Consider the following 56,156-nt stretch of genomic DNA (forward strand, 5'->3'; position numbering starts at 1 on the left):
CCCGAAGCGCGGCAAGACCCGCCGCCCGAAGTGACCGGCCCCGCTCTGTGAGGCGTCCCGCCCAGTGACCTGCTCCGGGCTGTGACGCGTCCCGCCTGTGACCTGCCCCGGGCTGTGACCTGCTCGGGCTCGTACGCGACCGGCTCAGCCCGCTACGCGACCGGTCAGTCCTCGCGTGTGATCCAGTCGTACGCGCGGTCCGCGTCGAACTCGTTCTGGCCGGTGCGGAAGAGGAGGCCGGCCGAGGTGAAGGCGGGGTCGGCGGCTGTGGCGGTGAGGTAGGGCACGGCGATGCAGGGCATGCCCGCGCGGTGGGCGGCCTCGGCGCCGGGTGGGGCGTCCTCCAGGACGACGCAGTCCGCGGGAGAGACGCCGAGGCGGCGGGCCGCCTCCAGGAACACGTCCGGCTCGGGCTTGCCCCGCGGGACCTCCTCGGCCGAGACGCGTACGGGAAGCAGCGGGTCCAGAACGGTCGCGCCCAGTACGGCGTCGATGGCCGCGCGCGAGGAGCCGGAGGCGACAGCCATGGGGTGCCCGGCCGCGTGCAGGCGCTCGACGAGTTTGCGCATCTCGGGGAACACCTCGGTACCCTCGCGCGCCAGGTCCAGGTAGAGGCGGTTCTTCTCGGCGAGGAGCGTGTCCACCGACGCGGCGATCCCGTGCTCGTCGTGGAGCGTCCGCAGGGTCTCGCGGGTGCCGATCCCGATGAAGCGCGCGTGGTCGTCCCAGCTGAAACCGGGAACGCCGTGCGCGGCGAGCAGCCGCCTGCCGGCTTCGTAGTAGAGCGGTTCGCTGTCGACGAGGGTGCCGTCGAGGTCGAAGACGACCGCGCGGTCCGTGGCCTGGATCATGCGCCCCAGGATGCCAAAGACGTTCGGTCCGGCCGCGGGCGGGAGGGAACGCTTTCCCGCCGGGGCCCGCCCCGCCTCGCCGGCTCGTAGGTGTGCGCTCTCACCGGCGGGCCCTCGCGTACCGCTGTGGTTGACCCGGACAGACCCGGACACCGCGCAGGGTTGAAGAGACAGTTACCGCCGCGGGTTGACGGCGCGCGGCTCCCGCGTCCGTAGCCTCTTCGTTGTCCGGTTCAGGGAGCGGGTGCCTGGGGGCCTTCGGTGTCCGGGCGGTCCTCAAGGGGCAAGAGAACGACCGATCTGGGGGAAACGTGAAGATGCACAAGGGGTTCGCCGCCTCGGCCGCCGCCATCTCGCTCGGCGCCGGCCTCGCGCTCGCAGGCCCAGCCAGTGGAGCACAAGCGGCGCCGGCGGAGGCCCAGTTGGCGGGTAACGTCGCTTGCGCGCGGACATCGGGGAACTCAGCGGGTGCCTGCTTCGCCGTGGCATCCGGAAGCTGGCGGGTCACCCTCTGGGACAACGCGTGTGACGGCCACCGCTCGTACACCGAGTACTACGTCAACCCGGCGAACGTGAGCGGCTGGGGGACGAAGCACAGGTACAAGCCCAAGACGAAGTGCGGGAAGCGCTACACGATCGGGGTCGCGTCGCACTCCCGGGGATACAAGGTGAAGATCCGGGCCTGCGTCGAGGACTCGGGGCCCAACACTTGCTCGAAGTGGGGATACGGCCGAACCTGACGCTCAGCGGGCATCCGTGACATGAGGTCCCTCACCGCAGTCGTGCGGTGAGGGACCTTCGCGGTGGGCACTGTGCATCGCCGTCTCACGGGCTGGGCTGGGGCCGGGGTTGGGATCGGCAGTACGGGTGCACCGTCGGCGGGGCCGAGCCGACGGGTGCGGCTTCTCACGCCCGGCCGGACAGCCGCCCTGCGTCTCCCGGCACTTCGGGGCCTCTGGCGCTTCCCGGCTGAGGCTCATCCGATCGGGTGGGAGCGTGCTGGTCAGCGGGCGTACGGGGGGTGCGTGGGACATGAATGACGTGGCGCCGAATGGGGCTGCCACCTCGGTGGGAGTGCATCTTCGGCGCCACGGACCACCCCTCGTGCGCCGACTCCGGCCCGTGGTCCGGAAATGCACACGCACACACCTATGGAGACACCTCATGGCCCATGCGCAGACCGTCAACGCCTTCTTCAGCCTTCGGCTTCCCTCCGAACTGGTGGATGCCTTGGTCGAGTTGCAGCGGGGCCGGGAGGACCGCATCGAGCCGCAGCAGCGCGACCACATGCACATCACACTGGGATTTCTGCATGACGCCGACGCGGGAAAACTCGCGGACGCCGCCGCGCTGCTGACCGGACGGACGTGGCCCACGCCGTCCATCAGCCTGACCGGTGAGGTGCGGCACGGAAGCTGGAAACTGCAGAAGGATCCGGCATACCGGTACGACGAGGACCTCATCCAGAAGCAGGAGCAGGTCAGGCTGGGAATCGAGAACACACCTGAACTGGCCGAAATCCAGAAGGACATCACCGGCCCGCTGGAAATCGCCGAAGAACAGTTCTGGCCTCACGTCACTCTGGGCCTGGCCCGCGATGACTTCCCCGCGTCCTCGGCCAGGGATATGCAATTGCCCTCGGTAAAGGCGGCTGCGCCCAGTGTTGATCTGCAACAGGAGATGTCCACCACGGAATTCAGGATCCTGGTGCGCAAGGAGTTCACCTGAAGCGTGGCCGTGGTCGTGGCCGTGGCGTGCCCGTGGCTGTCGCCGATCGTCGTTGCCCGGGTTCCTCGGACCCTGGCCGAACGTACCTCTCGGCCGGGAGGGCGGTGCGTACGAAGAAGACCCCGCCGCCGGGCCTGGTCAGCGGTCCTGGGGCAGTGCGTCCGGTGCGTAGGTCCCGACCGCTTCCATCAGCCGCTTCTTCGACGGGTTCACCATCGCCCTTCCGGCCACGGTCAGAGTCGGAACGGTCTCGTTCCCGTCCGCCACCGAGCGTACGAAGGCCGCGGCTTCGCTGTCCTTCCAGATGTTCACCTTGGTGTGCCGCAGCCGTGTGAACTTCAGGAGCAGGCGCATTTTCATGCAGTACGGGCAGCCGGGTCGCCAGTAGAGAACCACGCCGTCACGTTCCTTGGGCACGGGCTTCCCTCCGTCGTCCTCAGCTTCGGGCCCAGCGTAGACGAGCTACCAGTCGGCTCCGGCGCGTTCCGGCCGCCGAGCGCACCCCGCCCGGCACAGCGTGGGGCACCCCGAGATCTACTTCGACGCTGCCCCGGCTGGACCGTTCCCTGGTCCTCAATGCCCAGGACTGCGCGGACCACCTTCGCCGCGTCGGCGCCCGTATCGAACCGATTGCCACACCGGCGGCGTGAGCCGGCACCGGAAGCGCGATACGGCACCGGCGGCAGCTCCGGGCCGTGGTCGCCAGGAGGCCCTGTCCGCGTGGGCGCACGGTCGCTTCTCCTGCGCTCATGTCCGCAGGGCCGCCGGGAACGCGGCGCGTATCTCGGCGGCCAACAGGTCCGGCTGCTCCAGACCGGGGAAGTGGCCGCCGCGGTCCATCTCGTTCCACGAGCGCAGGTCGTGGTAGCGGCGTTCGGCCCAGCGCCGCGCTGTCGGCCACGGTTCGGCAGGGAACAGTGAGCAGGCGGTGGGTGTCGTCACCGGTTGCGCGTTCTCCTCTTCGGCGCTGCGGGGTACCCACCGCATGGTCTCCCAGTACCAGCGGGCGCTGGAGGCACCGGTTCGGGTCAGCCAGTACAGGGCGATGTTGTCCACCTGCTGTGACAGGCTCACGCCGCCTCCGGCCTCCGGCCGGGTGTCGGAGTAGGCGGCGAACTTCTCACCGAGCCACGCCGCCAGGCCGGCGGGGGAGTCGAGCAGGGAGTAGCCGAGCGTCTGCGGGCGCGTCGCCATGATCAGTCCGAAGCCGTAGCCGTCAGCGAGATGGGTGTCGCGGCGCTCCAGCATGCGTTGTTCCGCCGGGCTCGGCGCGTTCCTGTCCTCCGGCAGGGGCGAGGCGAGCGGCATCGTCAGGTGCAGGCCGACGACGCGCTCGGGCGCCTGGCGTGCCAGTTCGGTACTGACGAACGCGCCCCAGTCCCCGCCGTGCGCGCCGAACCGCTCGTAGCCGAGCGTGGTCATCAGCTCGGCCCACGCCCGTGCCGTGCGGGCCGGCTGCCAGCCGCCCTCGCGCGGACGCTCGCTGAACCCGAATCCCGGCAGCGCCGGTACGACCACATGGAAGGCGTCGGAGGCGGAACCTCCATGGGCGACGGGATCGGTGAGCGGCCCGAGGACGTTCTCGAATTCGAGCACGGAACCCGGCCAGCCATGGGTCAACACCAGCGGAAGCGCCGTGGGTTCGGGGGAGCGTACATGCCAGAACGCGATGTCCAGGCCGTCGAGGCGGGCGCGGTAGTGCGGGATCGCGTTCCAGCGGCCCTCCGTCGCTCGCCAGTCGTGCTGTCGCCAGGCGTCCAGCAACGTCCTCAGCCGGTCGAGCGGGAGGCCCTGCGCCGCGTCCGGCACCGTTTCCGGCTCGGGGAGCCGGACCTCGTCGAGACGGGCCCGCAGGAGCGTCAGTTCGCGGTCAGGAATGTGGAGGGGAAAGGGCTCGATCTGCTCGATCTCAGGCATTGACGCCGTGTTTCCAGACATGGACGAAACCCTAGATACGGTCATCGGCCGGGCCCATGCCTGAGATTGCCGTGACGTGGTCCGGAATTGCGGTGCGTCCGCGGTCAGGAACCGCGGTACGCCGAGGGCCGGGTGCCGGTGTGGCGCAGGAACGCCGTCGACAGGGCGCTGGAGTCGGCGAATCCGCAGCGCGGCGCGATCTGGGCGACCGTGAAGTCGGTGCCCCGCAGCAGCCGTTCGGCCTCCTCGATACGCAGGCGGACGAGGAACCTGTGGGGCGTTTCTCCCGTTGCCCGGCGGAACACGCGGACGAGGTGGAAGACGCTCAGATGCACCTCGTCCGCGATGTCGGCCAGAGTGAGCGGTTCGGCCAGCCGGTCACGCATGAGCGCGATCGCCGCGGCGACGCGCGCGTCCTCCAGCGTGGGCGCCTGCCGGCCGGGGGTCCGGGAATGACGAGTGAGCAGATGCATGGCCAGGAAGGCGGCTGCGGACTCCGCGTACAGGTCCCCGGGCTCCTCCGCCGAGCCGACGGCGCGTACCGCCTCCACAAGCAGCGGATCGCCGGCGGCCACCGAGGCCGCCATGCTCTCGTAGTCCACCGCACGGTCGCCCAGCTGCGCCGCGGCCTTTTCGAGGGTGCCGCGCGGGATATGGACCTGCACGCTCCGCAACGGACCTTCCCCTCGGTAGCGGCGGAGCGCGTGCCGGTCAGGAACGCCGAGTTCGAGCCGTCCAGGAGTCCAGTTGTGACGGTGCCATCGGCCACCGGTCCGCGTCTCCATCACGGCCCGGCCCGCCACGGGCAGGATCAGGTGCAGGTCGGCCGCGGCCGGCAACTCCATGTTCTCGACCAGCGGGACGTGGTCGAACCGCTGGACGAGCAACGACCGCCAGCCGGCGTCCTCCCAACTGCAGTGCGTCCGCCGGACATAGGGATCCATGTCGAACCCGGCATACGGCTGGAGATCGAAACGAGCGGAATCGAACACCATGCGGCCGAGCCTAATGGAGAGCCAGGGCGCGGCCCCGACCCCACTTGGCGGTCAGCGAACCCGGCCTCGCTTCGCGGTGAACGAGAGGATTTCACGCACCACGGCCTTGGGGTTCTCCTCCGCGAGCCAGTGCCCCGATTCGGGGATCTCGACCGCGCGTGTGACGTTGGACAGCATCGGCGTCAGGGTCGGCCGGGTGGAGGCGAGCGAACCGGTCGCGGTGAGGAGAAGCGTGCGCGTGTCCGCGCGGGCAGCTGCCGCGTTGTCGCGCTCGTCCTCGTCCAGGCTCCGGTAGAGCTCAAATCCCGCGTGCAGTACGTCCGGTCGGCTGTAGGTGCGGACGTACTCGTTGATTTCCCTTCCGGTGAACGGGGGCCGCGTCCTGTCGCCGCCGAACGCCGTCCCGCCGTAGGCGACTTGTGTGGAGAACGCCGTGACGTACTCGCGCACATCGTTCCGGTTGTCGACGAGCTTCTCGGGGATCGCCTGCTGGCTGTTGAAGGCCATGTGCCAGGAGAAGGTCCGGTACCGCGCGGCGGGAAGCTTTCTCCCGGGGAGCGGATAATCCATGTGCGTGTAGGAGTTCACCTGTCCAGGGAACTGTGAGACGTACTGGGCTCCGACTCCACCGCCGAGGTCGTGTGCGACCAGGTCGAAGCTGTCGAGTCCGATCCGCTCACGCAGCAGACCGTGGACGTAACGCGCCAGGGTCTTCTTGTCGAAGCTCGCCGGGCTTCCCTTGCTGTCGCCGAGGCCGGGAAGATCGAGCGCGTATACGGTGTGGTGCTTGGCGAGAGCAGGCATGATCTTCCGCCACTCGTACCAGGTCTGCGGCCAGCCGTGCAGCAGCACCAATGCCGGGCCCTTACCGCCCGTGACGTAGTGCATGCGCACACCGCGAACCTTCGCGAACCTGTGCCTGAAGGTGGCGTTGAACTCTGCGTCGTGCCGCGTCGCGGCGTCGTACGCCGTCGCTGGTCCGGCCGCCGACGCGGCAGCGGGAGTAGGCGCCGCGGCGGCCCCGTCGAGCGCGTTCCATCCGACAGTGCTGCCCACGGCGAGGGAGACGGTCAGCGCGCCGGCTCCGAGGAGGAGGCGCCGACGGGGAAGGGATCTTTGGCTTCGGATCGGTGTCATGACGTGATCCTCAGCTGCGGCCTTGCGACACGGCATGCTTTTTTGCAGGATTGCAAAACCTGTCCCGAGTGGGTCCGCGGGGATCCGAGTGGGTCCGCCGGGGTCCGCGGGGATCCGCGTGGGTCCGAGTGAAGGAGCCGGTCAGTGACGGACGATCAAGCGGTGCTGCAGAACGTCGGTCCGAGGCTGCGGGGCTTCCGTAAGACTCTCGGTGTCACACTCGCCGACCTGGCGGAACGCACAGGGCTCACGCCGAGCACCATCTCCCGGCTCGAACGCGGACAGGTTCGTCCAACTCTGGAACAGCTCCTGCCACTTGCCCGTGCCTACGCGGTGCCGATCGACGAACTCGTTGCCGCACCGACCACTGGTGACCCGCGGGTCCACCTGCGCCCCTTCCGCAAGCACGGCCTGACCTTCGTGCCGCTGGGAATGAAGACGGGCGGACTGCAGGCGTACAAGGTGATCTACCCCCCGGTTTCGCAGCTCCCGCCGCCGAAATTCCATATGCACCCCGGCAGGGAGTGGTTCTACGTGCTCCAAGGCGCGGTCCAACTCGTCCTCACCGGCACCCGGACGGAACTGACGGCGGGCGAAGCGGCGGAGTTCGACACCAACGCCGCTCACTGGATCGGCAATGCCCGCGACGACATGCCGGCAGAGACCCTCGCCATCTACGGACAGCAAGGCGAACGGGTTCACATTCGCGGTTCCGACGGGCAGGGGCGTGGAGACAGCTGAAAGGCCCCGGCCGGAGGGGGAATCCGGCCGGGGCCTGCTTGGGGGAGTGGTCCACGGGAGGGCGGTCGCCTCTCGGCGAGAAGGCTCCATGGGGCTTCAGCCGAACGATCTTCCCCATGGGCAATAGGTGAGGCCCGGGGACACTGTCCCTCCCGTGGCCACACGGTCTTCAACCACAACCCGCTGCACGTTGTTCCCCCGGTATGGGCGGGCCGCGTGTGACATGCGGCATAAAGAGAGCCACGGATCACCGCCGGTGATCCGTGGCTCACGGTCGCTCTCCCAAGTGGCCGCCGGGGGTGGTCGAGGCCAGTCCGACGCGCATGACGTCGGTCGCCGGAGCCGTCCGCACCTTCGAGCGGCACAGCTGGACGCTCACTGCCCCGGACCGAGCCGCTTGACCCATGCGTCGGTCGCGCTGTGTGACCGTTGGCTCAGTTCTTCACCCGGTAGCGCAGGTGGGTGACGCCCTGGCCTTCGACCACCGCGACGGGCCCGTCGAACTGCACCGGCGCGATGCCGAGCTCGCCGAAGAGCGGCTTCCCACCGCCCAGGACGACCGGTACGAGCGCGACACCGACCTCGTCGAGCAGGCCGGCCTCCAGACACTGCCGGGCCATCTGCCCACCGTTGACCACGACATCCTTCTCTCCGGCCAGCTCCTTCGCCTTGGCCACCGCCGCCTCGATGCCGTCGGTGACGAAGACGAAGTTCTCGTCGTCCTCCGGCCGGTCATCGGGGCGGCGGTGGGTGAGCACGACCGTGGTCAGGTCCATCGGGTGACGTCCTCCCCAGGCGTTCGTCATGTCGTAGAGGTGCCGGCCGACGAGCAGTGCACCGGTGTTCGCCCACTCCCGCTTGATCAGCGCGGCGCTGGCAGCGGAGACGCGGAACGGTGGCACGTCGGGACTGGCGGACGGGATCTCGACATCGCCGTTGCCGTACCACTGGAACAGCAGGTCGAAGCCGCTCTCTTCCGGCCCGGCGATGTAGCCGTCCAGGGACATCGTGGTGGCTCCGGTGGTGATCTTGCCCATCTGGTTGTCTCCCTCGCCTGTTCTCTCTGCGGCTGCTCTGCGGCTGCTGTGCGGCTGCTGTCGATACGTCGTCGCGGCCGAGGCCCGCTTCCCGGCGTTCCGCCCGACGTCGCGCTCGGCCCTCCTCTCCGACATCCCGCTCGGCATTCCGCGCCAGGATTCCTTCGCAAGCGAGGCGAGTAGGCACACGAGTGCGGGCACAGCACGCCGTTCCCGCACGGCAACGCCGAAACAGCTGGTGCATGGCTGTGTTCAGCGGTGCAGGGTGGGCCGGTAGATGAGCTCTTGGGTGCGGCCGTCGAGTGTCCTGTGCTCGATCAGTTCGAGGTCGAAGTCGGCCGCACCCCGGAAGATCGGCTCGGCCCCGGTCCGGCCGCTGAGCACAGGGAAGAGCGTCACCTGGACGCGGTCGACCAGACCGGCGGCCATCAGCGCGCGGTTCATCGACAGGCTGCCGTGCGAGCGCAACGGCACCTCGGACTCCTCCTTGAGCCGGGCGACGACATCGACGGCGTCGCCGCTCATGACGCTCGCGTCCGGCCAGTCGAGAGGCCCTTCCAGAGTGGTCGACACCACCGTTGCCGGCAGGCTCCTCATCCGCGTGACCCACGGGTCACGCACGTCGGACTCCTCGGTGCTCGCGGCCAGCATCTGCACGAACGGCCGGAAGGTGTTGGCCCCGAAGACCATGCGCTGTTCCTCGCCGTACAAGCTCAGGCGGTGGTCGAGCAGCTCGGGGCCTTGCTTGCCCCAGTAGCCGCCCCAGTCGCCGTCGGGTCCGTAGGAGCCGTAGCCGTCGAGGGTGGAAAAGACGTCCCAGGTGTATACAGCCGCCATGATGCTCTCCTCGCGCGCGGTTGATGACGTGTTGTGGGTACAGACGAGGAACCAAGACGAAACTCATCGCGCTTGGACCCCTGATCTCCCGTTCGTACCGAACGGTGAGGCGGTGACAGCCGAGGAACCACGCGATCGTCTGGATCGGACCCGGTCAGCGCCCCCTTTTCGCCCGCACGCCCGCACGCCCGCGATGTCGACGAGGGGACGATGTCGACGATGGGGAAGGGGGGAAGCGGGAAGAGGACGCGGATCCGCGTACGCGGGCCGGGCAACACGCCCATGCGAGCGAGCCGTTGAGCATGTGGACCGTGACCGGTGCCGGGCCGGCTCCCGTACAGTCCGTGGTGACAGTGCTCCGTCGCGGCCAAGCTCAGCGGCTGACCAGGAGAAGAACATGGACACCGAAGCCGGTCCCGGCTCCCTTCCGCACGTTCCCGGAACTCCGCCCGTTCCCGGGGCCTCGCCCGTTCCCGGGACCCCGCACCCTCCCGGGACCCCGCCCGGCCCCGGGGCCGGACGGCCGCTCCCCGAAGTCGAGGCCGGACTCGTCGAGCGGTGGCGCGCGGAGGGAGGCGAACTCGTCGAGTTGCTGTCGCAGGTGCGCGAGCGCTCCGGCGGCGTCGCGGCGTTCCGCCTCGGATCGGCTCCCACCGTGCTCGTCACCGACCCGCAGGCGGTCCAGCATGTACTCGCGCGGCATCCTGAGCGGTACGTCAAGCGCTCGCACCGGGCCCGTGCGCTGCTCGGCGGCGGTGTCATGGCTGCTACCGGGGAGGCGTGGAGGAGGCAACGCCGCCTGTTGCAGTCGCAGTTCACCGGCACCGGGATGCGCCGTTACGAACAGCGGATCACCGAGGCTGCCCGTACGACAGCGCGGCGCTGGGACCGGTACGCGCGTACCGGGGAGGTCCTCGATGTGGGGCAGGAGATGCGCCGCTTCGCGCTGGACGCCATCTGGCGTTCCCTCACCGGACATCCCCTCGATGACGGGACCGGACGCGAACTGGCGGCGGTGGAAGCGGTGGCGACCGCCTTGCCGACACTGCCGGCCGATGCCACCGAGGCGCGGGACGCCGTAGCCGGGGAACTCGCCCGGATCGATGCCGTCGCCCGCTACGCCATCGAAGCCGCCCGGAACGGGGCGGTCGGCCCCGACGGGCCCGGTCTGCTGCACGTCCTGGTCGACGCCGCGACCGAGCGCCCCGAGTACACGGACCAGCTGATCCGTGACGAGCTGGTCACGTTGCTCGTGGCCGGGCACGAGACCACAGCCTCCACGCTGACCTGGCTCCATCTGCTCCTCGACCGCAATCCCGAAGCCCGCGAGCAGGCGCTCGCCGCCGGTGGCGAAGGCTCGGCCGAACGCGGCCGGGCCATCCAGGCCCTGGTCCACGAAACGCTCCGGTTCTATCCGTCCGCCTGGGTCCTGCCGCGCTACGCCGCCCAGGACGACACGCTGGTCGGCTACACCGTCGAGGCGGGCACCGACATCCTGGTCTGCCCCTACCTCACCCACCGCGACCCCGAACTGTGGCCGGACCCCGAACGCTTCGACCCCCGGCGCTTCACCACCCCGGACAACCGGCCCACCCACCCCGGCGCCTACTTCCCCTTCGGCATCGGTCCCCGCGCCTGCCTGGGCCTGCAATTCGCCCTCCGCGAATCGACCGTCCTGCTCGAACACCTCCTCCCCACCCACACCCCGGTCTTCCGCTCCACCCCCACGAAGACGACGTACGGCATCACCGTCCGCCCCGACGGCCCCACCCCCGCAACGCTGGCACCGCCAACCACCTGAAGCCGGAGGCCACCGGAACAGGACCTCCGCCTCCCTGTCCCCGTCGCATGGCGAGTACCCGGCTCGCTGACCTGGCACGGTCCACGCCAGTTGCCTCGCGCGATCGGCGGTCGGGCCATTGCGCCGTTGGCTGGTCGGCGGTCGGGCCGTTGGCAGGTCGGTGGTTGGGCGGTCCGCGGCGGCATCACCGGCTGGCGCGACGCCTGGATCCTCCGGGACGCCAATGCGCCCGGAGCTCGCCTCTCCCGCTGCCATCTGATCGCCAACATCTTCGGCGCCCCGCTCCAGCGCGACGACGGCAGCTCGCGGTCGCTGTTCTGGTTCCGCATCGCGGGAAACACCGGCCCGGGTAGCGTCAACCCCGGAAACTGATCCGGAGCAAGGCGAGCAACGCGCCATAAGGGAGCCGGACATGGGAACCACTCTGTACCGCACCACCCCGCCTCGGGCGTACGACGCCGCAGCAGTCGTCCCCGACCTGGCTCCCCTGGCGCGCACGGCGACCCGGCTGCACCCGCGGCCCGGATCGCCCACCCCGCGCGACAGCTCGATCGGCGGGCCTCTCCTGTGGCCCGCCGACGAGCCCTGGCCCCACTGCGAGGGTCCGCACGAGCCGGACGGCCGCCACATCCCGACGCCCGACGACGTCCGCATGCTGCGCCGTCTGCGCGCGGCCGTGGCCCGGCGCGCGCTCACCCCGCAGGAGCAGGACCAGCGCGAACGTGCGCGGGCCGGCCGCGCATGGCCCGGACCGTGCGAGCCGGTCGCGATGCTCCCGGTGGCGCAGCTGCACGCTGCCGAGGTCCCCGGCCTGCGCCCGCCGCACGGCGCCGACCTGCTGCAGCTTTTGTGGTGCCCCTTCGATCATCCCGGCCAGGTCGAACCTGCTACCCGCCTGCACTGGCGCACCGCCGACGCGATCGCCAAGCCGCTTCAGGAGCCCGCCCCGCAGCCCCCCGCCGTCCAGTACGAGGGCTGCCTCCCGGAGCTCTGCCTGCTCGCCCCCGAGCAGGTCACCGAGTACCCCGACCCCATGGAACTGGAGCCCGACCTCGCCGTCCGCCTTGAGGACCCCGACACCTGGGACGGAGACGAGCTCGCCTATCTCAACGGCCTCTCCTACGCCCCCGGTTCGAAGGTCGGCGGCTGGCCGGCCTGGGGCCTGACCGACCCCGAACCCGTCCCCTGCCCCGCCTGTGAGGCGCGGATGACCCCGCTCCTCACTCTCGCCTCCACCGAGTGGACCGACGAGTCCGCCTCCTGGACCCCCCTCGAAGACCACGGGACATCTCCCACCCCCGCGATGCTTCAGGTCGCCGACGCCGCCACCCTCCAGCTGTACGCCTGCCCCACCGACCCGCACCACCCCCACCAGGCCCGGGTGCAGTAACCCGACCCCGTCCCACCCCTCAGCCGCGCCCCTCAGCCGCCCTCGCGCGGGAAGTCCGCCGTCCCCGGCACCGGCCCCACCGGAGTGTCCGCCCCTCCGAGGGCGACGGCGAGCGACGTAGACCCGCACCCTCTGGTACGAGACCGAGGGAGACCGGAACTCAACGTCCTCTCAGACCTCCATGGCCTCCAGGGCCACAAGTCCCGAGGTCCGTGTTGGGGCTTTGGGCGCAGAAATGGTGTGATGTTCTTGGCGATGGCGCTGCGGACCCCCGCAGCGCCTTATTCATGCCGAAAACGAAGAAGCCGAGAACGAAGAAGGGACGGCACACTGTGCTCAAGGCGATGTTCGTGGCTCCGGACCCAGGGCGGCTGCGGTTGCGCAGCGCTGCCAGGGCGGTCCTCGGCATCGGTACCGCGGTGACCGTGTGCGGCCTGGCAGGGCACTCGCTCGTCGCGGCCATCACCGGCGGGCTGGCCGCGCTCCTCGCGCTCTTCACCGTCCTGGACACGACCGTGCGTGGGCAGGCGGTCACGACCGTTCTGCTGCCCGTCGTCGGCCTGCCGGTACTCACCCTCGCGGCGCTGCTTCACGACTACCCGGTCGCCCGGGACGCCGCGTTCCTCGCCGTCATGGGGGCCGGGGTGTACGCGCGGAGGTGGGGGCCGCGTGGGCACGCGCTCGGTCTTTTCGCGTTCATGACCTTCTTCGCCTCGCAGTTCCTGCACACGGTGCCGGGCCAGTTGCCCGAGCTGTTCGCCGCGATCCTCCTGTCGCTGTGCGCCGCGTCGGCCGTGCGATTCGGCGCCTGGTGCTACGAGCGCCGGCTGCCGCCTTCCGTACCGCCGGCCCCGCCCGGTGGCATGGCCAGGACGGCCACCCGGCAGGCGGTCCAGGCCGCCGCCGGTGGTGCCTTCGCGCTCGCCGTCGGGCAGGTGCTGTCCGACGAGCGCTGGTACTGGGCCGTCGGCGCGACGTGGTGGGTGTTCGTGAACACGGCTTCGAGCGGGGAGACCCTGGTACGTGGATTCCGGCGGGTGCTGGGGACCGTCATCGGTATCGCCGTCGGCCTTCTGGTCGCCGTTCCGCTGCACGGTGCTCCCGTTCCTTCGGCGTTGATCATCGCTGTCAGCGTCTTCGGGATCTTCTACACGGCCGCCGTCTCCTACACCTGGATGGTGCTCGCCGTGACGCTGATGGCAGGGGTCCTCTACGGGCTTCTCGGCGTGCTCGACCCGGCGCTGCTCGCGCTGCGGGCAGCGGAGACCGGCGTCGGGGCGCTCGGCGCGATGCTCGCGGTCCTCTGCGTCTTTCCCGTGACCACGCATGCCACCACGAACGCCTGGATACGGCACGCACTGCGGTGCGTGCACGCCTGCACGGCGGAGGCGGCGGCCCGGCTCGCCGGTTCCGAGTCGGCGGACCCGTCGCCGCGCGTCGCCGAACTCCAGCAGCTTCTCGGCAAGGTCCGCTCCTCGCTCGCCCCGCTGGTCCACCCGCTCAGCCCGCTGCGGGCCCGCAAGGAGCGGGCCCGCCAGGTCCTCGCGCTGCTGGACGACTGCGCCAGGGAGGTGCGAGGGCTGGCCTCCATCAGCGCGGATCCGGAAGCCTCCCACGACAACCGGCTCGCCGCGGCGTGCTGCCGCGTAGAGACCGCGGTCGAGGCGCTCACCACCAAGGAGGGCACGCGTGCGCGCACGGCTCATCACGCCCCTCTGCCGCAGGGTGCCACGGCGGAACCGGCGCTGGCCCACCTGCACGGCCTGGAGAAAGCACTCGCCGAACTCGCCGAACCCCTGCGCAGCCCGACGCGTACGCCGCTGATCGGAGCTTGAGCCAGCGGGGCCGGTACTTGAGCCACACGAAGAACGCGAAGAACGCGAAGAACGCGAAGAACGCGAAGAACGCGAAGAACGCCAAGAACGCCAAGAACGCCAAGAACGCCAAGAACGCCAAGAACACTGAGATCCCCGGGCACTAGCGAGCGTGGGCTCGTACGGACGAATATGAGCGCATGAGTGACCAACCCGCGCGATGGAGCCAGGCAACCGTCTACGCCGACATGTGGGTCGACCCGGACGACGACCCACGCGACAGCGACAGCGCCAGCCCGGACGGCGAGCTCGCGACCCTGCAGGACTTCCTCGCGGGCTACCGCATGACCTTGCGGATGAAGTGCGAAGGGCTGGACGCGGAACAACTGGCCCGGCGGTCGGTTCCGCCGTCGACGATGTCGCTGCTCGGGCTGGTCCGCCACCTCGCCGAGGTGGAACGGGACTGGCGCAACTGGATCAGCGACGCCGACCCCCTGCCGAAGCTGTACGGCGAGCGCGACGCCGACTTCGACGGAGCTGTCGCCGACCAGGCCGTGGTCGACGCCGCGTACTCCGAGCTGGAACGCGAACAGGCCGCGACCGACGCCGCACTGGCCGAACACCCCGACCTGGGCGAGCGCCTGGGGAAGGACGGGACCGCTGTGCGCGAGCTGATGGTGCACCGCATCGAGGAGTACGCCCGCCACTGCGGCCACGCCGACCTGTTGCGCGAGTGCGTCGACGGCAGGGTGGGCCAGTAACGGGAGCGGCACGGCCACACAGGCTCGCCGGCACGGCACGGCACGGCTACTGGTTCAGCTGAACCAGTATCGGCCTCCGTATTGTTCGCATGCCTTTATGGAGGGGTGCGGGATCGCCCCGAAAAGGTGGCTGTCAGGTGTGCCGAATTGTGGGGTTCCGGTCATGTCATGAGGGTGGGTGTGTGACGCCGGACGTCAGATGCCGGACTCTCAACGAGGAAACTGAGCGGTGTCGTTCAGTGCGGGGGAGATTGTGTGAATAACTCTCTTCCGCTGTACGTCCGCGAATTTCACGTGTCCCACCCGGCCGGAGCGGGAAATAGCGCTGTATTCCCATGAACGGAGCCGGACAGCATGCAGTCCTTCACCGTTCCGGCATGTGCTATGCCGCTGCCGGAATTCGGAACCTCAGCCGCCATGGCGACCGTTGAGAGGGATCAGTGGGAATGGGGAGACCATTTCCGTCTGATCACCACCGACGCCATGCGAAATCACTTGTTCCGCACCCGCCCCCACTACACCACGGCGCTCTACTACCCACGTGCCGACCATTCCCATCTCCTCGCTCCGAACCGGTACATGCTCTGGGCGTTCATCGTGGACGACATGTGCGACGACGCCATCAGCGACCAGGATGAGCAGACCGTCGCCGGCCTCACTTCCGAACTGATCGGTGTCTCTCGCGGCGAGCGCGAAGCGGCCTGCGACGCGTCCCGTGCCCTGGTCGATGTCCTTGGCGATCTGACCGCGGGGCGCTCACCGCGGTGGCGGCGCCTCCTGGGGGAGACGAATGCCTCCTGGATCCGCACCTACTTGACCGAGGTGCGCGCCAGCCGTGCCCGCCGAGTGATGGACTTCAACGAATACCTGCCCCACCGACGCCTGGGTGTCGACGAATTGATGTTTCATCACCTGGCGGAGTACGTGCACGGCATCGAGTTGCCTGCCGCGGTACGTAATTTGCCCGCGATGAGGCAAGCGCGCAACCGTTCCTCGGAGTGGATCGGTCTCTACAACGACATCTATTCGGCCCCGAAAGAAGCGGCCGTCGGTTATGTGCACAATGCCGTATTGATCGTCCGTGAGCACCGGAGCTGCTCTCTCCAGGAGGCAGCCGACATCGTGGCCGATGTCGCCAATCGGCTGATGGTCCAGTTCGAGGCGGCCGTCGCAGCGGTCCCCGGGCAGCTCCAGGCCCTGCCGGAGGCCACACCGGAAGTCATCCAGGACGTCCTCGTGGTCCTGGAGGGGTACCGCCACCTCGTGCGCGGCAACTGGGACTACCACATCGACGCGGCCCGCTACCTGGAAGCGGAAACCTACATCCCGCAAGCGCAAGGCGGCGTAGGGCTGCGCCCCACCTGGTCCACCGCCGACGTCTTCAGGGCAGCGGACTGAGCGCAAGCAGCGCCCGAGCGGGAAAGGCGGTCCTGGCCCGGAGGGTCCATGCCACCTCCCCGGGCCGCCTCCCGGACGCCGCCTCCCCGGAAGTCCGCGCTTCCCTGGAAGTCCGCGCCTCCCTGATGCCCAACTCTCTCTCCAACTAGCGCCAGAAGCAGGCGAGTTGGGCTCCAGGCGGCGGATCCCCCGTTCGCGGTAACCGGTTCTCCGGCCCGTATGGCGTACGGGACCGCCGGGCAGCACCACCGCATCAAGCCCTCGCCGGCCGGTCGCCTGCCAGGGCTCCCGGCGCGGCGCAGAGGGCGGGCGCCGGGTCGTTCCCTGGAGGAGGGACTCCGATGCGAGGACGCGTTACCGCTGCATTCAGTGCCCTGGCCGCTGCCGGGGTTCTCATCCTGGCCGGGCCGCAGAGCGCGCAGGCCGCGACCGGCGAACTGGTGATCAATGGGCAGCGCTACCAGAACCCCAGTGGCTGCTACCCGGTTCCCGGGCAGGCGTCGATCGAGAACCACACCGACGCCCGTATCACCTTGTACATGGACGCCGGCTGCGCCGGAAGCCTGGCAGGGACGATCAACGCGGGGGGAGGTGCCACGCTCGCACCGGTCTACGGCGTCTACGTCCCGTGACCGCTTCCTCCGGCAGAGTGCCGTGGCCCTGGCGCAGGTCCGTGTGCGCGCCAGGGCCACCGCGTTCCAGCCCGTCGACCCGTCGACCCCTCGGCTCGGCGGATCGGTGCTCAACAGGCCGTCGGTGGGCGGCACTTGACGCTCTCGCGCTGAAAGAGACAGCGGGGAAGACAGCAGAACAGGAAGCTTTCCTAATAATTCATCTCCCGATGCATTGACGCGGGCATGCCGGATCGTCAGGATGCCGTGGCGACAGGCCATCACCCTCCTGAGGAGACCGACGTGTCATCCACCCCCACCTGGAGAAAACGCCGTTACGCCCTGCCCGCGGCGGGCGCAGGGGCAGCCGCACTCGTCGCGGGGTTACTGATCTGGTCGCCGGCGGGACAGGCGGACGCGGGGCCCGCGCCCGGTCCGCGTGCCGCTTTCACGGCCGTAGCCGCCGGTGACATCGCCGAGCAGTGCACGGAGGACGACAGCGGCTGCGAGCACCCCCGTACGGCGGCGCTCACCGAGAAGATCGACCCGGCGTTCGTCCTCACCATGGGCGACAACCAGTACGACGACGCGCGCACCGAGGACTTCGAGAAGTACTACGCCGGTACCTGGGGCCGCTTCAAGGACAAGACGCGCCCCACGGCGGGCAACCACGAGACGTACGACCCCGACGGCGCGCTCACCGGCTACAAGAACTACTTCGGCGACATCGCCTACCCCAAGGGCGAGCCGTATTACAGCTTCGACCAGGACAACTGGCATTTCGTCGCCCTCGACTCCAACAGCTTCGACGACGACGAACAGCTCACCTGGCTCAAGGAAGACCTCGCCGCGAACGACAAGAAGTGCGTCGCCGCGGTCTTCCACCACCCTCTCTTCTCGTCCGGAGAGCACGGCAACGAGCCGGTCAGCAAGCCCGTCTGGGACATCCTGTACGACAACGGTGCCGAACTGATCCTCAACGGCCACGACCACCACTACGAGCGCTTCGCACCCCAGACCCCGGACGCCGAGGCGGACCCGGACAAGGGCATCGTCGAGGTCATCGGGGGAGTGGGCGGCGCCAGCCCCTACGACATCCAGGACGAGCAGCCCAACAGTGAGAAGCGGATCAGCGGCTCCTACGGCGTCCTGCGCATGGACTTCACCGACACCGGATTCTCCTGGGACTTCGTGAACGCCGACGGCGATGTCGAAGACAGCAGCCCTGACTTCCAGTGCCACTGACCGTCAGGCCGCGTGGTCCCGCGATCCCGTGACCGCGCGATCCCGTGACCGCGCGGCTGCGTGACCAACTGGCCGTCTTCACCGCCTCGTCGCTTGGTCGCTTGGCCGCCACGCATCTCACCGACCAGGAGTCCGGATGTATCTCGCCTCCAGCCGGGAGACGGGGGCACAGCCCGAAGGTACGGCCGCCGTGCGCGCGCCGGCGGCGCGCGGCCGTGTCGCCGGGCCTGTTCTCGCTCTCGGTGCTGTCAGCCTCGTCACAGACATCTCCTCGGAGATGGTCACGGCGGTGCTGCCGCTCTACTTCGTTCTCGGACTGGGCCTTAACCCGCTCCAGTTCGGGTTTCTCGACGGGCTCTACAACGGGGTCACCGCGCTCGTCCGCCTCCTGGGAGGCCACGCGGCCGACCGCAGGGGCGGCCACAAGCTCGTCGCCGGTTCGGGTTACGCCCTGTCCGCGCTCTCCCGCCTCGGTCTGCTCCTGGCCGGGGGTTCCACCCTGGGTATCGGAGGCGCGCTGGCCGCCGACCGTGTCGGCAAGGGGGTGCGTACGGCTCCGCGGGATGCGCTCATCTCGTTGAGCAGCCCGGCAGATTCGCTGGGGAGGGCCTTCGGCGTGCACCGTGCGATGGACACCACGGGGGCCCTTCTCGGTCCGCTCGCGGCCTTCGCGCTGTTGTGGGCAACCGCCGACGCCTACGACGCCGTATTCGTCGTGAGCTTCTGCGTCGGCGTGCTCGGCGTACTGATGTTCCTCGCCTTCGTGCCCGGGCGCGGCAGCCCCGCGATGGCCCGTACGTTGGGCCCCGCACCGGGCCCCGCACCGGGCCCCGCACCGGGTCTCGCACCGGGCGTACGCACGTCCGGTGCGCAGCCGCCGCCCCCACGCCTGCGTGCGGTGCCCGGGCTGCTGGGTGAGCACGTCTTCCGCCGCGTACTGGGAGCGGCGACCCTGCTCGGTGCCGCGACCATCGGGGACGCCTTCGTCTACCTGCTGCTGCAGCGGCGACTGGAGTTCGCGACCAGTTGGTTCCCGCTGCTGCCGCTCGGCACCGCCGCCGTCTTCCTGCTCCTCGCCGTTCCCTTCGGCCGGCTCGCCGACCGCACAGGACGCCGACTGCCGTTCCTGTACGGGCACGCGGCACTGCTCCTCGTCTACGCGCTGCTGCTCGGGCCGTTCGGTGGCCTGCCCCTGCTCTGCGCCGCGCTGCTGCTGCACGGGGTCTTCTACGCCGCGACCGACGGCGTCCTCATGGCGCTCGCCGCGCCCGCACTGCCCGCGCGCCGGAAGGCGAGCGGTATGGCCGTGCTGCAGACGGGCCAGGCGCTCGGAAGGCTTCTCGCGGCCGTCGCTTTCGGTGCTGCCTGGACGCTGTGGGGCACCACTTTGGCGCTCGCCCTGGCCGGCACCGGGCTGGCCGTCGCCCTCGCCCTTGCCGCACTGCTGCTGCGCGGAACACGCGCGAACCCCGTACGTATCCAGGAGGACTGAATGTCCGCAGCCGAGACCGCACGTTCCCGCACGCGCGGGCCGAGCCTGCGCGCGCGGATCGCCGCACTGGGGGCAGCCGCCGCTGTGCTCGCCACGGTCGCCGTCACCTACACCGTCCAGGCCGCCGGGGGGCGGGCCGAACCCACCGCGGTGGACTCGGCGTTCGGGCTGGATGGCGGCGGCGGGAGGCTGCTGTTCCGCAGCACGCGCGACGGGGCCGGCGAGGGCAGGGTGGCGAGGCTGCCGGTGAGCGGGGACGGCGCACGCCCCACAGGGGGCCCGGCATGCCGGCGGTTCCACGCGGCGGCCGGCACGGGCCTGTGCCTCCAGCGGCGCACCGGCATCCCGCCGCGCTCGTACGCGGTCGTGCTCGACGAGGACCTCAAGGAGAAGCGCCGCGTCCCCCTGGACGGCATCCCCAACCGTGCCCGCGTCTCGGCTTCGGGGCGGATGCTGTCGTGGACCAACTTCACCTCGGGCGACTCCTACAACCAGTCGTCCTTCTCCACCCGCACCGGCATCCTGGACACCCGTACCGGATACCTCGTCAAGAACATCGAAGGCATCCAGCTCACCGTCGACGGACGCCGCTACCACGCACCGGACGTCAACTACTGGGGTGTGACCTTCGCCGATGACGACAACCGCTTCTACGCCACCGTCTCGACCAAGGGGAAGACCTACCTCGTCGAGGGCGACATGCGGACGTGGTCGGCGCGCGCCGTGCGCGAGAACGCCGAGTGCCCGTCGCTCTCGCCCGACGGGCGGCGCCTCGCCTTCAAGAAGAAGGTGCCGGGCGGCGGCAGGGCGCCCTGGCGGCTGCACGTCCTCGACCTGCGTACCCAGCGCGAACGGCCGCTGGCCGAGCGGCGGGGCGTCGACGACCAGGTGCTGTGGCTCGACTCCGCGCGTATCGCCTACGCGCTGCCCGGGAAGTCCGGGCGCGAGTCGGACATCTGGAGCGTCCCCGCGGACGGTACGGGCGAGCCCCGCCTGCGTGTACGCGACGCCTCGTCACCCGCCGTACTCCGCTGACCCGGAACGGCCGGACCGCCGCCCCCGTGATCGCCGGACCCGTCCGACCGCCCCTGTGCCGCCGGTCCGCTGGCGCGTGCTCGCCCGCACGCACCCGCCTCGTTCACGTACATGGTCCAGACCAGCCTTGTGAGCACCTGTTACGGTCGTCCTCCCAGCCCGGAACGGCGAAGGAGCGGTGCGTTGGCAGGCGGAGCGGACACTCAACAGCGGGCCTACATCGGCTCGTTCACCTCGGCCGGAGGGCGTGGTATCACCACGGCGGCCCTCGATGTGGAGACCGGGGCGCTCACGGCCCTGCACCACACGGACGCCGTACCCGACCCGTCCTTCCTCACGCTGGCCCCCGACCGCGCGCACCTGTACGCGGTCAGCGAGCAGACGGAGGGCGGCGCGGCTGCCTTCTCCCTCGGTGCCGGTGAGCGTGCCGGTGGTCCCGCGCAACTCGGGGCGACCGTGCCCGTTGACGGCTCGGGGCCCACGCACGTGGCCCTCGCAGCGGGCTGCCTCTACACGGCCAACTACACCTCGGGGAACGTCAGTGCCCTGCGGGTACGTGCCGACGGAGCCCTCGAAGGGCCCGCTTCCACCCACCAGCACGAGGGGCAGGGGCCGGACAAGGAACGCCAGGAGGGTCCGCACGCGCACGCCGTCGTGCCCGACCCGTCAGGGCGGTGGCTGCTCTCGGTCGACCTGGGCACCGACTCGGTGTGGATCTACGACCTCCAGGGCACGGGGCCCGGCCCGCATCCGCACAGGGAGATCCCGTTCCGCGCCGGTTCAGGACCGCGCCATCTGGCCTTCCCGCCTGCCGGAGCGACAGGCGCCGTGGCTCGCGCCTATGTCATCAACGAACTCGACTCGACCGTGACGGCGTGCAGCTGGGACGCCGCCAGAGGAGACCTCGAACCGCTCGGTGAGACGAGGATCCTGCCTCCCGAGCGCACCCAGACCGTCAACCAGCCCTCCGCGCTGACCATCTCGCCCGACGGACGCTTCGCCTGGGCCGCCAACAGGGGCGACGACAGCGTCTCGGCGCTCGCGCTGGACACGGGCGGCGGGCTGCCTGAGCGCGTGACCACCGTGCCCTGCGGCGGACACTGGCCGCGCGACCTGGCCGTCCACCCCTCGGGGCGGTGGCTGTACGCGGCCAACGAGCGCTCGGGCGACGTCACCTGGTTCGAGGTGGACCGGACCGCCGGAATGCCGCACCGTGCCGGCTCCCTCGCGGCCCCGGCCGCCTCGTGCGTCGTCTTCGGCTGACGGCCCCTCCGCCGGCCGTCGCGAACGTGCGCTGACCGGCGGGGCCCGTCAGCGCACGGGCATGCCCTGAGGCGCCCGCTGCTGGCCGATCCCCGCCTTCACCGCGTAGGTGGAGGCCACGAGCTTTCCGAGCGCGGGGTAGGCACCCAGCGGTTCGGCCGTCGCGCAGCCCGCCTCTTGCGCCGCCGCCTCCAGCAGCCCGTCAGCGAGTTCGGGCCCGATCAGGCACGGTGCGACGGCGAGCTGCTGCGAGCCGGAGTCGCGCAGCTGTGCGGCGGTACGGGTGAGGGAGCCCTCGTCGTCCAGCGCGGCGGCCAGCACGGGTACGGCCAGCCGCGCGGCGAGCAGCATTCCCGTGATCCCCGCCGCCTGTACGGCCTCCTCGCCGCCGACGGTCGCCAGGATGATGCCGTCGGCCGCCGTCGCGACGGTGAACAGCCGTGCGCGGTCGGCGCGGGCGAGACCGGCCTCCGACAGCCGTACGTGCACGGCCTCGGCGAGCAGCGGGTGCGGGCCCAGCACATCGGTGAGTTCGGCCCCTGAGCCGCTGTTCAGCACCTCCTGCTTGATACGTCGCATCTGCGCGGCGTCAGGACCCGCGAGCAGCGGTACGACGACGGCGGGCAGCCCCTCTCCTGGCTCGCCCTCCTCGGCTGCTGGTGCCTGGGCGGCGTGTTCTTCGGAGGGTGTGTTCTCCAGGGACTCCTCGGGTACGGGCGCCTCGCGCCGGCGCCGCTGCCGCGCTTCGCGCTCGGCGGCGGCCTGGTTCAGGGCTGAGGCGAGGGTGGGAAATTCTTCATCGTCCCCCTCGGCGAACCCGATCCGCGCGTCGAGCCCCGGCAGTTCGGAGCGCGCGATGCTCAGCGTCTCCTCGGCAAGGCTTCGGGTGGCGCTGGAGGGCGTGCCGGGCACGGCCAGCACCAGTGCGGGCGCGTTCTCGGGAGCGACGACGGGTTCCGGTCGGCGGTGCCTTCCGGGCTGTCGTGGTCGCGGCATTCGTACGGGCAGGCCACTCTCCGGCCCTGTGGGGGAGCTCATGCGCCCGCATGCTAATGCCTTGATGGGCTTGGCTGTTTGGCCGGGGGAGACCAGTGCGCGTTTGTCCCCATTCGCCCCGCGCGTCGACGGGTTGCTTTTGGTGGTTTCTCTCCATTGGCGGCTGTGAGCTGCCGTTACGGATCCTCGACCAGGGTCAGGAGCGGTGGAACGACGGGGAGCGCGAGCCGCCCTTCCGCGAGCCTGCTCGCGACCAGCAGCGCCCCTTGCAGGGGGTCGCCCGCCGCCTCCACGACGCGGGCCCGGGGAAGCCGCCGCGCCAGTTCGGCGTGCAGCGGTCCCGTCAGCGCCTTCCCCAACTGGAAGAGCCCGCCCGTGAACGCCACCGTGACGCCTGCCCCGACACCGACGCCGGCCCCGCCCTCGTCCTCGACGCCGACCTCGTTGAGAGCCCTGCGCCGGGCCTCGCCTGCGCCCTGACGACCGTCCGCGCCCTCGCCGTCCCGGCCGCCCTCAGCGGCGCCGTCACAGCCGCCCTCACCGGCGCTCTCGCCGCCGTTCTCCCCGGCGAGGCCGCCCCCGCGCTGCTCGCTGTCGGCGTGGCTCTCGCGGCCCGTCGGGCACACCGCTGCGGCGCTCGCGGCGATCTCGCCCGCAGCCGCGCGCAGGATGCCCGCCGCGATGGGGTCCTCACCGGCGCAGCGCGCCACCTCCGGCGCGAACGAGGCCAGCACGGCCGGCCGGTCGGTACGCGGATACAGCTGCCCTGGAAGCCCGTTGAGCGGCGCTCCGTACACGGCCTCGGCGCGCGCACGCAGCGCGGCCGAGCCGCCCTCACGGCCGTCGTGTGCCCGCATCGCAGCCTCCAGCCCAGCGCGCCCGATCCAGGCGCCGCTGCCGCAGTCGCCCAGCAGATGCCCCCAGCCATCGGCACGCCGCCATGAGCGCAGGTCCGTGCCCATCGCGATCATTCCGGTCCCTGCGGCGACCACGGCGCCAGGACGCTCCCCGAGCGCACCCGCGTAAGCGGTCACCGCGTCGGCGGCCAGCGCGATCCGCCGTACGGCGAACGCCTCGGCCAGCGCACCGGGCAGCCGCGCGCGCAGCGCGTCCCCGAGGGTCACCATCCCGGCCGCGCCCACGCACACCGCCGCGAGCCGCGCTTCCGGCTCGCCGGTGCCGCTCAGCAGCGCACGCACGGCCGGCACCAACTGCTCGGCCATATGGTCCGGGTCGATACCCGCAGGGCCCGTACGCACCGGCTCGGCACACACCGCGCTCAGCGGCGCCGCGTCCCCCTGAGGACCTTGACCCGTACGGCGGGCCAGTGCCACCCGCATTCCGGAGCCGCCCGAGTCCACGCCGAGGACCCAACCTCCGTCCGTGCCCGGGGCACGGCTCACGGCAGGCGCCAGTCCACCGGTTGCGCGCCCTGCCGCGCGAGCAGTTCGTTGACGCGGCTGAAGGGGCGTGAGCCGAAGAAGCCGCGGTCGGCCGACATGGGGGAGGGGTGCGAGGACTCGACGGAGGGCAGATCGCCCAGCAGCGGACGCAGATTGCGCGCGTCACGGCCCCACAGCACCGAGACCAGTGGGCGCCCGCGTGCCGCCAGTGCCCGGATCGCCTGCTCGGTGACCTCTTCCCAGCCCTTGCCGCGGTGCGCTGCCGGTTTGCGGGGTGCCGTCGTCAGCGCCCTGTTGAGCAGCAGCACGCCCTGGCCTGTCCAGGGCGTCAGGTCGCCGTTCGAGGGACGGGGCAGTCCGAGATCGCTGTGCATCTCGCGGAAGATGTTCTCCAGGCTCCCCGGCAGCGGACGCACCTCAGGTGCCACCGAGAAGGACAGCCCGACGGCGTGCCCAGGAGTGGGATAGGGGTCCTGTCCCACGATGAGGACGCGTACGTCGTCGAAGGGCTGCTGGAAAGCCCTCAGCACATTCGCGCCCGACGGGAGGTAGGTCCGGCCCGCGGCGATCTCTGCGCGCAGGAAGTCGCCCATCGAGGCAACCCGTTCGGCGACAGGCTCCAGCGCCTTCGCCCAGCCCGGTTCGACAATTTCGTTCAACGGTCGTGCAGCCACGAGCCGTCACTCTACTGGCTCAGCGGCACGCCCCGTGCCCCCTCCCGCCGGTCGCTCCGCTCAGTCGATCACCGCGGCCCGCACGCACAGCACATCCGGCAGATGCGCCGCCAACTGCCGCCAGCTGTCGCCCTCGTCGGCGCTCGCGAACAGTTCCCCGTTGCGGTTGCCGAAGTAGACACCGGCGGGGTCGGCGTCGTCCGTGCACAGCGCGTCCCGCAGCACGGGCCCGTAGTGCGCGGCCTCGGGCAGCCCCTCGCCCAGCTCCTGCCAGCTCGCGCCCGCGTCCTCGGTGCGGTGCACGTGACAGCGGTGCCCGGCCGGCACGCGGTCGTCGTCCCCGTTGAGCGGGAAGATGTACGCGACACCTCCGCGCCGCGGGTGCGTGGCAACGGGGAAGCCGAAGTCGGAGGGCAGGTCGTCACCGATGGATGTCCAGCTCGTGGCGTTGTCGTCCGTACGGAAGACGCCCCAGTGGTTCTGGAGATACAGCCGGTCGGGGTTCTCAGCGTCCCGCGCGATCTTGTGCACGCACTGTGAGTAGTCCGGATACCGCTGCTCCTCCGGAAGGAAGACGGCGGAGACCCCGCGGTTGCAGGGCTCCCAGCTCTTGCCGCCGTCCTGGGTACGGTAGGCGCCGCCCGTGGAGACGGCGATCGTCACGGCCCGTGCGTCCCGCGGGTCGACCAGAATCGTGTGCAGGCCCAGACCGCCGCCGCCCGGCGCCCACTCGCGGCGCGTGGGGTGCTCCCACAGGGAGCGCACCAGCTCGAAGGACTCCCCGCCGTCCTCCGACCTGAAGAGCCCACCGGGCTCCGTCCCCGCGTACAGCACCCCCGGCTCGCCCTCGCCGCCCGGCTGGAGCTGCCACACACGCTCCAGCGAAGTCCCGGTGCCCTCCGGGTACTTGATCGGCGGACGCTTGGGCTCGGTCCAGGTCACGCCCAGGTCGTCGGAGTGGAAGACGGAGGGGCCCCAGTGCGCGCTGTCGCCTCCGGCCAGCAGCCGTGGTGTGCCGGGGCCGCGCCTGTCGATGGCGACGGAGTAGATGGCCTGGTCGTTGAAGTGCGGTCCTGTGAACTCCCAGTCGGCGGTGCGCCGTTGCCCGGCGCTCTGCCGTGCGAGGAACAGGCCCTTTCTCGTACCTACCGCGAGCAGTACGTCCGCCATGTCGGAACCCGCTTTCGAGACGTCGTTGTCCGAGTGGGCAACAGTGTGCACCGCCCCACTGACAATGGCCCGAGCACCGGGGTTTCCGCGCAGGTCAGGCGGGGAGTCGGGCCGCCGAGAGCAGTCCTTCCCAGTCCGGGATCTTCACCGTTCCGCGTTCCAGGCTGCGGCCCAGCTCCGCCTCGGCCGACTCGATGCCCAGCCACCCCGGCCACGCCACCGGTACCCGCCCCGCAGCGCGCAGCGCCTCCAGTGGGTCGTCCGGCAGGGGGCCGCGCGCCTCCAGCAGCGCCCCGGCGTCGGCCAGCAGCGAGCCCACCGTCTCCTTGGCGCAGGGCCGGTTGGTGCCGATGACCCCGGTGGGGCCGCGCTTGATCCAGCCGGCCACGTACTCACCCGGTGAGGGCGCCCCCTCGCGCAGCACCCGGCCCGCCGCGTGGGGCACGGTGCCGCTGCGCTCGTCGAACGGCAGCCCGGCGAGCGGGACTCCGTGGTAGCCGACCGAGCGCAGCACGAGCTGCGCCTCGATGTCCTCGTACCGTCCCGTGCCCGTGACGCCGCCGCCCCCGTCGGGCGCCGTCCGCTCGAAACGGACCGCGCGCACCCCGCCCGTACCGTCGTCCAGGATCTCCGAAGGGCGCAGGAAGAACCGCAGTTGGATGCCGCGCGCGTCCCGTGGCTCCTCCTGTGGCTCTTCCCGACGTGACTCCGCGTCCCCGTCCGCCGCGCTCTCGGCCCAGTCGCGCAGTACGGTCACGTTGCGGCGTACGGCCGTTGGCAGGCTCGCCGGGTCCTCGCAGCCCGGGTCGAGCGCCAGCTCGTCCGTGCGTACGGACACCCCGACGCCCGGCAGCGTGCCCAGCTCGCGCAGTTCCTTGGTGGTGAACTTCGCCTGCGAGGGCCCCCGTCGGCCCACCATGGAGACCTCGCTGACCGTGCTGCGCTCCAGGCTGTCCAGGGCGCCCTGCGGGATGTCGGTGTGCCGCAGCTCCTCGACGCCGCGCACCAGTACCCGGGCCACGTCCACCGCGACATTGCCCACGCCGATGACGACGGCCGAGCGCGCGCCGAGTGCGAACTCGCCGCCCGCGGCGTCCGGATGGGCGCTGTACCAGGAGACGAAGTCGGTCGCCGAGTAGCTGCCGCGCAGCTCCTCGCCGGGAATGCCGAGCCTGCGGTCGGTCGCGGCGCCGACGCAGTAGACGACGGCGTGGTACATGCCGAGCAGTTCGTCCGGACGGATGCCGCCCGGGCCCACCTCCACGTTGCCGAGGAAGCGGATCCGGGGGTGCTCCAGGACCGTACGGAGGCTGTTCTGCAGGGACTTGATCTTCTCGTGGTCCGGTGCGACGCCGTAGCGGACGAGCCCGTACGGGCACGGCAGCCGGTCGAGGACGTCCACCGTGATCGCGGGCGTGGCGCCCTCGTCCTTGACCAGGCCCTGAGCGGCGTAGACCCCGCTGGGCCCGGCGCCGACGACCGCGACACGGAGCGGGGACGGTGGTGGGGGATCGGCTGGCACAGGAGTGCTCCTTCCCGGCGGGGTTCCAGGATCGCACCCGAGCGCGGGGGAGGGGAGGGCCGCGGCGCACGTGTACGCGGGTGCGCGGGACCTGCCGTGGGGCGGGTGCGCTGTTGGAGGGGGCCGTTCCGCCCACCCGTGCGTGCCGTACGGGCTCCCGGGACGGCAGGGGACTACGGTGCCGGCGTGTCGGAAAGTTCCTCTCATTCCTCTCACTCTCCGGATCACCCGTACCGGCCGAACGGTTCGGTCGCGGTGTGGCCCATGTGGGAACTCCAGGGATACGGCACGGCCACACCGGGCCCCGCCGTCCGGGACGTCCACGAGTACGAGACCGAGCACCCGTCCGACCCCCTCGGGTACGGGCCCGGCATCCCGGAGCGGGCGCCCGATCTGCTGCCGCCCTGGTTCAACGTACGGCTGACGTTCGCCGACGGTTCGCACATCGACGTGCTGGCGGCCGTCGTCGAAGGCCAGATCCGGATCGAGGACATGCGCGCCGACCCGCCGCTGCCGCTCCAGGGCTTCGCCGCCCTGGCGGCCTGGATCAGCGAGCCGCTGGAGGACGCGTGCCGCGTCGTCTTCCAGCAGCACGAGGCGGGCTGCACGGGCCAGGTGGCGGGCCCGCGCTCGTTCCGCGCCGTCGAGCCCGGAACCGAACCCGAACCCGAGCCGGAACCGGCGCCGGAGGAACCGGCCAAGCACCGCGCACGCGCCACCTGGCCGCGTGGTCTGGAGGGGCGGCGGGTCGCGGCTGCGGCGTACCGCGCGGCGCAGGAGCAGGGCGACGACCCGGTGCTCGCGGTCATGTGCGCCACGGGGCACAGCAGGCGCAAGTCCCTGCGCATCATCGCCGCTGCCCGCGACGAGGGCTTCCTGGCGCCGCGTCACGTACGCAGGTGAGAGCTGACCCGGTCCCGCCCGTCCTCAGCGTCTCAGCGCCGTCAGCCGAGCTTCCGCATCCGTTTGATCTCGGCCCGCTGCTGCGCCATCACGTCCGTGGCCATCTCCTCGACCCGTACGTCGTTGCCGCCCTTCATCAGCTCAACGGCCATGGTGATGGCGCCCTCATGGTGCGTGGTCATCAGCGTGAGGAACAGGAGGTCGAACGCCGTGCCCTTGGCGGCGCGCAACTTCGCGAGCTGCGCCTCGGTCGCCATGCCCGGCATCCCCGCGTGGCCGCCGTCACCGCCCCCGGCGCCGTGATCCCCGTGCTCCCCGCTGCCGTCGCCCTTGCCGCCGTGATCCCCGTGGCCGCTGCCGTGGTCCCCGTGGCCGCCGCTCTTCCCGCCGTCCTCGGGAGCGTTCTTCGCCGAGCGGTTCTGCTTGAGCCAGCCGCGCATGGCCTTGATCTCTGGGCCCTGTGAAGCGCCGATCCGGGATGCCAGCTTGCGTACGCTGTCGCTGCCCGCGCGCTGGGGGGCCAGGTCCGTCATGACCACGGCCTGCTGGTGATGCGCGATCATCATCGTGGCGTACCGGAAGTCGGCCGCGTTCGCCTTGGTGTCGCCGCCCGCCTTCTCGCGGGCCTTCTCCGGCGACAGCGTCTCCGCCTCCTCGCCCGGCTTCCCTGGTGCGACGACCCCCTGCCCCCTGTCGGCACGCTTCTCCTCGGCCCCGCTCTCGCACGCGGTGAGCGCGGGCAGGCCCACCAACGCCAGGGCGAGTGCCACGGCGCCCAGACCGTAACGGGCACGGCGGGCGCTGCGAGGGCCACGTGGGGCGTGCCGGGTGCCGTGACGAAGGGCGTCGTGCCGTTGGGCGCCTTGACGGGCTCTGTGACGGTCGGTCACACGGTCCTCCTGGTGGGGAAGGGACGGGAGTCTCGGAAGCGCTGCTCCGTGGGTGACGCACGGACACGTGACGGGTGGAAACAGCCGATGACAGGACTGTTTCCCTCTATTGAGATGTACATGCTGCGGGTCATACTGCCGGAATCCGCGACCGTTCCACCACGAAGGGGAGCGGACGGATTCAAGGGAGGTAGCAGTGACCTCGATCCACAGACCCACCCCGCCCCGCATGCGGCGGGGCGCAGCGGCTGCGGTGGCGCTCGGCCTGCTGGCCGCGCTCTTCTCCGCGGGACCCGCGGCGGCCGTCCCCGACCCGGGGGACGTACCGAAGGCGCCCAAGAAGGTGTCAGAGCGGGACCGGGCCCAGACCGAGGAGGCGATCCGTAAGGGAGAGATCCCCGGCCAGGACGAGATCGTGCACAGCTCCAACATCTCGCACCTGACGAACCTGCCCAAGGGTGCGCTCCAGGGCACCAATTCGGACCTCGCCTTCCAGGGCAAGTACGCGTTCGCAGGCAACTACGACGGGTTCACGGTCTACGACGTCAGCAGGCCGAAGACTCCCAAGGTCGTCAGCCAGGTGCTCTGCCCCGGCTCGCAGAACGACATATCGGTGTCGGGGAACCTGCTGTTCCTGTCCACCGACTCCTCGCGCAGCGACGACTCCTGCCAGAGCACCAGGGCGCCCGCCACGGAGAAGGGCTCCTGGGAGGGCATGAAGATCTTCGACATCAGCAACAAGCACAAGCCGAAGTACGTCTCCGCCGTCGAGACGGCCTGCGGCTCGCACACCCACACCCTCGTGCCCGACCGCAAGAACGTCTACGTTTACGTGTCCTCGTACTCACCCGACGCGACGTTCCCCGACTGCCAGCCGCCGCACGACGGGATCTCCATCGTCAAGGTGCCGCGCGCCAAGCCGCAGAAGGCCGGGGTCATCGACTTCCCTGTCCTGTTCCCGGACGGCGGTTTCCCCGGTGACCCCGACAAGCCGAACGCCAGTGAGACCACCGGATGTCACGACATCACCGCGTACCCCAAGCTGAAGCTGGCCGCGGGTGCCTGCATGGGTGACGGAATACTGATGGACGTTCGGAACCCGGAGAAGCCCCGGGTGATCGACCGCGTGGAGGACACCGAGAACTTCGCCTTCTGGCACTCGGCGACCTTCAACCGGCGCGGCGACAAGGTCATCTTCACCGACGAGCTGGGTGGCGGCGGCGCCCCCACCTGCAACGCGGAGACGGGCGACCAGAAGGGCGCCGACGGGATCTACGACATCACCGGCAAGGGCGACAAGCGCAAGATGGAGTTCAAGAGCTACTTCAAGATCCCGCGCCACCAGGCCGACACCGAGAACTGCGTCGCCCACAACGGTTCGCTCATTCCCGCCAAAGGCCGCGACATCATGGTCCAGGCGTGGTATCAGGGCGGCATCTCCGTATGGGACTTCACCAACTCGAAGAAGCCCCGCGAGATCGGCTACTTCGAGCGCGGCCCCATATCCGAGACCTCCCTCGTCGGAGGCGGCTCCTGGTCCGCGTACTACTACAACGGACACATCTACTCCAACGACATGGCCAAGGGGTTCGACGTCCTGCGCATCGACGACCGGCGCACCGACAGCGCCAAGCGCGTACGGATGGGCGAACTCAACGCCCAGACACAGCCGGACTACCGCTGACCGTCCAGGCGCTGCCTGACCACCACTGAGCGTTCCAGCGCTTCCTGACTACCGCTGGTCCGGCAGGCCGTGCGGCTCCGGGGTACTTTCCGGGCCGCACGGCCGCCGCGCGACGGGCACCCGCGGCGGACCCGGCGTCCTCTCACCGGGCGCTGCCGTGCCGCACGGCGGCACTCCCAGCTCCCACTCCAGGTCGTACCGCGCGAAGAGTTCGGCGCGCAGGCTCTCCACCGGCAGCGGGGCACCTGGCAGCAGCACCGCCACCACGGCGCCCATCAACTGGGCGCGCAGCAGTCGGTAGTCGGTCTCCGCGTCGGCCGAGCCGTACCGGCACACCGTGTCGTGCAGCAGCGCAGCCAGCCGTTGCTGCTCGTCGCACTGCACGAAGCCCTCCTGCTGGAGGATGCCGGCCATGTGCGCGCGCATCAGCACAGGTTGGTCGCGGGCCAGCCCCAGGATGGCGTCGATGGCGCGGGCCAGCATCTCCCGCCCCCCGCACGGGCCTTCGGGCACCGCGCCTCTCCCCAGCGCCTCGGCCAGCGTCAGATGCATCAGGCGGTGGACGGCCGACTGGAAGAGCTGGCGCTTGCCCGTGAAGTAGTACGAGATCAGCCCGCGGGCCGACCCCGCCCGGTCGGCGATGTCCCCGAGCGTGGTCGCCTCGTAGCCGCGCTCGGCGACCAGCTCGACGGTCGCGTGAAGCAGGCGTTCGCGCGAGCGGCGGCGCAACTCTTCATTGACCGATGCGCTCCGGGGGGACATGCTGTAACTCCTGCGTTGACTGGCTGGCAGCCAATATACTCAGCACGACTTCGGGCGCCCGCTCCCACACCGTGGACCGGTGCCCGGTGCAGCGGCCGATATCGGGGCGACGCGGGGGATCGCCCCGGTATCGGCAAGGCCACGCCCCGGCGACGACCGCCGTTGAGCCCCGACTCTAAGGGACGCGGCCCCGCCCCGCTCCTCCCGTGCGGACCTCAACCTCGCCCCGCACCCGGCCTCGTGCCCCGCCTCACGCATCGCTCGGCACATCCTCGCGGCACCCGGCGCCGGCCAGTACGGGCAGCAGTCCGTCGGGTCGTTCGTCAACGGGCAGGTGGCGTACCAGGTGCACCGCGCAGCCCAACTCCCGTGCGCCCGCGTCGGCGTGCGCGTCGTCGCCCACCATGAGCGTGTCCCGCGGATCGCTGTCCATGGCCTCGCAGGCGGCGCGGAAGAGGCGCGGGTCCGGCTTCTGCACGCCGTGCTCGAACGACAGCGCGTACGCCGTGACGTAGGCGTCCAGCCCGTGCGCGCGGAAGACGGGCCGCAGGTCCCAGCCGATGTTGCTCACGACCGCCACTGGAATCCCGCGCCCGTGCAGTGCCGCCAGCACCCGCTCCGTGTCCGGGTACGGCTGCCACGCTTCGGGGAGCATGTGGCGCTCGTACAGCGCCTCGTGCAACTCGGGCCGGGGAAGCGGCACTTGGCGCGAGAGGCCGAGGTAGGCCGCGCGGTGTTCCCGCGCGCTGCGATCCCGCGTGGACCACAGCGCACGCAGCTCCGGCGGCACCTCGCGCGGTGCGGGGCCGCCCGGCAGCGCCCCGGCGTCCCGCAGGCGCACTGCGCAGAGTTCGAATTCCGTAGGGGTGAGGGAGATTCGGGCGTCCGCGAGCACATGACCCAGCCAGCGTTCGACCGGTTCGACCCGCAGCAGAGTGCCCGAGAAGTCGAACATGACGGCTTTTGCCGTCCTGGTGCGCTCCTCCGGTCCCTTCATGATCACGAGTATGCCAGGCGCGTTCGCGGAGGCGGCACCCCGGGGCACCCAACCCGTCGGCCAGGCCGGGCGGTTGGGGTTACGTTGGGTGAGCACATCAGGCGAACCGGAGGGCAGGGAAACAGATGGCGGGCAGCGCGGACATGGCGCCAAGAGAGATCGACAGCTCGGTGCCGCACTCGGCGCGGATCTGGAACTACTGGCTCGGCGGAAAGGACTTCTACGACGTCGACCGGCAGGTCGGCGACGGCATCGCGAGGACCAACCCCGGGATCGTGACGACCGCGAGGGCGCAGCGTGCCTTCCTGTGCCGCGCGGTGCGCCACCTCGCGGGGGACAACGGCATCCGGCAGTTCCTCGACATCGGCACAGGGCTGCCGACCGTGGACAACACGCACGAGGTGGCCCAGCGCGTCGCGCCCGACTCCCGCATCGTCTACGTCGATCACGACCCCCTGGTGCTCACCCACGCGCGTGCCCTGCTGACCAGCACGCCCGAGGGCGTCACCCAGTACATCGACGCCGACCTGCGGGACCCCGACGCCATCGTGCAAGGCGCGGCACGCACCCTCGACTTCGACCGCCCCGTCGCGCTCATGCTGCTCGGGATCGTCGCGCACATCACCGACGACAGCGCGTACGGCGTCGTCGGACAGCTCATGGACGCGCTGCCCTCCGGCAGTTACCTCGTCTTCAGCGACTCCACCGAGGTCGTCAACCCCGAGGCGGTGCGCGACATGGTCCGCCAGTGGAACCGCACCAGCGACAACCCCCGCGTCAACCGCACCCGCCAGCAGATCGAGCGGTTCTTCGAGGGCCTGGAGATTCTGGAGCCCGGACTGGTCTCCGTCTCCCGCTGGCGCCCCGAGGCCCTGCCCTTCGGCCTGCCCGACGAGGTCGACAACGTGGGAGCCGTCGCCTACAAGCCGTGAGACCCCGCGACGCCCGGGCCCCGCACCACAGGCCCGGGCAGCAGTTCCCCGCGACGGCCTGAGGCGCGCGCCACGGCGAGCGAGGCCAACCCCAGTGCGGTCCCGAGCAGGACGCCGGCGACCGTGTCCGTCAGCCAGTGCACCCCGAGCCATACGCGGGTGAAGGCGACCCCCGCGACGGACACGCAGGCGAACCCGAGCGCACACCTCCACAGCACGGCGCCCACGGCGCCGCCCCTGCCCCGCAGCAGCCACAGCAGCAGCACGCACCCCAGCGCCGCCGTCATCGCGTGCCCCGAGGGCATCGCGGCGAAGTCGGCGGAGTCGACCGGCTCCTTCCAGCGCGGGCGCTCCCTGCCCAGCAGCGCCTTCAGGCCCTGCTGAACCCCCGTACCCACCAGGGCGGTTCCCGCGGTCCACAGCGCGAGCAGCCGCTCACCGCGCCACACCAGCCATACGACGGCGAGCGCGAGCAGCAGCCGGAACGTCCACGGGTCCCACACCCAGTCGGTGAGGACGCGGTGCGTATGGGTCCAGCCCGGGTGGGCCAGCGCGGGGGAGTGCAGTCCCGTCGCCACGCCTCTGTCGAGCGCGAGCAGGGGACGCCATTCGAGCGCTGTCAGTGCGATCACAAGGACGGCGAGGCCGCCGAGAGCCGCCGCCGCGCGTACGCACCACCCGCCGGGCGGAGTTGGACCATGCATACGCCGATCATCACCCGCGACACCCGTACGGGCACAAGTCCCGGGCGCTTCCCGCCCGTAACAGGCGCTTCCGGTCGTGAACCACCCTGCCGCTGATGGCCGAGCAGCCGCCCCGTCGCGGGGTCAGCGGACGCACGCTCGGTGGGGGTTGCGCTGCCGCTGTTCCAGGCCGAGTTCGTCCCGGCTGTAGTGGTGGGCGCCGGTGGTGGTCAGGCCCTTGGGCGCGCCGGGCAGGTACCAGAAGCCGCCGTAGCGTCCGTGCGGTCCGGTGAAGGGTGCGGCGGCCAGGACGTCGTCGTGCCCGTCGTGGTCGGCGTCGAGGACGCGCAGGCTCTCGGCGAAGCGGTCGCGCGCGTCGGAGCCGGGCTCGGCGACCTTGCCGGGGAGGCCCTTGGTGTCCATGTCGAGGGTCTGCAGGTGGGCCATGGTGGCGGTGGTGCCCTGGGCGGTCAGACGGGTCAGCTGGAGGTGGCCGCGCTGGTCGGCGGAGCCGTAGTGGACGGTGGATACCGTGTTGCGCGCTGAGCCGCCGGTGACGTGTGCGGGCAGCAAGGGGCTGCCGACGGTGTCGGATCCGGTGACACTGAGACGGGCCATGCCGGGGCGTAGGCCGCCGTGGCCGCCGCGCAGGTAGCTGCGCTGACGCAGGTCGCCCTGGCCGGGCGGGAGTATGTCCGGGTACCCGTCGCCGTCGAGGTCTGCTCCGGCGCGGATGTCGGTGCCGCGGTCGCCCGCCGCCTTGCTCAGCCGCTCGCTCAGGTCGCTGTCCTCCACCAGGCCCCTGTGCGGGGTACCGCGGAAGAACTGCACGGAGTCGTCGTCCGACCCGGCTTCCTCGTCGGAGCGGTGGCCCACCAACAGGTCGCTGCGGCCGTCGCGGTCGAAGTCCGCTGCCATGGGAGAGGCGGTGGCATGCGGCCCCGAGACCGATGTGTCGTTCTCGACGCGGCGCACGGCGCGGGGTTTCCCGGCGGCGGAGAACGGGCCGAACACGATACTCCCGCCGCCGTAGAGGTCGGGGCTGCCATCGCCGTCGAAGTCGCCGACGGTGTTGGCGTTGAACGGGTTCTTGGGGTCGTCACCGGGGACGCTGAGCGTGCGCGGCGTCGCGGACAGCCCGTCCTCGCCCCCGTGGAAGACGACCGTACGGCCGCCCCGCTCCTGGTTGTCCTGGGTGCTGGGGACCGGCACGTACTGGTGCAGGACCAGGTCGGTACGGCCGTCGCGGTCCAGGTCGGCGGTGAGGGGCGAGCTGAAGCCCTCCTCCAGGAAGCCGCCCTTGTCCCTGCGGCCACTGCCCGCGACCAACGGCTTGCCCGCGAGGCGCATGCCGTCTGGGCTGCCACGGAAGACGGCGACGGGACCGTAGACCCAGTCCAGATCGGCGCCGGCGCTGCCGGTCACCACCATGGCGGCGTCCTGGAATCCGTCGCCGTCGAAGTCCGGCCTCCCGAGGGCGCCGGACTTGCGCTTCGGGGCGGCCTGACGGTGGTCGTCGTCACCGGAAGAGGCGTCCCCTCCCGGGCCGCAGGCCGCCGCGAGGAAAGCCAGGACGCTGATCAGAACCGCCGCTCGCCGGTATCGCATCCGAGCAAGCTAGCTGCTGGACCCCGATGACCATAAGGGGGTTGTGGCGGTGGCAAGTCCCGTGCGGCTCAGGCGAGTTGATTCGCCCACGCCCACGCACCCGCCGCCCACACGCCCGCCGCCCATGCCTACGCCCACGCGTGGTCAGCTCAGTGCGGAGAGGCCCGGCGCGAAGGCGACGAGCACCGGGACGATCGGGACCAGCGAGGCAACGGCCGTCATCCGCAGCCTGCGGCCGACAGGCAGCCGGGGTGTGGGGGTGAGCAGGCGGTGCACGCGCTGCGGCACCATCGCCAGGGGGGTGGGGCAGGGGCCGAACACGCCCCGGTCCTCGTTGAGTTCGACCAGCGCGAGCGCGATCGTCAGGCGGCCGTACCGGCGTGAGGCGGCATCGTCGGCCGCCAGCTCGACCAGGCGGTGCACCTGGTCGCGGAAGCCGGCGAAGACCGGGACACGCGAGAAACCCGTGGCGAGCGCGGCCGAGCAGTGCAGCAACCAGTCGTGGCGCGCGCGTGCGTGGCCCTGCTCGTGCTCCAGCACCGCGTCGAGCTGGCGGCCCTTGAGGCGGCGCAGCGCTGCCGTGGTGATGACGAGCTGCGGCGCCGAGCCCGGAAGCCACCAGGCGTCCGGCTTCTCGCCCTCCAGCACGACCAGGCGCTCCTCGGGCAGGGCTTCCTCGCCCGGGAGTTGAGGCGCCCGCTGACGCAGGTCGGCCCGGCGCGAGCGGCGCCTGGCGCGCGCGTCGCGGATCTCGCGCAGCAGCATGGCACCTGTCCACGCGCCGCCGCACGCGAGGAGCAGGGACAGCGCCCCGGCCCAGGGCGCGTTGGCGCCGGGGCCGTACGCCTCGACGACGCCGCGCGGTGCCCCGGCGAAGACATGGCTGCGTACGACCTCGAAGGCGGCTGCGCCCGAGAGCGCCATGGCGAACAGGCAGCACAGCAGTACGGCACCGACCACGCACTGCCATACCCACAGCGCGAGCACCGGTTCGCGGTCCGGCCACGAACAGCGGGTGAGGACACGCGGCGCGAGGCCCGCGGCGAGCAGGGCGAGCGCCATCAGCGCGAGCGGGACCGTCATGCGCCCCAGCCTAGAAGGCCCCATGGACGCGGTGACATGCCTTCTTGCGCAAGAGTGAGATGCCTCACTGTGCGGGGCGCGTCTGCCGTGGGCCCGACGGAACGGGGACCGGAAGACCTCGACCACGGAGCGGGAAGGAGCGGCAGGAGGGTTGTTCAGAGCGTCAGCAGCATCGTGAACATGGCCGTGCTCATCGCGAGCCGGCAGCCGGCGGTCACACCGGGCTGGTGGATGACGGCGCACGCTGGACCGAAAGCGACGCCGGCACCGGCACCCGCCGTGGCAGGGGCGCCGGCCGGTGAAGGGATCAGCTGGGCGCCGTTCCACAGCGCGTACCCGGCGAAGTACACGAGCAGCGCGCCCGTCAGTACGGGGATGCCTCCCGTGCCCGTCCCGTGCGCCGCCGGCCCGGCCGCGCCGCCCGTACCGGCGAAGGCGGCGGCCATGGCGAGCGACATGTAGGCCATCGCCAGGGCGCCTGTCACGTGGTGGAGATGGACGCACGGCCGTGCTCCGCGCCGTCCGTCGCGTCGCCACCGCAGGAGCAGCAGGCCCAGTTCGCGGGCGAGCAGCGCGGTGAAGAGCGCGGCGAAGGCGGCGGCCGTGACGGCGGGGGGCAGGGGCTGCCAGGTCCATACGGAGGGCACCGCCATGGCGGCCATACCGAAGCCCATCAGGGCCTCACCGCCCGCGTCCTCCCGTCGCGCCCCGTCCGTGCCCTTCGCGCGCAGTACGCAGTAAGCGCCCGTCAGCGCGCAGAGCGCGACCAACAGCCAGCCGACCGTGGCAGGGCCGTGCATCGCCCACCTCCCCGCTCGTCTCCGAGGGGAGGATGCCCGCCCCCGCATTCGCACACGGGAGCGCATGGGCGCAACGGGGGGAGCGTTCCGCTGCACGGCGGAGGCACTCGCTCCGCTGTGCTCTCAGGCCGCTGAACGCAACATCCGCTCGGCGTCAGCCAGAAGTGACCGCGAGGCACGCACGCCCCGTGCCCTCGGCCCCGGCCGGCTGTGCTCTCAGGTCCCGGCCGGGACCTGCTGACCGCCGGCGCCGGGTTCGGCGCCGGACGCGTGCGCCGCGGATGCGGAGGCGGCGGTCTCGCGGCGTACGCGGTATGTGCGCAGCCTGGCCGTGCACCAGATGCCCAGCGCCGAGACGGCCATCAGCATCGTGGCGGCGGGCCAGTAGGAGCCGTGCGCGAAGGCGGTCAGTGAGATCGCCGCCATGGGCGCGAGACCACCGAAGATCATGTTGCAGATCTGGTAGGAGAGGGAGATGCCGGTGTACCGCACACGGGGTGCGAAGCCCTCCGCGATGATGGCGGCGACCGGCCCGTAGAGCGCCGACATCGCAAAGCGCGTGGCCAGCATCGTCAGGTAGATCAGCAGCACGTTCCCGGTACCAAGGGCCAGGAACTGTGGTACGGCCAGCACGATGACGCCTGCCAGCCCGAAGATGACGACTCTGTGGGCGCCGAGCCGGTCGGCGAGCCACGCCAGGCCGGGTGTGACCAGGAGTTCGAGGAGCGCGGCCAGGGTCAGCCCGTCCAGCAGCATCGACTCGGACAGCCGCAGCTGGTCCGTACCGTAGGACAGCAGATAGGTGGTCACCATGTAGTAGCCGCCGGTGGCGGTCGCCAGCGCGAAGATGCCGACGAGCACGGTGCGCCAGGAGGTCTGGAACACCTCGACGACCGGCAGCCGTTCCTTGCCGCCGCCCTCCCGTACCGCCGCGCCGTCCGACTTCCGCTCGGCGCGCACCTGTTCCATCACGGGGGACTCCTCCAGCTTGAGCCGGACGAAGAGGCCGACGCCCACGAGCACGGCCGACGCGAGGAACGGAACGCGCCAGCCCCACTCCTGGAACGCGTCACCGCCGAAGAGGTGCATGAGGGAGAAGGCGCCGGTCGACAGGAGCGCGCCGACGGACGAGCCGAGCTGCGCGAACGAACCGAAGAACGCCGACCTGCCCTTGGGGGCGTTCTCCACCGCGACCAGTACGGCGCCGCCCCACTCGCCGCCGATGGCGATGCCCTGGATCAGACGCAGCAGGACCAGCAGGGCAGGTGCCCACGCGCCGATCTGTGCGTACGTCGGCAGCAGACCGATGGCGAAGGAGGCGACGCCCATCATCAACAGGGTGATGACCAGGGTGTTCTTGCGTCCGACCTTGTCCCCCATGTGCCCGAAGACGATGCCGCCCAGCGGCCTGAGCAGAAAGCCGACGGCGAAGGTGGCGAACGCCGACAGCGTCTTGAGCAGCGGCGGCATGTCCGGCGGGAAGAAGACGTCGTCGAAGACGAGCGCCGCCGCTGTGGCGAAGGCGTAGAAGTCGTACCACTCGATCGAGGTGCCGGCGAGGGCGGCGAAGGCGGCCCTGAAGGGGTTGTTGGGCTGCTTCTTGGTGGTGCGGTCCGGCATGGGGACCTCCGGCTGGGCGTCGGGATGAGGGGGCGGGGCGGGACGCCGCGGGGTACGCGCGGCGGGTTCAGCGGCCGGGAGCCGCCCAGACGCGGGCGCCGCCGATCCAGGTCTCGCGTACGCCGATCGAGGCGAGCCGTGCGGGCTCCGTCTCCAGCGGGTCGGCGTCGAGCACCACGAAGTCGGCCAGCGTGCCCGGTGCGAGGGTGCCGACGGAGCGTTCGCGGTGGAGCGCGCGTGCCGCGTCGGCCGTGTGGGCGCGCAGCCCGTCGGCCACGGGCAAGCGCAGCGAGGCATCGCCGAGCACCGTGCCCAGCACGGTGGTGCGTTCGGCCGCTGCTGATACGGCCTCCAGCGGCGCGGGGGGCGCGACGGGTGCGTCCGAGCTGAGGACGACCGGCACCCCGGCCGCGCGTGCGAGCCCCGCCGGGTTGTAGCGGTGCCCCAGCTCGCCCACCGCCGTGAGGGTGCCGTCGCCGGTGCGCAGATGGTGCTGCGGCTGCATCACGGGTACGACGTCCAACTCGGCCATGAGCGCGATCTGTTCGTCGGTGGGCAGGCCGCAGTGTTCGATGCGGTGCCGTATGCCGGCCCTGGGTACCTCGGCCGCCGCCTTTCCGGCTGCTTCGAGGACCATGCCGATGGCGTGCGGTGACTGCGCGTGCGTCGCGGTCTGCAGGCCGGCGGCGTGTGCGCGCGCGAACAGTCCGGCGTACTCCTCGGCCGAGTGGTAGAGCTGGCCGTGGTGGCAGCAGTCTGCCGCGTAGCCGTCGGGGAAGTACGCGGTCCAGCCGCCGAGTGTCCCGTCGGCGTAGAACTTCACGCCCTGCACCCGGAAGCGGTCGTCACCGAAGCCGCGTACGACGCCCAGTTCCAGGGCCGTGTCCAGCAGCGCCGAGGTGAGGTAGGCGGAGACCCGCATCCGCAGCGACCCGTCGGCCCGCGCGCGCAGATAGGTCTCCATCTCCCGGCGCGAGACCTGCGCGTCACCCACGGTGGTGACGCCCGCCGCCAGGAACCTCTCCTGCGCGGCGGCCAGATGGCCGGCCAGGATGTCGCCGGGCTCGGACAGGTGGAAGTTGGGCCCGTGGTTGCCGATCTTCACCCCGTCGCTCCCCGTCAGCCGGTCGCAGGCGGCGTCCCACAGCTGCCCGTCGGGCTCACCCGAGGCGGCGCGTCCGATGCTGCCGCCCTCCGGGTCGGGAGTGCCGGCCGTGATGCCGTAGCTGAGCAGGGTGTGGGAGTTGACGACTCCGCCGTGCCCGGAGGCGTTCATGACGTAGACCTCGCGGTCGGTCGCCACCCGGTCCAGGTCGTGGCGCGTGGGGTGGCGCCGCTCGGCCAGGCGGCGGTGCTCGTACCCGAAGCCGCGCACCGGTGTTCCCGGCGGGAGCGAGCCTGCAGCCTCGGTGAGGACGCGGACCAGCGTCCCGATGTCCGGTACCTGCTCGGGGCGGCAGTCCACCCAGGCCAGCGCCTGCCCGTACATCAGCGGGTGGCAGTGCGCGTCGACGAAGCCGGGGTGGACGAGGCCGCCGTCCAGGGCCAGTTCGCGATCGACGCGGCCGAGCGCGGCGCGCGCCTCCCGCGCTGTGCCGACGTGCACGACGCGGTCGCCGCGCACGGCCAGCGCCTCGGACCGGCCACCGCCCGCGCCCGAGGCGACGGGCGCACCTGTGACCAGCAGGGTGCGGTCGGGACTTTCGCCGGGTACGGCGGGGTGGGGAGCAGGGAGCTGCATGGGGTGGTTCCGCTTTCGCCTGGGGAACACCGCGAGCGGCGGAGGGCACGCTCGTACGGCTGAATCATTCGCCAGGACGATATGGAGTGTTCGATGGATCTGCCAAGGGGTTGGGCGGGAAACTTTTAGGAAGTTGCGTTGCTGTGGTGCCTACGTATCCTCTGCCCAAGGCAGGAAGGGGCGGTCACGTAGCCGGTACCGGCGCTTGTTCCGGGCCTCCTCGGGCGCTGTCAGCGGTCAGGTGCGTTCCCGGCGGACCGGGCGGCCGGGGTGTCGGCACGGATGTCGTACTCCGCGCGCGCGTCGTATTCGGCGCGCGCTTCGTCGATGTCCGCCAGGTGCTCGGTGGTCCACCGCAGAAGGGGCGTGGTGGCTTCGTAGAGCGTCCTGCCCATCGGGGTGAGTTCGTAGGTGACATGGGGCGGCATGACGTTGTGCACGGTGCGGGTCAGGAGGCCGTCCCGTTCCAGGCCGCGCAGGGTGACGGTGAGCATGCGCTGGCTGATCCCGTCGACGGCGCGCTTGAGTTCGGTGAAACGGCGCGGCCCATGGTCGAGATGGCACACGACCAGAAGCGACCACTTGTCCCCGACCAGGCCGAGGACGACACGGGCCCGGCCCGCGCCCTGCCGCACCGCAGGCGGTTCGCCGTTTGTCGCGGTCATCGTTACCTCCAGGGAACCGGGGCACCGGAAAGTGCCTTATTGATCGGGATGCGGCGGGTGCGCCACGATGATCTCGGTTCTCGAAGAGTACCGAGGCAGGAAAGAGAACCGCCCTCATCTGTCCCGTTGTCCCACCACAGGAGCCTTGTATGCGCGCGATCCACGTCACCAACCTCAAAGGTCCCGCCTCGATAGAGGTGGTCGAGGCCGACGAGCCGACCGCGGGTGCCGAGTCGGTCGTCATCGACGTGCACGTCGCCGGCGTGGCGTTTCCCGAAGTCCTGCAGAGCCGCGGCGCGTACCACGTGCAGCGGGCCCTGCCCTTCATCCCGGGCACCGAGGTTGCAGGGACCGTCAGGTCGGCTCCCTCGGGCAGCGGCTTGACGGCCGGGCAGCGGGTCGCCGCGTTCCCCGGGATCGGCGGATACGCCGAGCAGGTGGCCGCGCGGCCGGAGGTGGTCTTCCCGCTCCCCGACAACGTGTCCTTCCCGGCGGGTGCCGCGCTGCCGATGAACTACCTGACCGTGCACTTCGGCCTGGTGCGCCGGGGGCGGCTGAAGCCCGGCGAAACGGTCTTGGTGCACGGGGCCGCCGGTGGCGTCGGCACCGCCGGGGTGCAACTGGCCGCCGCACTCGGCGCCAGGGTGATCGCGGTCGTGTCGGAGCCCGACAAGGCCGCTACGGCGAAGGCCGCCGGCGCCGACGAGGTCGTCCTGGCTGATTCCTTCGAGGACGAGGTGCGCAAGCTGACCGGGGACAGGGGCGTTGACCTCGTGGTGGACCCGGTCGGAGGCGACCGGTTCGCCGGCTCGCTGCGCAGCCTCGCCCACGAGGGACGTCTTCTGGTCATCGGTTTCACCGGTGGTGACATTCCCCAGGTCAGGGTCGACACTCTGCTGTTCCGCAACCTCGATGTCTCCGGTGTCGGCTGGGGTGCGTTCCGGGCGGAGCAGCCTTCCTATCCGCAGGAGCAGTGGGCCGAGCTACTGCCTCTCCTGCGGGCCGGCAAGCTCCAGCCCGTGCTCGGGCGGCGCTTCCCGCTGGAGCAGGCGTCGCAGGCCCTGCTGGAACTCGATCAGCGCCGCGCGCGGGGGAAGGTGCTGCTGGACGTCCGGTGACCGTGCCCCGCCCGATCGCGGCCGAGTGGTCATGGCCGAGTGGTCATGGCCGTGAGGCCGCGGCCGTGCGGTCGCGGGGGCGTGGTGCCCGGGTCGCGGGTTTCCGGCGGAGTCAGGCCGAAGTCCCCAGGTCGTAGCGCTCCTTGACCAGCTCCATGTGCAGCCAGCTCTCCGCCCCTGTCACGCCCTCGCATCCCCGCATCGCCTCCAGCGTCGCCAGGACGGCGGGCAGCGACTCGGCCGTGATCGTGCCGACCAGGTCGGCACGGCCCACGCAGGCGGACAGGAACGAGACCCGCTCCCACTCCGCCAGCCGCTCGGCGACGGGCTCCTTCGGCCCGTTGAGGCGCAGCGCGAAGCCGCACAGATGCCCGAGTCCCAGCAACTCGGGCCGTACGAGCGCCAGTACCTTCGCCACGCCCCCGTCCAGCAGGCGCAGGGTCCTGGCACGGGTGGCACCGGCCGACAGGCCGATCCGCTCGGCCAGCTCGGCGAACGGCAGCCGCCCGTCGTGCTCCAGCTCGTCGAGGATCCGCTCGTCCACCTCGTCCGAGACCTCGGCCGTCGGTGCGTCGGGAAGCAGATACGGGTCCTTCACCTGCCGCGTGCTGATCAGCGCGTTCACGGTGCTCACCCCGGCCAGCCGTCTGATCCGCTCGATGGCGGCGTCCAGTTGGGCCAGCCCTTCGGTGCGCAGCTCCGCGCTCACGGGGCACCGCCCTGCCGTCAGCGTCACGAACGGTGCCTCCGGCATCGCCGCCACGGCCCGCGCGACGGGCACGGCCTCGCCGCGGGTGCCGATCGACAGATGCGCCGAGGCGGACAGGCCGCGCACGGAGGGATGCACAATGGCGACCACGCGCACGGCGCCCGACTCCAGCAGCCGCTGGGCGCGCGCACGGGTGGCGGGCCTGGAGAGGCCGACCCGTTGGGCCAGGGTCTCGTAGGTGAGGCGGCCGTCCTGCTGCAGCTCGCGGACGACGGTCAGGTCGGTGTGGTCCATGTCCACCTGGGCTGGTCCTCTCGGTCGTGTGCGCAGTCATTCTCAGCTACGGGCCCCGCGCGGCGACGGGCCGGGGTGAGCCGCGTCACCGCGCGGGCAGGCCGCACCCCGTGGACAAGTGCGACCGCTGAATCGTAGGTTGACCGGGTTGCTGGCGGACGAATCATCTGAGGGGGAGCGGTGGCCAAGCCCGTAGTCGCGTTCACCGACGTGGACGACCTCGACCCGGAGCCCGGCGTACGGCTGCTGGCCGACGCCGGATTCGAGGTGCGGGTCGTGCGGAGCCGTGACCCGGACGTCATCGCCGCCTCGGCCGCCGGGGCCGTCGCGCTGGTCGTCGGTTACGCGCGGATCGACGCGAAGCTGCTCGACAGGCTGCCGTCCCTGCGGATCCTGGCGACCATGTCCGCCGGGTACGACATGGTGGACACCGCGGCGGCATGCGAACGCGGCCTGTGGGTGACCCATCTGCCCGACTCGGCGACCGAGGACGTGGCCGCACACGCGCTGGCATCGGCGCTCGCGCTCGTACGAGGTCTCGCGCACGCCGACGCCGCGGTCCGCTCGGGCGGCTGGAGCGCCGACTTCCGTGAACTCCCGCGCAGAACGGGAGAGTTGACGCTCGGCCTCGTCGGCATGGGCAGGATCGCCCGGGTGCTCGCACGGTACGCCGCGCCCCTGTTCGGCCGCGTCGCCGCGCACGACCCCCGCGCATCCGCTTCCGGGTGGCCCGAAGGTGTGGACAGGCTCGGCCTCGACGCCCTGCTCGAATCCTCCGATGTGCTCTCCCTGCACTGCCCGCTCACCGAGGACACGCACGGCCTGGTGGACGGCGCGCTGCTGTCCCGTATGCGCCCCGGCTCCTGGCTGGTGAACGTGTCACGCGGTGAACTGGTCGAGCCGCACGCCCTGTTGGACGCGCTCGACAGCGGCAGGCTCTCCGGCGCCGCACTGGATGTCTTCCCCGTCGAGCCCCCGGAAGCGCGCGATCCGCTGCGCACCCACCCCCGCCTGCTGCTCTCCCCGCACAGCGCCTTCCGTTCCGGCGCCTCGCTGCGCGCCTACGCGGTCAAGCCGGCGGAGAACATCCTCGCGTGGCACCGTACGGGCGCGCCCCTCACCCCCGTCGTCACTCCCGCACCGGGAGCCCGAGCCGAAGGAGCCACTCTGTGACCGACGTACTCAGCACCCCGGCACACCAGGAGACCACCACGCACGCGGGGGAGGAGGCCCGGCTGCGCCGCGAACTGGCCGCTGTCTACCGGCTGGTGGCGCACTACCGCATGACGGACCTGATCTTCACCCATATCTCGATGCGGCTGCCCGGGCCCGAGCACCACTTCCTCATCAACCCGTACGGGCTGCTCTTCGAGGAGATCACCGCATCGAACCTGGTGAAGATCGACCTGGACGGCAACCCCGTCGGACACACGGAACACCCCGTCAACCCGGCCGGGTTCGTGATCCACAGCGCCATCCATGCGGCACGCCCTGACGCGCACTGCGTGCTGCACACCCACACCAAGGCGGGCTGCGCCGTCGCCGCGCAGAAGGACGGGCTGCTGCCGCTGAACCAGATGTCGATGGAGTTCCACCACCGCGTCGGTTACCACGACTACGAGGGGGTGGCCCTCGACCTCGACGAACAGCGCCGCCTCGTCGCCGACATGGGCAGCCACCCGGCGCTCATCCTGCGCAACCACGGCCTGCTGACGGTCGGCTCCACGGCCGCGCAAGCCTTCCTGCGGATGTACTACCTCGACAAGGCGTGCGAGATACAGATCTCGGCACAGGCGGGCGGCACCGCACTCGTCCTGCCCGACGAGGAGGTCTGCGAGCACACCGCGCGCCAGCTCGCGGGGGAGAGCGACGGCGGCGACTTCCAGGACGACATGGGCTACGACCTCGCCTGGTCCGCGATGCTCCGCCTCCTGGACCGCGTCGCGCCCGACTACAAGGACTGAGACGGGAGCCCGACTACAAGGACTGAGACGGGAGCCCGACTACAAGGACTGAGACGGGAGGGGGCTGCAAGGTCCGAGACGGAGAGAGGACTGATCCGCCCGCATGGACCGGCCGGACGGACAAGGACCGGCGCCCGGACCGCGAGGACTGCGGCCGGTCAGATTCCCGGGCGGTAGCGCAGCGGGTGGTCGGGCGGGGTCTCCACCAGGACGATCCGGTGCCCGTCCGGGTCCGCGATCCACATCTCCACCAGCCCCCACGGCTCCTTCACCGGGGGCCGCAGCACCTCGACGCCCGCCGCTGACAGCTCCTCGTACGCCGCAGCGGCGTCGGCGACCTGGAGCCAGAGCTGGAGGGTGGGGGTCGGCTGCTCCTCGGAGCGCCCCGAGACCTCCAGGAAACCGCCTCCCAGGAAGTAGACCGTGCCCCGCTCGGGCCCCGTCCCGAACTCGCGGGAGATCTCCAGCCCCAGCTCCTCGCCGTAGAACGCCCGCGACCTGTCGGGGTCGCGGGGCCGCAGCAGCACCCTGCTGCTCAGTACATGCACCATGCCTCCGCACCCTAGTGGCGACCGGCCGGTTAGGCTCGGCGATCATGAGTAACACAGTGCAGCAGCGACACCACGAGCCCCTCACGTTCCGTAGCGCGGTCGAGGACGACGTCCCCGCGCTGACCGTGCTCGTCGAGTCCGCCTACCGGGGCGACGCCAGCCGGGCGGGCTGGACAACGGAGGCCGACCTGCTGGAGGGCCAGCGGACCGACCCGGACGGGATCGAGGCCGTCGTCACGGACGCCGCCAGCATCATGCTCGTGGTCGAGCGCGACGACGAGCTGATCGCCTGCTGCCAGCTCGAACACCGGGGCGAGGAAGCCTACTTCGGGATGTTCGCGGTCCGCCCGCTCCTCCAGGGCGGCGGCCTCGGCCGCGCCGTGCTGGAGGAGGCGGAGCGGAGGGTACGCGCCGAGTGGGGCGTGCGGCGCATGGTGATGCAGGTCATCAGGCAGCGCGACGAGCTGATCGCCTGGTACGAGCGGCGCGGCTACATGCGCACGGGCGAGCTGAGCCCCTTCCCGTACGGCGACGAGCGCTTCGGCCTGCCCCAGCGCGACGACCTCGCCTTCGAACTGCTGGCCAAGCCACTGAGCTGACGGCCACGGAGCTGACGGCCGCCGGGCAAGCCGCCGGGCCGAGCTGACCGCCGCACATCGATCCGCGGAGCTGCCCGCCGGAACAGCGAACAGCCGTGCCGACCGCCGCATCGAGCGCGGAGCTGCCCGCCGCGCATCAAGCAGCCGAGCTGACCGCCCGCTTGATGTGCGGCAGGTCGGTCACCACGCCGTCGAGGTTCAGCTCGCGTGCGCGCGCCAGTTCCTCGTCCGTGTTGACCGTCCAGCTGATGACCTGGATACCGGCGGCGTGCCCGCGCTTCACGATCCCGGCGTCGAGGTGCTCCAGCTCCAGCGAGATCATTCCGGCGCCCAGCTCCTCGGCGCGCTCGGGCGCCGTCGGCGAGGAGCGCCCCGCGACCAGGACGATCGGGATGCCGGGCAGGTGCTCACGGGTCTCGCGCAGCGCGTCGGCGTGGAACGAGATCACGGTGACGCGGTCGTGCAGCCCGCGGCTTTCGATCGTCCGGGCCAGCACGCGGGCCGCGGCGGTGTCCTTGATCTCGGCCTGGAGCGGGCTGCCGACCGCGTCCACGACCTCGTCGAAGACCGGCACCCGCTCGCCCTCGCCCGCGTCCAGTTCGCGCAGTTCGGCCAGGGTGAACCCGGAGATGGGGCCGCTGCCGTCGGTCGTGCGCTTCACGTCGGCGTCGTGCATCACCACCAGTTCGCCGTCCTTGCTCAGATGCAGGTCCAGCTCGATGACGTCGAGCCCTTCACGTTCGGCGCGTACGAAGGAGCGGAGGGTGTTCTCGGGCTCGACACCCATCACTCCGCGGTGTCCGACGGTGAGCATGGCCACGGGTCGCTCTCGCTTTCGTGCGGTGACATTCGTGCGGCGGCAGCGGTGACAGACGGCCCGGACCGGTGGCCCGCCGCGCGCCCGCAAGACTAACGGCCACGGCGGATGCCGGGCGTACCCCTTGCCTTCTGACTCCCTGACTACTAGTCATATGCCGAATCGGAGTATCTCCGTACCGAGCAAGGGCGAGGTGGCAGGCGTGAGGTTTTCGATCATCTTCGAGGCCCAACTCGCGGACCCGACCGTCGAACGCGAGCACCAGCTGTTCCACGACACCGTGGAACAGGCCGTGCTCGCCGAAAGCGCGGGGTTCGACCGCATCTGGGCCGTGGAGCACCACTCCCTCAAGTGGTATGCGCACATGAGTGCCCCCGAGATCTTCCTGACCTGGGTAGCGGCGCGCACCAGCACGATCCGTATCGGCCACGGCGTCGTGTGCATGCCGTTCGCCTTCAACCACCCGGCCCGCGTCGCCGAACGCGCCGCCACCCTCGACCTGCTCTCCGGCGGCCGGCTCGACCTGGGCGCCGGACGCGGCGGCACTCTCCAGGAGACCTCGCTGTGCGGTGTGGACAGGGAGCGCACCACCCAGGAGGTCGAGGAGGCGCTGCGGATCATCGGCGCCGCCTGGCAGAAGGACGAACTGGAGCACCACGGCCCGCTGCTCGACATCGACCCGCACCCGATCCTGCCCCGTCCCGCGCAACTGCCCCACCCGCCGCTGTTCCTCGCGTGCAGCCGCACCGAGACCCTCGCCCAGGCCGCCGAACTCGGCGTCGGGGCACTGGTGATGGGCTTCGCGGGACCCGGCTCCGTACGCGAGATGCGGGACGCCTACGACGCGGCGCGCGCCGCGCGTGACGGTGAGCGCTGCGTCTCCACCGAGGTCAACGACCACTTCGCTGTGCTCTGCCCCACGATCGTGCTCGACGACGCCGAGCGCGCCCGCGCCGTCGGCATCAGGGGCCAGCGCTTCTTCGCGCAGTCCATCAGCCACTGGTACGGCGGCGGAGGCGTACCCGACGAGGCCGTGGTCGAGGGCGCCGACGGAAAGGCGGAGGCTGCCGAGATGCGCCGGGCCGCCGAGCAGGTCGTGGCCAGGCTCCATGAGCAGGCCGTCCCCGTACGTCCCACCTCGACGGCCACCTTCCACGCCGAGCACGCCTACGGCAGCGCCGAGGACGCCGTCGCCTACGTCGAGCGGCTGCGCGACGCCGGGGCCGACGAGGTGATGTGCCTGATCCAGATGGGCACCGTTCCCCAGGAGGCGTGCGTGGAGACCATCAGGCAGTGGGGCGAGCACGTGATTCCGCACTTCCATGGGGGAGGGGCACGATGACCCGCTCGGAACCCGACCGTCTCGCGCCCGCCGCGCGGCCCCTCGTCCAGGCGCTCAGCGAGTTCTTCCCCGACGTCGGCGGCGCCGTCACCGACGCCGCCGAGGCCCGCCGTCTCCTCGCGCTCGCACCCGCGCACCCCTTGCCCCCGCCCCAGGTCAGCGAGGTCACCGACCGCACGGTGCCGGGACCCGAGGGCGCCCCGGAGCTGCCCGTGCGCATCTACCGCCCGTACGGGGAAGCGGGCCCGCGCCCGACCGTGGTCTTCCTGCACGGCGGGGGCTGGGTGCTGTGCGACCTGGAGACGCACGACCGTACGGCGCGCGAGCTGTGCCGCGCCTCGGGCGCCGTGCTCGTCTCGGTCGACTACCGGCTGGCGCCCGAGGTCCGCTTCCCCGAGCCCGTCGAGGACGCGTACGCCGCCGTGCGGTGGTGCGCGGCGCACGTGGACGAGCTGGGCGGCGATCCGGCTGCGCTCGTCGTGGCCGGGGACAGCGCCGGCGGCAGCCTCGCGGCCGGTGCCTCGCTGATGGCGCGGGACAGGGGCGGGCCCCGTATCGCGCTCCAGGCGCTGGTCTACCCGGCGACCGACTCCCGGGCCGACACCGACTCGCACCGTCTGAACGCGGAGGGCTACTACCTGACCCGGCGGGCGATGCGCTGGTTCGCCGAGCAGTACTTCGGCCCGGACGGCGACCGGGACCACCCCTACGCGGCCCCCGTACGCGCCGATCTGACCGGGCTGCCGCCCGCACATGTGGTGACGGCCGGGTGCGATCCGCTGTGCGACGAGGGAAGGGCGTACGCCGCGCGGCTGAGGGAGTTCGGGATCGGGGCTTCCGAAGGTCACTTTCCGACGATGTTCCACGGCTTCCTCGGCTTCGGCGAGCTGCTGCCGGAAGCCGCGGAGGCCATGCGGGGACTGGGCGAAGCTGTTGCCGCGGCCGGATCCTCCAGGAGGATTGGCGGTGGTGACCCCGGTCTCACCGCATAATCTCCTGTCATTTCCCCTTGAGCGGAGGACGGTCGCGTGGATACGCTTTCTTAACGCGAGTTTCTTCTGTGGAGGGGCCATCATGACGGAAATTCTTTCGCCATCGTCCGCCAAAGGCGCCGTTCCGCCGTCCGAAAGCGTCGCAGGCCATCCCGCCTGGACCACGCTGAAGACCGCGGTCGAGGCCATCAGGCCCGCCCAGTCCAAGGACGGATCGATCGACTTCGAGGCCGAGGGCGCCCCCACACGGCAGGCCGTCACGGCCGAGCTCGAACGGGTGGTCTCGGCCGTCGAAGAGCTGTCCCCGCTGCTGCCGCACGACGCCGGATACCACCGCGCGCTCGTCTCCGACCTGCGCCGCTGGGCGGACGGCGGCTTCGGCGTACCCGACTTCCTGGACTCGCTGCTCGCCTTCCAGCCGGCGCAGCACCGTGAGGACGGTCTCCAGCACCTGGTCGTCTTCGCGATGTACACGCAGAACGGCAACCCCGACCGCAACCTTGAGGCGGTCGTGCTGCGCATGGTCTGGCCGGACTGGCTCGCCGAACTGGAGCGCACCCGCTACGACAACCCGCTGTTCTGCGGCATCACCTTCGAGGACTTCACCTCCGGATACGACACGCACTCCGCCGTGCTCTTCCCGGAGACCATCGCCGTGCGCGAGGCGCCCGAGCGCTTCACCTGGGGCGGCATCTTCTGCGACCGTGAGGCGGCACGCTTCCGCCGCGTCGTGAACGCCGCCTGCGGGGTCACCAAGCTCGAACTCCCCGAGGAAGCACGGGAGATGCTCGCCGACCAGGAGCGCTGCCAGGAGACCTTCGTGCTCTGGGACATGGTCCACGACCGCACCCACAGCCACGGCGACCTGCCCTTCGACCCCTTCATGATCAAGCAGCGGCAGCCGTTCTGGATGTACGGCCTGGAGGAGCTGCGCTGCGACCTGACGGCCTTCCACGAGGCCGTGAAACTGGAGGCCGACGGCTTCCCGCAGGGTCGCGACGTGCAGTACGCGGTGATCCTGGAGCGCCTCTTCCGCTTCCCCGTCACCGGTGAGCGCAAGCGCAACTACGACGGCCTGGGCGGCCAGTTGCTCTTCGCCTACCTCCACCAGCACGACGCGCTGCGCTGGACGGACAACGCGCTCAGCATCGACTGGGACCGCGCACGGCAGGTCACCGTCGCGCTGCGCGAGGAGATCGAGACGCTCTACCGCGCGGGCATCGACCGCCCCAAGCTCGTCCACTGGTTCAAGGCGTACGAGCTGGTCTCCTCCTACCTCTCGCCGCACCCCGGATCCACCTGGGCCAAGGGCCCCGACGCGCTCGATCTGAGCCTGCCGCCGCGCAAGCTCGTCGACGAGGTGCTTCCGGACGAGTTTCCGCTCAGCATGTTCTATGAGGCACTCGCGAAGAAGCTCCGGAGTGTGATCGCATCGACCCAGGGCATCACCGCTCAGAGCCCGGTCCAGGCCGTCGCGGCATGAGCGGACAGCGGAGTGCCGAGCGCGAGGAGGCGACGACCATGACGGACGCGACAACGAGGCGCGGTTACGAAGGCAACGGCGAAGGCAGGCTCCACGGGGCCGTCATCGCCGTGGCGGGAGCCGCGGGCCCCGCGGGACAGGCGACGCTGCTGCGGCTCGCCGAGGAGGGCGCCACCGTGGTGGCGGCCGACGCGGACGTCGAGCGCCTCGCGCAGGCCGTGGACGCCGCGCGGTTCGCGCATGGAGGAGCGACCGTCACGGGTGACACGGTCGACCTGCTCAGCCTGGACGAGACACGTGCCTGGGCGGACAAGACGGAGAAGGAGTTCGGCCGTATCGACGGCCTCGTACACCTTGTCGGCGGATGGCGCGGATCCGCCTCGTTCGCGCAGACCGACCTCGCGGACTGGGAGACCCTGAACAACCTCCTGGTGCGCACGCTCCAGCACACCTCCCTCGCCTTCCAGGCGCCACTGGAGCGCGCGGGCAACGGCCGTTTCCTGCTGATCAGCGCGGCCGGCGCGAGCAAGCCCACCGCGGGCAACGCCGCCTACGCCGCGGCCAAGGCGGCGGCCGAGGCATGGACCCTCGCGCTGGGTGACGCCTTCCGCAAGGCGGGGGGCGAGGCAGGACCGCAGGCAGCCGCTGCCATCCTGGTGGTCAAGGCGCTGGTGAACGACCAGATGCGGGCCGACCGCCCGAACGCGAAGTTCGCGGGCTTCACGGACGTCAAGGACCTGGCCGAGTCCATCGCCGAGACCTGGACCACGCCCACCGAAGAGCTGAACGGAACCCGCCTGTGGCTGACGCCCAAGCCCTGACCCCGAACGCGGCACAGGAAACCGAAGCCAAGCGCCGCCACGACCCCGACGTACGCGGCTTCGCCAGCGACAACTACGCGGGAACGCACCCGGAGATCCTGGCGGCGCTCGCCGTGGCCAACGGCGGCCACCAGTCAGCGTACGGAGCCGACGCGTACACCGAGCACCTCCAGGACGTCATACGCAGCCACTTCGGGCGGCGTGCCGAGGCGTTCCCCGTCTTCAACGGCACCGGCGCCAACGTCGTCGCGCTCCAGGCGCTCACCGACCGCTGGGGCGCGGTCATCTGCGCCGACTCCGCGCACATCCACGTGGACGAGTGCGGCGCTCCCGAGCGCGTCGGCGGGCTCAAGCTGCTCACCGTGCCCACCGAGGACGGCAAGCTCACGCCCGAGCTGATCGACCGCGAGGCGTTCGGCTGGGACGACGAGCACCGCGCCATGCCGCAGGTCGTCTCGATCGCCCAGAACACCGAACTGGGCACGCTGTACACGGCCGAGGAGATACGGGTCCTGTGCGAGCACGCGCACGAGCGCGGGATGCGCGTCCACCTCGACGGCGCCCGCATCGCCAACGCCGCAGCCGCGCTCGACGTCCCGATGCGTGCCTTCACCAACGCGGCGGGCGTGGACATCCTCTCCCTGGGCGGCACCAAGAACGGCATGCTCTTCGGCGAGGCCGTCGTGGTGCTCGAACCGGACGCAGTCCGCCACATGAAGCACCTGCGCAAGCTGTCCATGCAGCTGGCCTCGAAGATGCGGTTCATCTCCGTGCAGTGGGAGGCCCTGCTGTCGGGGGACCTGTGGCTGCGCAACGCACGCCACTCCAACGCGATGGCCCGCCGCCTCGCCGAGGGCGTCGCGTCCGTCGACGGAGTGGAGCTCCTCCACCCCGTCCAGGCCAACGCCGTCTTCGCCCGCCTCCCGCACGACGTGAGCGAGCGCCTGCAGAAGCGGTACCGCTTCTACTTCTGGGACGAGGCGGCCGGTGACGTGCGCTGGATGTGCTCCTTCGACACCACCGAGCAGGACGTCGACGGGTTCCTCGCAGCGCTCCGCGAGGAGATGAACCGCTAACACCTCCCGTCCGGGTCGCGCGGCGCCGCCGTGGCCGCCCCGCACCGCCGGCCGGTGCGTCCGGGCTCCGGCACCAACGCGCCCTGCCCGGGCGGGACTTCCTCCTTTCCGGCCGCCCCGCTCCGGGCCGGCGTGGTGCGCGCGGGGCGACCCAGGAGGATGCCCGCGAACACCAGGGCGAGGCCGCACGCCTGCCGCGGGGTGAGGATCTCTCCGGCGAGAGTGGTGCCCAGGAGCACGCCGGTCACGGGGTTGAGGAGACCGATGAGCCCGACGGCCGAGGCGGGCAGATGGCGCAGGCCCGCGAACCAGGCGACGAAGGCCAGCGCCGTCGCCACCACGCTGACGTACCCGAACCCGAGGGCAGCGGGCGCGTCGAGCGCTGGCGGCGCTCCCTCGGCCAGCGCGGCGGCGGGCAGCAACAGCGCGCCGCCCGCGAGGAGTTGCCAGGAGGTCAGCGCGAGCACCTCCGGCCTGTCGGCCGCCCTGCTCCAGCGGGTGGCCAGGATGTAGCCGCACGAGGACATGACCATGGCGGCCACCGAGGCCAGCACACCCGCTCCGGAGGCCCCCGAGGCACCGGCGAACAGCATCAGGCAGACCCCGCCGATACCGATCGCCGCTCCCGACAGGGGAGCGAGGCGCGGCCGTTCGGCCAGCAGCGGCCAGGCGATCAGGATCATGGCCAGGGGCGAGGTCGCCATGATGGTCGACGCCAGGCTGGTGGGCAGCAGCTGGGCCGCGACGTAGACGAGGGCGAAGAAGCCGCCCATGTTGAGGACGCCGAGGACGAGCGCCTTCCACCACCACGCCCCGTGCGGCCGGGCGCGCGCCAGTGCCAGCAGCAGCAGTCCGGCGGGCAGCGCCCGGAACGCGGCCCCGTAGAGCGGGTGCTGGGGCGGCAGGAACTCCCGGGTGACGTAGTAGTTGGTGCCCCATGCCACGGGGGCGACGGCGGTGACCAGTGCCCACCGCAAAGTAGCTTCCATGGAAGCTATTATGCCTTCCTTGGAAGCTACAGTGGAAGAGTGCAGCAGAATCCGGATCACGTAGCCCGCATCCAGGCCGAGTGGCGCCGCGAACGGCCCGACCTCGACGTCGGTCCGCAGGGCGTGATCGGGCGGCTGCACCGGCTCGGCTCCCTGCTCACGGAGGAGCTGTGCGTCGTCTACCGCAGGTACGGGCTGAGCGAGGGCGAGTTCGACGTCCTGGCCGCGCTGCGGCGTGCGGGGGAGCCGTACGAACGCGCTCCCGGCGAGCTGGCGGCGCACACCATGGTCACGACGGGGGCGATGACCAAGCGTGTCGACCGCCTGGAGCGGAGCGGGCTGGTGACCCGGCGCCGCTCGGCAGCGGACGGCAGGGCGCGCGTCGTCGCGCTGACCGGCGCCGGCCTGAGCCTGATCGACCGCGCCTTCACCGAGCACATGCGCAACGAGCACCGCCTCCTGGAGGCCCTGGGCCCCGAGGAGGCCGCCCAGCTCGAAGGGCTCCTCACCGCGTGGCTGGCCAAGGCCGAGGAGCCGACCCGAACAGCTCCTCACAGCCCTCCAGCCCGCTGATCGTGATCGCGGGACGGCGGAAGCCCCAACGCTGGGGCTGGAGACAGGGGTTCGCGGCCCCCGTCACCGCACCGGCCGTGCCGGGCTGAGTTTCCGGTCGTGCGTGGGTACGTGGCCGGTCCGCGCGGGGGCGGATGCCGTACGCGCTGGAGACCGGGGACGTCGGCGGCCCGGCCCGGATGGCGGGGGCCGTTTGCCGCATGGGGGAGTGGCGGCTGGCCGTGGGGCGGCCGGACGGTTCCGGTAACTGTGCGGTGCCGTGGCCGCTGGCCGTGGGGCCGCCTGCCCGAGGGATTCCGCTTCAGGTCCCGGGGCGCGCTGTGCGCACGGTGAGCAAGGGGGCGCAGACGGACAGAAGTTACTTATAGGTATGTCGTGACTTACCACGCGACTGACAGTAGAACGTGTCCTCATTCATCGAGAGGGAGGAACGTCACATGGGTGCAAAAAGCGAGCGTGGTGAGGGTTTGACGGGCGTCTCACGGCGGAGGTTCGTCGCTGGAACGGGTTCTCTCCTCGGGGTGGCGGCTCTGGCCGGACACGGCGTCGCCACGAGGGCGGCTGCGGCTCCCGCAGCCGGTGTGATCGAGTCGGGCGCACAGATTCCGGCCCTGGTGATCGGTACCGGGTACGGCGGATCCG

55 protein-coding genes (1 of these 55 running past the window's edge) are annotated in these 56,156 nt (G+C 71.1%); 29 read left to right on the plus strand and 26 right to left on the minus strand.

From position 1 onward, the window contains the following. Positions 1-164 precede the first annotated feature (164 nt). Complete coding sequence (locus NMN56_RS35865) at positions 165-851, minus strand: HAD family hydrolase (RefSeq protein ID WP_274042517.1); 687 nt, start codon at positions 849-851, stop codon at positions 165-167. A 311-nt stretch (positions 852-1,162) separates the two neighbouring features. On the opposite strand from NMN56_RS35865, the gene NMN56_RS35870 reads away from it, so the two are divergent. Beyond that, positions 1,163-1,591 carry a hypothetical protein gene (locus tag NMN56_RS35870; protein WP_274042518.1) on the plus strand — a complete coding sequence of 143 codons (429 nt, stop codon included), beginning with the start codon at positions 1,163-1,165 and terminating at the stop codon, positions 1,589-1,591. A 424-nt stretch (positions 1,592-2,015) separates the two neighbouring features. Then, positions 2,016-2,579 (plus strand): 2'-5' RNA ligase family protein, encoded by a 564-nt coding sequence (locus NMN56_RS35875; RefSeq protein ID WP_274042519.1) that lies wholly within the window; start codon positions 2,016-2,018, stop codon positions 2,577-2,579. 138 nt (positions 2,580-2,717) lie between these two features. Here NMN56_RS35875 and NMN56_RS35880 read toward each other — a convergent pair whose 3' ends face one another. The 4 genes from NMN56_RS35880 to NMN56_RS35895 all read right to left on the minus strand — a co-directional run bounded on the left by NMN56_RS35880 (position 2,718) and on the right by NMN56_RS35895 (position 6,628). Continuing rightward, positions 2,718-2,996: a glutaredoxin domain-containing protein gene (locus NMN56_RS35880; protein ID WP_274042520.1), complete on the minus strand. Its 279-nt coding sequence runs from the start codon at positions 2,994-2,996 to the stop codon at positions 2,718-2,720. A gap of 330 nt (positions 2,997-3,326) precedes the next feature. Then, positions 3,327-4,517 carry an epoxide hydrolase family protein gene (locus NMN56_RS35885; RefSeq protein WP_274042521.1) on the minus strand — a complete coding sequence of 397 codons (1,191 nt, stop codon included), beginning with the start codon at positions 4,515-4,517 and terminating at the stop codon, positions 3,327-3,329. Positions 4,518-4,600: 83 nt separating this feature from the next. Beyond that, positions 4,601-5,491 carry an AraC family transcriptional regulator gene (locus NMN56_RS35890; RefSeq protein WP_274042522.1) on the minus strand — a complete coding sequence of 297 codons (891 nt, stop codon included), beginning with the start codon at positions 5,489-5,491 and terminating at the stop codon, positions 4,601-4,603. Between the two features lie 51 nt (positions 5,492-5,542). Further along, positions 5,543-6,628, minus strand: coding sequence for an alpha/beta fold hydrolase (locus NMN56_RS35895; protein WP_274042523.1), 1,086 nt, complete (start codon positions 6,626-6,628; stop codon positions 5,543-5,545). 144 nt (positions 6,629-6,772) lie between these two features. Here NMN56_RS35895 and NMN56_RS35900 point away from each other — a divergent pair, with 144 nt between their 5' ends. After that, on the plus strand, positions 6,773-7,369 hold the full coding sequence (locus tag NMN56_RS35900; protein WP_274042524.1) for a helix-turn-helix domain-containing protein: 597 nt from the start codon (positions 6,773-6,775) through the stop codon (positions 7,367-7,369). Between the two features lie 434 nt (positions 7,370-7,803). Here NMN56_RS35900 and NMN56_RS35905 read toward each other — a convergent pair whose 3' ends face one another. Together NMN56_RS35905 and NMN56_RS35910 are read right to left on the minus strand one after the other, a co-directional pair. Continuing rightward, the gene (locus NMN56_RS35905; protein ID WP_280842737.1) at positions 7,804-8,406 is read right to left on the minus strand and encodes a dihydrofolate reductase family protein; all 603 of its coding nucleotides are present in this window, start codon (positions 8,404-8,406) and stop codon (positions 7,804-7,806) included. A 252-nt stretch (positions 8,407-8,658) separates the two neighbouring features. Then, positions 8,659-9,243, minus strand: coding sequence for a dihydrofolate reductase family protein (locus NMN56_RS35910; RefSeq protein ID WP_274042526.1), 585 nt, complete (start codon positions 9,241-9,243; stop codon positions 8,659-8,661). 397 nt (positions 9,244-9,640) lie between these two features. Here NMN56_RS35910 and NMN56_RS35915 point away from each other — a divergent pair, with 397 nt between their 5' ends. From NMN56_RS35915 to NMN56_RS35970, 12 genes are all read left to right on the plus strand, one after another. Then, complete coding sequence (locus tag NMN56_RS35915) at positions 9,641-11,044, plus strand: cytochrome P450 (protein WP_274042527.1); 1,404 nt, start codon at positions 9,641-9,643, stop codon at positions 11,042-11,044. A gap of 126 nt (positions 11,045-11,170) precedes the next feature. After that, positions 11,171-11,416, plus strand: coding sequence for a hypothetical protein (locus tag NMN56_RS35920; protein WP_280842738.1), 246 nt, complete (start codon positions 11,171-11,173; stop codon positions 11,414-11,416). 40 nt (positions 11,417-11,456) lie between these two features. Next, a complete protein-coding gene (locus NMN56_RS35925) occupies positions 11,457-12,434 on the plus strand; it encodes a YwqG family protein (RefSeq protein WP_274042529.1) in 978 nt (325 codons plus the stop codon). Positions 12,435-12,766: 332 nt separating this feature from the next. Next, positions 12,767-14,269 carry an FUSC family protein gene (locus NMN56_RS35930; protein ID WP_274042652.1) on the plus strand — a complete coding sequence of 501 codons (1,503 nt, stop codon included), beginning with the start codon at positions 12,767-12,769 and terminating at the stop codon, positions 14,267-14,269. A gap of 17 nt (positions 14,270-14,286) precedes the next feature. Then, on the plus strand, positions 14,287-14,415 hold the full coding sequence (locus NMN56_RS35935; RefSeq protein WP_274042530.1) for a hypothetical protein: 129 nt from the start codon (positions 14,287-14,289) through the stop codon (positions 14,413-14,415). A 33-nt stretch (positions 14,416-14,448) separates the two neighbouring features. Next, positions 14,449-15,009: a DinB family protein gene (locus NMN56_RS35940; protein ID WP_274042531.1), complete on the plus strand. Its 561-nt coding sequence runs from the start codon at positions 14,449-14,451 to the stop codon at positions 15,007-15,009. Positions 15,010-15,363: 354 nt separating this feature from the next. Continuing rightward, a complete protein-coding gene (locus NMN56_RS35945) occupies positions 15,364-16,407 on the plus strand; it encodes a terpene synthase family protein (protein WP_280842739.1) in 1,044 nt (347 codons plus the stop codon). Positions 16,408-16,748: 341 nt separating this feature from the next. Then, positions 16,749-17,039: a hypothetical protein gene (locus tag NMN56_RS35950; protein WP_274042533.1), complete on the plus strand. Its 291-nt coding sequence runs from the start codon at positions 16,749-16,751 to the stop codon at positions 17,037-17,039. Between the two features lie 282 nt (positions 17,040-17,321). Beyond that, entirely contained in the window at positions 17,322-18,263 is a 942-nt protein-coding gene (locus NMN56_RS35955; protein ID WP_274042534.1) for a metallophosphoesterase family protein, read from the plus strand. A 136-nt stretch (positions 18,264-18,399) separates the two neighbouring features. Next, on the plus strand, positions 18,400-19,755 hold the full coding sequence (locus NMN56_RS35960; RefSeq protein WP_274042535.1) for an MFS transporter: 1,356 nt from the start codon (positions 18,400-18,402) through the stop codon (positions 19,753-19,755). Then, positions 19,756-20,790: a TolB-like translocation protein gene (locus NMN56_RS35965; protein WP_274042536.1), complete on the plus strand. Its 1,035-nt coding sequence runs from the start codon at positions 19,756-19,758 to the stop codon at positions 20,788-20,790. Between the two features lie 183 nt (positions 20,791-20,973). Next, a complete protein-coding gene (locus NMN56_RS35970) occupies positions 20,974-22,053 on the plus strand; it encodes a lactonase family protein (RefSeq protein WP_274042537.1) in 1,080 nt (359 codons plus the stop codon). 48 nt (positions 22,054-22,101) lie between these two features. On the opposite strand, the gene NMN56_RS35975 is transcribed toward NMN56_RS35970, so the two are convergent. From NMN56_RS35975 to NMN56_RS35995, 5 genes are all read right to left on the minus strand, one after another. Next, a complete protein-coding gene (locus NMN56_RS35975) occupies positions 22,102-23,091 on the minus strand; it encodes a sirohydrochlorin chelatase (protein WP_274042538.1) in 990 nt (329 codons plus the stop codon). 134 nt (positions 23,092-23,225) lie between these two features. Continuing rightward, positions 23,226-24,452: an N-acetylglucosamine kinase gene (locus NMN56_RS35980; RefSeq protein ID WP_430542799.1), complete on the minus strand. Its 1,227-nt coding sequence runs from the start codon at positions 24,450-24,452 to the stop codon at positions 23,226-23,228. Beyond that, complete coding sequence (locus NMN56_RS35985; RefSeq protein WP_274042539.1) at positions 24,449-25,126, minus strand: uracil-DNA glycosylase; 678 nt, start codon at positions 25,124-25,126, stop codon at positions 24,449-24,451. The genes NMN56_RS35980 and NMN56_RS35985 overlap by 4 nt, the downstream gene beginning before the upstream one ends. A gap of 60 nt (positions 25,127-25,186) precedes the next feature. Beyond that, on the minus strand, positions 25,187-26,296 hold the full coding sequence (locus tag NMN56_RS35990) for a WD40/YVTN/BNR-like repeat-containing protein (RefSeq protein ID WP_274042654.1): 1,110 nt from the start codon (positions 26,294-26,296) through the stop codon (positions 25,187-25,189). 94 nt (positions 26,297-26,390) lie between these two features. Further along, positions 26,391-28,025: an FAD-dependent oxidoreductase gene (locus NMN56_RS35995; protein WP_430542800.1), complete on the minus strand. Its 1,635-nt coding sequence runs from the start codon at positions 28,023-28,025 to the stop codon at positions 26,391-26,393. 57 nt (positions 28,026-28,082) lie between these two features. Between NMN56_RS35995 and NMN56_RS36000 the strand changes: the two genes are divergently transcribed. After that, complete coding sequence (locus tag NMN56_RS36000) at positions 28,083-28,721, plus strand: DUF6214 family protein (RefSeq protein ID WP_274042541.1); 639 nt, start codon at positions 28,083-28,085, stop codon at positions 28,719-28,721. 41 nt (positions 28,722-28,762) lie between these two features. Here NMN56_RS36000 and NMN56_RS36005 read toward each other — a convergent pair whose 3' ends face one another. Continuing rightward, entirely contained in the window at positions 28,763-29,491 is a 729-nt protein-coding gene (locus tag NMN56_RS36005) for a DUF305 domain-containing protein (protein WP_430542801.1), read from the minus strand. Between the two features lie 349 nt (positions 29,492-29,840). On the opposite strand from NMN56_RS36005, the gene NMN56_RS36010 reads away from it, so the two are divergent. After that, on the plus strand, positions 29,841-31,295 hold the full coding sequence (locus tag NMN56_RS36010; protein WP_274042656.1) for an LVIVD repeat-containing protein: 1,455 nt from the start codon (positions 29,841-29,843) through the stop codon (positions 31,293-31,295). 48 nt (positions 31,296-31,343) lie between these two features. Here the strand turns inward: NMN56_RS36010 and NMN56_RS36015 are convergent, their stop codons facing one another. Together NMN56_RS36015 and NMN56_RS36020 are read right to left on the minus strand one after the other, a co-directional pair. Beyond that, positions 31,344-32,057, minus strand: a complete 714-nt coding sequence (locus tag NMN56_RS36015) for a TetR/AcrR family transcriptional regulator (RefSeq protein ID WP_274042542.1) — start codon at positions 32,055-32,057, stop codon at positions 31,344-31,346. Between the two features lie 250 nt (positions 32,058-32,307). Further along, a complete protein-coding gene (locus tag NMN56_RS36020; protein WP_274042543.1) occupies positions 32,308-33,054 on the minus strand; it encodes an HAD family hydrolase in 747 nt (248 codons plus the stop codon). Between the two features lie 125 nt (positions 33,055-33,179). Between NMN56_RS36020 and NMN56_RS36025 the strand changes: the two genes are divergently transcribed. Then, positions 33,180-33,986 (plus strand): SAM-dependent methyltransferase, encoded by an 807-nt coding sequence (locus NMN56_RS36025; protein WP_274042544.1) that lies wholly within the window; start codon positions 33,180-33,182, stop codon positions 33,984-33,986. On the opposite strand, the gene NMN56_RS36030 is transcribed toward NMN56_RS36025, so the two are convergent. The 7 genes from NMN56_RS36030 to NMN56_RS36060 all read right to left on the minus strand — a co-directional run bounded on the left by NMN56_RS36030 (position 33,974) and on the right by NMN56_RS36060 (position 42,186). Next, entirely contained in the window at positions 33,974-34,690 is a 717-nt protein-coding gene (locus tag NMN56_RS36030) for a phosphatase PAP2 family protein (RefSeq protein ID WP_274042545.1), read from the minus strand. The genes NMN56_RS36025 and NMN56_RS36030 overlap by 13 nt on opposite strands. A gap of 123 nt (positions 34,691-34,813) precedes the next feature. Next, positions 34,814-36,277 (minus strand): FG-GAP repeat domain-containing protein, encoded by a 1,464-nt coding sequence (locus NMN56_RS36035; protein ID WP_274042546.1) that lies wholly within the window; start codon positions 36,275-36,277, stop codon positions 34,814-34,816. 144 nt (positions 36,278-36,421) lie between these two features. Further along, positions 36,422-37,360: a M56 family metallopeptidase gene (locus NMN56_RS36040; protein WP_274042547.1), complete on the minus strand. Its 939-nt coding sequence runs from the start codon at positions 37,358-37,360 to the stop codon at positions 36,422-36,424. Positions 37,361-37,515: 155 nt separating this feature from the next. Further along, positions 37,516-38,160, minus strand: coding sequence for a DUF5134 domain-containing protein (locus NMN56_RS36045; RefSeq protein WP_274042548.1), 645 nt, complete (start codon positions 38,158-38,160; stop codon positions 37,516-37,518). Between the two features lie 216 nt (positions 38,161-38,376). Then, positions 38,377-39,780, minus strand: a complete 1,404-nt coding sequence (locus NMN56_RS36050) for an MFS transporter (protein ID WP_274042549.1) — start codon at positions 39,778-39,780, stop codon at positions 38,377-38,379. Positions 39,781-39,847: 67 nt separating this feature from the next. Further along, positions 39,848-41,521, minus strand: a complete 1,674-nt coding sequence (locus NMN56_RS36055) for an amidohydrolase (protein ID WP_274042550.1) — start codon at positions 41,519-41,521, stop codon at positions 39,848-39,850. Between the two features lie 230 nt (positions 41,522-41,751). Continuing rightward, positions 41,752-42,186: a winged helix-turn-helix transcriptional regulator gene (locus NMN56_RS36060; protein ID WP_274042551.1), complete on the minus strand. Its 435-nt coding sequence runs from the start codon at positions 42,184-42,186 to the stop codon at positions 41,752-41,754. 149 nt (positions 42,187-42,335) lie between these two features. On the opposite strand from NMN56_RS36060, the gene NMN56_RS36065 reads away from it, so the two are divergent. Continuing rightward, positions 42,336-43,304 (plus strand): NADPH:quinone oxidoreductase family protein, encoded by a 969-nt coding sequence (locus tag NMN56_RS36065; RefSeq protein WP_274042552.1) that lies wholly within the window; start codon positions 42,336-42,338, stop codon positions 43,302-43,304. Positions 43,305-43,416: 112 nt separating this feature from the next. Here the strand turns inward: NMN56_RS36065 and NMN56_RS36070 are convergent, their stop codons facing one another. Beyond that, entirely contained in the window at positions 43,417-44,307 is an 891-nt protein-coding gene (locus NMN56_RS36070; protein ID WP_274042657.1) for an Lrp/AsnC family transcriptional regulator, read from the minus strand. Positions 44,308-44,487: 180 nt separating this feature from the next. Here NMN56_RS36070 and NMN56_RS36075 point away from each other — a divergent pair, with 180 nt between their 5' ends. Both NMN56_RS36075 and NMN56_RS36080 read left to right on the plus strand, forming a co-directional pair. Further along, positions 44,488-45,480, plus strand: coding sequence for a C-terminal binding protein (locus NMN56_RS36075; RefSeq protein ID WP_274042553.1), 993 nt, complete (start codon positions 44,488-44,490; stop codon positions 45,478-45,480). Further along, a complete protein-coding gene (locus tag NMN56_RS36080) occupies positions 45,477-46,271 on the plus strand; it encodes a class II aldolase/adducin family protein (protein WP_274042554.1) in 795 nt (264 codons plus the stop codon). The genes NMN56_RS36075 and NMN56_RS36080 overlap by 4 nt, the downstream gene beginning before the upstream one ends. A gap of 158 nt (positions 46,272-46,429) precedes the next feature. Here NMN56_RS36080 and NMN56_RS36085 read toward each other — a convergent pair whose 3' ends face one another. Further along, positions 46,430-46,822, minus strand: coding sequence for a VOC family protein (locus NMN56_RS36085; protein ID WP_274042555.1), 393 nt, complete (start codon positions 46,820-46,822; stop codon positions 46,430-46,432). 44 nt (positions 46,823-46,866) lie between these two features. Between NMN56_RS36085 and NMN56_RS36090 the strand changes: the two genes are divergently transcribed. Next, a complete protein-coding gene (locus NMN56_RS36090; RefSeq protein WP_274042556.1) occupies positions 46,867-47,421 on the plus strand; it encodes a GNAT family N-acetyltransferase in 555 nt (184 codons plus the stop codon). A 136-nt stretch (positions 47,422-47,557) separates the two neighbouring features. Here the strand turns inward: NMN56_RS36090 and NMN56_RS36095 are convergent, their stop codons facing one another. Next, complete coding sequence (locus NMN56_RS36095; protein ID WP_274042557.1) at positions 47,558-48,241, minus strand: glycerophosphodiester phosphodiesterase; 684 nt, start codon at positions 48,239-48,241, stop codon at positions 47,558-47,560. A 199-nt stretch (positions 48,242-48,440) separates the two neighbouring features. Between NMN56_RS36095 and NMN56_RS36100 the strand changes: the two genes are divergently transcribed. The 5 genes from NMN56_RS36100 (at position 48,441) to NMN56_RS36120 (ending at position 53,952) form a co-directional block, all read left to right on the plus strand. Then, a complete protein-coding gene (locus NMN56_RS36100; protein WP_274042558.1) occupies positions 48,441-49,580 on the plus strand; it encodes an LLM class flavin-dependent oxidoreductase in 1,140 nt (379 codons plus the stop codon). Further along, positions 49,577-50,572, plus strand: a complete 996-nt coding sequence (locus tag NMN56_RS36105; protein ID WP_274042559.1) for an alpha/beta hydrolase — start codon at positions 49,577-49,579, stop codon at positions 50,570-50,572. The genes NMN56_RS36100 and NMN56_RS36105 overlap by 4 nt, the downstream gene beginning before the upstream one ends. An 82-nt stretch (positions 50,573-50,654) precedes the next feature. Further along, the gene (locus NMN56_RS36110) at positions 50,655-52,055 is read left to right on the plus strand and encodes a DUF6421 family protein (protein WP_274042560.1); all 1,401 of its coding nucleotides are present in this window, start codon (positions 50,655-50,657) and stop codon (positions 52,053-52,055) included. Positions 52,056-52,093: 38 nt separating this feature from the next. Further along, positions 52,094-52,876 carry an SDR family NAD(P)-dependent oxidoreductase gene (locus NMN56_RS36115; protein WP_274042561.1) on the plus strand — a complete coding sequence of 261 codons (783 nt, stop codon included), beginning with the start codon at positions 52,094-52,096 and terminating at the stop codon, positions 52,874-52,876. Next, the gene (locus tag NMN56_RS36120; protein WP_274042562.1) at positions 52,855-53,952 is read left to right on the plus strand and encodes a threonine aldolase family protein; all 1,098 of its coding nucleotides are present in this window, start codon (positions 52,855-52,857) and stop codon (positions 53,950-53,952) included. The genes NMN56_RS36115 and NMN56_RS36120 overlap by 22 nt, the downstream gene beginning before the upstream one ends. Here NMN56_RS36120 and NMN56_RS36125 read toward each other — a convergent pair. Next, on the minus strand, positions 53,949-54,941 hold the full coding sequence (locus tag NMN56_RS36125; RefSeq protein WP_274042563.1) for a DMT family transporter: 993 nt from the start codon (positions 54,939-54,941) through the stop codon (positions 53,949-53,951). The two genes, NMN56_RS36120 and NMN56_RS36125, sit on opposite strands and share 4 nt — an antisense overlap. Positions 54,942-54,980: 39 nt before the next feature. Here NMN56_RS36125 and NMN56_RS36130 point away from each other — a divergent pair, with 39 nt between their 5' ends. Together NMN56_RS36130 and NMN56_RS36135 are read left to right on the plus strand one after the other, a co-directional pair. Further along, complete coding sequence (locus tag NMN56_RS36130; protein WP_274042564.1) at positions 54,981-55,514, plus strand: MarR family winged helix-turn-helix transcriptional regulator; 534 nt, start codon at positions 54,981-54,983, stop codon at positions 55,512-55,514. 437 nt (positions 55,515-55,951) lie between these two features. Next, positions 55,952-56,156: the 5' portion of a GMC oxidoreductase gene (locus tag NMN56_RS36135; RefSeq protein ID WP_274042565.1), read on the plus strand. 1,439 nt of this gene lie beyond the right edge of the window; the window shows 205 of its 1,644 coding nt (coding positions 1-205); it begins with the start codon at positions 55,952-55,954; its stop codon lies off the right edge, out of view.

The organism is Streptomyces iconiensis (assembly GCF_028657195.3).
Classification (GTDB): Bacteria; Actinomycetota; Actinomycetes; order Streptomycetales; family Streptomycetaceae; genus Streptomyces; species Streptomyces iconiensis.

Excerpts from the sequence above, each read along its gene's own strand:
- NMN56_RS35865 (WP_274042517.1), bottom strand. The coding sequence starts at position 851 with ATGATCCAGGCCACGGACCGCGCGGTCGTCTTCGACCTCGACGGCACC.
- NMN56_RS35875 (WP_274042519.1), top strand. The coding sequence starts at position 2,016 with ATGGCCCATGCGCAGACCGTCAACGCCTTCTTCAGCCTTCGGCTTCCC.
- NMN56_RS35885 (WP_274042521.1), bottom strand. The coding sequence starts at position 4,517 with ATGTCTGGAAACACGGCGTCAATGCCTGAGATCGAGCAGATCGAGCCC.
- NMN56_RS35890 (WP_274042522.1), bottom strand. The coding sequence starts at position 5,491 with ATGGTGTTCGATTCCGCTCGTTTCGATCTCCAGCCGTATGCCGGGTTC.
- NMN56_RS35895 (WP_274042523.1), bottom strand. The coding sequence starts at position 6,628 with ATGACACCGATCCGAAGCCAAAGATCCCTTCCCCGTCGGCGCCTCCTC.
- NMN56_RS35905 (WP_280842737.1), bottom strand. The coding sequence starts at position 8,406 with ATGGGCAAGATCACCACCGGAGCCACCACGATGTCCCTGGACGGCTAC.
- NMN56_RS35910 (WP_274042526.1), bottom strand. The coding sequence starts at position 9,243 with ATGGCGGCTGTATACACCTGGGACGTCTTTTCCACCCTCGACGGCTAC.
- NMN56_RS35915 (WP_274042527.1), top strand. The coding sequence starts at position 9,641 with ATGGACACCGAAGCCGGTCCCGGCTCCCTTCCGCACGTTCCCGGAACT.
- NMN56_RS35925 (WP_274042529.1), top strand. The coding sequence starts at position 11,457 with ATGGGAACCACTCTGTACCGCACCACCCCGCCTCGGGCGTACGACGCC.
- NMN56_RS35940 (WP_274042531.1), top strand. The coding sequence starts at position 14,449 with ATGAGTGACCAACCCGCGCGATGGAGCCAGGCAACCGTCTACGCCGAC.
- NMN56_RS35945 (WP_280842739.1), top strand. The coding sequence starts at position 15,364 with ATGCAGTCCTTCACCGTTCCGGCATGTGCTATGCCGCTGCCGGAATTC.
- NMN56_RS35950 (WP_274042533.1), top strand. The coding sequence starts at position 16,749 with ATGCGAGGACGCGTTACCGCTGCATTCAGTGCCCTGGCCGCTGCCGGG.
- NMN56_RS35960 (WP_274042535.1), top strand. The coding sequence starts at position 18,400 with ATGTATCTCGCCTCCAGCCGGGAGACGGGGGCACAGCCCGAAGGTACG.
- NMN56_RS35965 (WP_274042536.1), top strand. The coding sequence starts at position 19,756 with ATGTCCGCAGCCGAGACCGCACGTTCCCGCACGCGCGGGCCGAGCCTG.
- NMN56_RS35975 (WP_274042538.1), bottom strand. The coding sequence starts at position 23,091 with ATGAGCTCCCCCACAGGGCCGGAGAGTGGCCTGCCCGTACGAATGCCG.
- NMN56_RS35990 (WP_274042654.1), bottom strand. The coding sequence starts at position 26,296 with ATGGCGGACGTACTGCTCGCGGTAGGTACGAGAAAGGGCCTGTTCCTC.
- NMN56_RS35995 (WP_430542800.1), bottom strand. The coding sequence starts at position 28,025 with ATGAGAGGAACTTTCCGACACGCCGGCACCGTAGTCCCCTGCCGTCCC.
- NMN56_RS36000 (WP_274042541.1), top strand. The coding sequence starts at position 28,083 with ATGTGGGAACTCCAGGGATACGGCACGGCCACACCGGGCCCCGCCGTC.
- NMN56_RS36010 (WP_274042656.1), top strand. The coding sequence starts at position 29,841 with ATGCGGCGGGGCGCAGCGGCTGCGGTGGCGCTCGGCCTGCTGGCCGCG.
- NMN56_RS36015 (WP_274042542.1), bottom strand. The coding sequence starts at position 32,057 with ATGTCCCCCCGGAGCGCATCGGTCAATGAAGAGTTGCGCCGCCGCTCG.
- NMN56_RS36020 (WP_274042543.1), bottom strand. The coding sequence starts at position 33,054 with ATGAAGGGACCGGAGGAGCGCACCAGGACGGCAAAAGCCGTCATGTTC.
- NMN56_RS36025 (WP_274042544.1), top strand. The coding sequence starts at position 33,180 with ATGGCGGGCAGCGCGGACATGGCGCCAAGAGAGATCGACAGCTCGGTG.
- NMN56_RS36030 (WP_274042545.1), bottom strand. The coding sequence starts at position 34,690 with ATGCATGGTCCAACTCCGCCCGGCGGGTGGTGCGTACGCGCGGCGGCG.
- NMN56_RS36035 (WP_274042546.1), bottom strand. The coding sequence starts at position 36,277 with ATGCGATACCGGCGAGCGGCGGTTCTGATCAGCGTCCTGGCTTTCCTC.
- NMN56_RS36040 (WP_274042547.1), bottom strand. The coding sequence starts at position 37,360 with ATGACGGTCCCGCTCGCGCTGATGGCGCTCGCCCTGCTCGCCGCGGGC.
- NMN56_RS36045 (WP_274042548.1), bottom strand. The coding sequence starts at position 38,160 with ATGCACGGCCCTGCCACGGTCGGCTGGCTGTTGGTCGCGCTCTGCGCG.
- NMN56_RS36050 (WP_274042549.1), bottom strand. The coding sequence starts at position 39,780 with ATGCCGGACCGCACCACCAAGAAGCAGCCCAACAACCCCTTCAGGGCC.
- NMN56_RS36055 (WP_274042550.1), bottom strand. The coding sequence starts at position 41,521 with ATGCAGCTCCCTGCTCCCCACCCCGCCGTACCCGGCGAAAGTCCCGAC.
- NMN56_RS36060 (WP_274042551.1), bottom strand. The coding sequence starts at position 42,186 with ATGACCGCGACAAACGGCGAACCGCCTGCGGTGCGGCAGGGCGCGGGC.
- NMN56_RS36065 (WP_274042552.1), top strand. The coding sequence starts at position 42,336 with ATGCGCGCGATCCACGTCACCAACCTCAAAGGTCCCGCCTCGATAGAG.
- NMN56_RS36070 (WP_274042657.1), bottom strand. The coding sequence starts at position 44,307 with ATGGACCACACCGACCTGACCGTCGTCCGCGAGCTGCAGCAGGACGGC.
- NMN56_RS36085 (WP_274042555.1), bottom strand. The coding sequence starts at position 46,822 with ATGGTGCATGTACTGAGCAGCAGGGTGCTGCTGCGGCCCCGCGACCCC.
- NMN56_RS36090 (WP_274042556.1), top strand. The coding sequence starts at position 46,867 with ATGAGTAACACAGTGCAGCAGCGACACCACGAGCCCCTCACGTTCCGT.
- NMN56_RS36105 (WP_274042559.1), top strand. The coding sequence starts at position 49,577 with ATGACCCGCTCGGAACCCGACCGTCTCGCGCCCGCCGCGCGGCCCCTC.
- NMN56_RS36110 (WP_274042560.1), top strand. The coding sequence starts at position 50,655 with ATGACGGAAATTCTTTCGCCATCGTCCGCCAAAGGCGCCGTTCCGCCG.
- NMN56_RS36115 (WP_274042561.1), top strand. The coding sequence starts at position 52,094 with ATGACGGACGCGACAACGAGGCGCGGTTACGAAGGCAACGGCGAAGGC.
- NMN56_RS36125 (WP_274042563.1), bottom strand. The coding sequence starts at position 54,941 with ATGGAAGCTACTTTGCGGTGGGCACTGGTCACCGCCGTCGCCCCCGTG.